Source organism: Qipengyuania proteolytica (assembly GCF_019711565.1).
Classification (GTDB): domain Bacteria; phylum Pseudomonadota; class Alphaproteobacteria; order Sphingomonadales; family Sphingomonadaceae; genus Qipengyuania; species Qipengyuania proteolytica.
In genome coordinates this window covers 55097-111180 of the sequence record NZ_JAIGNN010000002.1, presented here as the reverse complement: position 1 = coordinate 111180, position 56084 = coordinate 55097, and the positions used below count along the sequence as shown (strand labels likewise).

General features: G+C 64.7%; 53 protein-coding genes and 1 tRNA gene (2 of these 54 running past the window's edge). 34 read left to right on the top strand and 20 right to left on the bottom strand.

Annotation, left to right across the window (positions count from 1 at the left end; genetic code table 11):
* Together K3172_RS09410 and parE are read left to right on the top strand one after the other, a co-directional pair.
* Positions 1–1099: the 3' portion of a penicillin-binding protein activator gene (locus K3172_RS09410; RefSeq protein WP_221589418.1), read on the top strand. 56 nt of this gene lie to the left of the window's left edge; only the last 1099 of its 1155 coding nucleotides appear in the window; its start codon lies off the left edge, out of view; the stop codon is at positions 1097–1099.
* A 65-nt stretch (positions 1100–1164) separates the two neighbouring features.
* Positions 1165–3153, top strand: a complete 1989-nt coding sequence (gene parE / locus K3172_RS09405) for a DNA topoisomerase IV subunit B (protein WP_221589416.1) — start codon at positions 1165–1167, stop codon at positions 3151–3153.
* On the opposite strand, the gene K3172_RS09400 is transcribed toward parE, so the two are convergent.
* Together K3172_RS09400 and K3172_RS09395 are read right to left on the bottom strand one after the other, a co-directional pair.
* Positions 3150–3455, bottom strand: a complete 306-nt coding sequence (locus K3172_RS09400) for a putative quinol monooxygenase (RefSeq protein WP_221589414.1) — start codon at positions 3453–3455, stop codon at positions 3150–3152. The two genes, parE and K3172_RS09400, sit on opposite strands and share 4 nt — an antisense overlap.
* Positions 3452–4672 carry a bifunctional alpha/beta hydrolase/OsmC family protein gene (locus K3172_RS09395; RefSeq protein ID WP_221589411.1) on the bottom strand — a complete coding sequence of 407 codons (1221 nt, stop codon included), beginning with the start codon at positions 4670–4672 and terminating at the stop codon, positions 3452–3454. Before K3172_RS09395 ends, K3172_RS09400 begins: the two co-directional genes overlap by 4 nt.
* A 101-nt stretch (positions 4673–4773) precedes the next feature.
* Here K3172_RS09395 and K3172_RS09390 point away from each other — a divergent pair, with 101 nt between their 5' ends.
* The gene (locus K3172_RS09390; RefSeq protein ID WP_221589409.1) at positions 4774–5628 is read left to right on the top strand and encodes an AAA family ATPase; all 855 of its coding nucleotides are present in this window, start codon (positions 4774–4776) and stop codon (positions 5626–5628) included.
* A 71-nt stretch (positions 5629–5699) separates the two neighbouring features.
* Here K3172_RS09390 and K3172_RS09385 read toward each other — a convergent pair whose 3' ends face one another.
* Positions 5700–7100 carry a methyl-accepting chemotaxis protein gene (locus tag K3172_RS09385; RefSeq protein ID WP_221589408.1) on the bottom strand — a complete coding sequence of 467 codons (1401 nt, stop codon included), beginning with the start codon at positions 7098–7100 and terminating at the stop codon, positions 5700–5702.
* A gap of 126 nt (positions 7101–7226) precedes the next feature.
* Here K3172_RS09385 and K3172_RS09380 point away from each other — a divergent pair, with 126 nt between their 5' ends.
* Together K3172_RS09380 and K3172_RS09375 are read left to right on the top strand one after the other, a co-directional pair.
* Positions 7227–8408 (top strand): vWA domain-containing protein, encoded by a 1182-nt coding sequence (locus K3172_RS09380; RefSeq protein WP_221589405.1) that lies wholly within the window; start codon positions 7227–7229, stop codon positions 8406–8408.
* 318 nt (positions 8409–8726) lie between these two features.
* Positions 8727–9563, top strand: coding sequence for a DUF817 domain-containing protein (locus K3172_RS09375; RefSeq protein ID WP_425594701.1), 837 nt, complete (start codon positions 8727–8729; stop codon positions 9561–9563).
* On the opposite strand, the gene K3172_RS09370 is transcribed toward K3172_RS09375, so the two are convergent.
* The 3 genes from K3172_RS09370 to K3172_RS09360 all read right to left on the bottom strand — a co-directional run bounded on the left by K3172_RS09370 (position 9560) and on the right by K3172_RS09360 (position 12704).
* Positions 9560–10852, bottom strand: a complete 1293-nt coding sequence (locus K3172_RS09370) for a spinster family MFS transporter (RefSeq protein WP_221589401.1) — start codon at positions 10850–10852, stop codon at positions 9560–9562. The genes K3172_RS09375 and K3172_RS09370 overlap by 4 nt on opposite strands.
* A 110-nt stretch (positions 10853–10962) precedes the next feature.
* Positions 10963–12165 carry an exo-beta-N-acetylmuramidase NamZ family protein gene (locus K3172_RS09365; protein ID WP_221589398.1) on the bottom strand — a complete coding sequence of 401 codons (1203 nt, stop codon included), beginning with the start codon at positions 12163–12165 and terminating at the stop codon, positions 10963–10965.
* Positions 12162–12704 (bottom strand): DOMON-like domain-containing protein, encoded by a 543-nt coding sequence (locus K3172_RS09360; RefSeq protein ID WP_221589396.1) that lies wholly within the window; start codon positions 12702–12704, stop codon positions 12162–12164. Before K3172_RS09360 ends, K3172_RS09365 begins: the two co-directional genes overlap by 4 nt.
* A gap of 32 nt (positions 12705–12736) precedes the next feature.
* On the opposite strand from K3172_RS09360, the gene tyrS reads away from it, so the two are divergent.
* The 5 genes from tyrS (at position 12737) to K3172_RS09335 (ending at position 17411) form a co-directional block, all read left to right on the top strand.
* Positions 12737–13966, top strand: a complete 1230-nt coding sequence (gene tyrS / locus K3172_RS09355; protein ID WP_221589394.1) for a tyrosine--tRNA ligase — start codon at positions 12737–12739, stop codon at positions 13964–13966.
* 108 nt (positions 13967–14074) lie between these two features.
* On the top strand, positions 14075–14413 hold the full coding sequence (locus tag K3172_RS09350) for a PilZ domain-containing protein (protein WP_221589392.1): 339 nt from the start codon (positions 14075–14077) through the stop codon (positions 14411–14413).
* Between the two features lie 63 nt (positions 14414–14476).
* Complete coding sequence (locus K3172_RS09345; RefSeq protein ID WP_221589390.1) at positions 14477–15802, top strand: MFS transporter; 1326 nt, start codon at positions 14477–14479, stop codon at positions 15800–15802.
* Complete coding sequence (gene cysK / locus K3172_RS09340; RefSeq protein WP_221589389.1) at positions 15799–16716, top strand: cysteine synthase A; 918 nt, start codon at positions 15799–15801, stop codon at positions 16714–16716. The genes K3172_RS09345 and cysK overlap by 4 nt, the downstream gene beginning before the upstream one ends.
* A 50-nt stretch (positions 16717–16766) precedes the next feature.
* Positions 16767–17411, top strand: a complete 645-nt coding sequence (locus K3172_RS09335) for a dienelactone hydrolase family protein (protein ID WP_247718126.1) — start codon at positions 16767–16769, stop codon at positions 17409–17411.
* Positions 17412–17552: 141 nt separating this feature from the next.
* Here the strand turns inward: K3172_RS09335 and K3172_RS09330 are convergent, their stop codons facing one another.
* The 5 genes from K3172_RS09330 to K3172_RS09310 form a co-directional block, all read right to left on the bottom strand.
* Positions 17553–17798 carry a hypothetical protein gene (locus K3172_RS09330; RefSeq protein ID WP_221589384.1) on the bottom strand — a complete coding sequence of 82 codons (246 nt, stop codon included), beginning with the start codon at positions 17796–17798 and terminating at the stop codon, positions 17553–17555.
* A gap of 135 nt (positions 17799–17933) precedes the next feature.
* Positions 17934–19739, bottom strand: coding sequence for an acyl-CoA dehydrogenase C-terminal domain-containing protein (locus K3172_RS09325; protein WP_221589383.1), 1806 nt, complete (start codon positions 19737–19739; stop codon positions 17934–17936).
* Positions 19740–19774: 35 nt separating this feature from the next.
* Positions 19775–20233, bottom strand: coding sequence for a MerR family transcriptional regulator (locus K3172_RS09320; protein WP_221589381.1), 459 nt, complete (start codon positions 20231–20233; stop codon positions 19775–19777).
* Between the two features lie 31 nt (positions 20234–20264).
* Positions 20265–20597 carry a phosphoribosyl-AMP cyclohydrolase gene (gene hisI, locus K3172_RS09315; protein ID WP_221591079.1) on the bottom strand — a complete coding sequence of 111 codons (333 nt, stop codon included), beginning with the start codon at positions 20595–20597 and terminating at the stop codon, positions 20265–20267.
* 394 nt (positions 20598–20991) lie between these two features.
* Positions 20992–21762: a ComF family protein gene (locus K3172_RS09310; protein WP_221589379.1), complete on the bottom strand. Its 771-nt coding sequence runs from the start codon at positions 21760–21762 to the stop codon at positions 20992–20994.
* Positions 21763–21815: 53 nt separating this feature from the next.
* Between K3172_RS09310 and K3172_RS09305 the strand changes: the two genes are divergently transcribed.
* Positions 21816–22574: a methyltransferase domain-containing protein gene (locus K3172_RS09305; protein WP_221589377.1), complete on the top strand. Its 759-nt coding sequence runs from the start codon at positions 21816–21818 to the stop codon at positions 22572–22574.
* On the opposite strand, the gene ppdK is transcribed toward K3172_RS09305, so the two are convergent.
* The 3 genes from ppdK to K3172_RS09290 all read right to left on the bottom strand — a co-directional run bounded on the left by ppdK (position 22571) and on the right by K3172_RS09290 (position 28489).
* Complete coding sequence (ppdK, locus tag K3172_RS09300; protein ID WP_221589375.1) at positions 22571–25234, bottom strand: pyruvate, phosphate dikinase; 2664 nt, start codon at positions 25232–25234, stop codon at positions 22571–22573. The genes K3172_RS09305 and ppdK overlap by 4 nt on opposite strands.
* Positions 25235–25367: 133 nt before the next feature.
* A complete protein-coding gene (gene glyS, locus K3172_RS09295; RefSeq protein WP_221589373.1) occupies positions 25368–27593 on the bottom strand; it encodes a glycine--tRNA ligase subunit beta in 2226 nt (741 codons plus the stop codon).
* On the bottom strand, positions 27590–28489 hold the full coding sequence (locus tag K3172_RS09290; protein ID WP_221589371.1) for a glycine--tRNA ligase subunit alpha: 900 nt from the start codon (positions 28487–28489) through the stop codon (positions 27590–27592). Before K3172_RS09290 ends, glyS begins: the two co-directional genes overlap by 4 nt.
* A gap of 199 nt (positions 28490–28688) precedes the next feature.
* On the opposite strand from K3172_RS09290, the gene K3172_RS09285 reads away from it, so the two are divergent.
* The 6 genes from K3172_RS09285 (at position 28689) to K3172_RS09260 (ending at position 33402) form a co-directional block, all read left to right on the top strand.
* A complete protein-coding gene (locus K3172_RS09285) occupies positions 28689–29612 on the top strand; it encodes a TraB/GumN family protein (protein ID WP_221589369.1) in 924 nt (307 codons plus the stop codon).
* A gap of 26 nt (positions 29613–29638) precedes the next feature.
* On the top strand, positions 29639–30520 hold the full coding sequence (locus tag K3172_RS09280; protein ID WP_221589367.1) for a TraB/GumN family protein: 882 nt from the start codon (positions 29639–29641) through the stop codon (positions 30518–30520).
* A 127-nt stretch (positions 30521–30647) separates the two neighbouring features.
* Entirely contained in the window at positions 30648–31346 is a 699-nt protein-coding gene (locus tag K3172_RS09275; RefSeq protein WP_221589365.1) for a 50S ribosomal protein L25/general stress protein Ctc, read from the top strand.
* Positions 31347–31443: 97 nt separating this feature from the next.
* Positions 31444–31944, top strand: coding sequence for a P-loop NTPase family protein (locus tag K3172_RS09270; RefSeq protein WP_221589363.1), 501 nt, complete (start codon positions 31444–31446; stop codon positions 31942–31944).
* Between the two features lie 15 nt (positions 31945–31959).
* The gene (gene pth / locus K3172_RS09265; RefSeq protein WP_221589361.1) at positions 31960–32529 is read left to right on the top strand and encodes an aminoacyl-tRNA hydrolase; all 570 of its coding nucleotides are present in this window, start codon (positions 31960–31962) and stop codon (positions 32527–32529) included.
* 150 nt (positions 32530–32679) lie between these two features.
* A complete protein-coding gene (locus K3172_RS09260) occupies positions 32680–33402 on the top strand; it encodes a cistern family PEP-CTERM protein (protein WP_221589359.1) in 723 nt (240 codons plus the stop codon).
* 82 nt (positions 33403–33484) lie between these two features.
* On the opposite strand, the gene K3172_RS09255 is transcribed toward K3172_RS09260, so the two are convergent.
* Positions 33485–35008, bottom strand: a complete 1524-nt coding sequence (locus K3172_RS09255; protein ID WP_221589357.1) for a tetratricopeptide repeat protein — start codon at positions 35006–35008, stop codon at positions 33485–33487.
* A 112-nt stretch (positions 35009–35120) separates the two neighbouring features.
* On the opposite strand from K3172_RS09255, the gene K3172_RS09250 reads away from it, so the two are divergent.
* The 6 genes from K3172_RS09250 (at position 35121) to K3172_RS09225 (ending at position 40667) form a co-directional block, all read left to right on the top strand.
* Positions 35121–36116 carry an SDR family oxidoreductase gene (locus tag K3172_RS09250; protein ID WP_221589354.1) on the top strand — a complete coding sequence of 332 codons (996 nt, stop codon included), beginning with the start codon at positions 35121–35123 and terminating at the stop codon, positions 36114–36116.
* A gap of 64 nt (positions 36117–36180) precedes the next feature.
* On the top strand, positions 36181–37293 hold the full coding sequence (gene ychF, locus K3172_RS09245; protein ID WP_221589352.1) for a redox-regulated ATPase YchF: 1113 nt from the start codon (positions 36181–36183) through the stop codon (positions 37291–37293).
* Positions 37290–38549, top strand: a complete 1260-nt coding sequence (locus K3172_RS09240; RefSeq protein WP_221589350.1) for an alkaline phosphatase family protein — start codon at positions 37290–37292, stop codon at positions 38547–38549. Before ychF ends, K3172_RS09240 begins: the two co-directional genes overlap by 4 nt.
* A gap of 59 nt (positions 38550–38608) precedes the next feature.
* A complete protein-coding gene (locus K3172_RS09235) occupies positions 38609–39412 on the top strand; it encodes a DUF1206 domain-containing protein (RefSeq protein WP_221589348.1) in 804 nt (267 codons plus the stop codon).
* A complete protein-coding gene (locus K3172_RS09230) occupies positions 39409–40188 on the top strand; it encodes a MauE/DoxX family redox-associated membrane protein (RefSeq protein ID WP_221589346.1) in 780 nt (259 codons plus the stop codon). The genes K3172_RS09235 and K3172_RS09230 overlap by 4 nt, the downstream gene beginning before the upstream one ends.
* A 14-nt stretch (positions 40189–40202) precedes the next feature.
* On the top strand, positions 40203–40667 hold the full coding sequence (locus tag K3172_RS09225) for a MaoC family dehydratase (RefSeq protein WP_221589344.1): 465 nt from the start codon (positions 40203–40205) through the stop codon (positions 40665–40667).
* 15 nt (positions 40668–40682) lie between these two features.
* Here the strand turns inward: K3172_RS09225 and K3172_RS09220 are convergent, their stop codons facing one another.
* Both K3172_RS09220 and mutL read right to left on the bottom strand, forming a co-directional pair.
* Positions 40683–41168: a hypothetical protein gene (locus tag K3172_RS09220; protein ID WP_221589342.1), complete on the bottom strand. Its 486-nt coding sequence runs from the start codon at positions 41166–41168 to the stop codon at positions 40683–40685.
* Positions 41168–42970 carry a DNA mismatch repair endonuclease MutL gene (gene mutL, locus K3172_RS09215; RefSeq protein ID WP_221589340.1) on the bottom strand — a complete coding sequence of 601 codons (1803 nt, stop codon included), beginning with the start codon at positions 42968–42970 and terminating at the stop codon, positions 41168–41170. The genes K3172_RS09220 and mutL overlap by 1 nt, the downstream gene beginning before the upstream one ends.
* Before the next feature lie 192 nt (positions 42971–43162).
* Between mutL and K3172_RS09210 the strand changes: the two genes are divergently transcribed.
* The 9 genes from K3172_RS09210 (at position 43163) to K3172_RS09170 (ending at position 51692) form a co-directional block, all read left to right on the top strand.
* The gene (locus tag K3172_RS09210; protein WP_221589338.1) at positions 43163–44206 is read left to right on the top strand and encodes a rod shape-determining protein; all 1044 of its coding nucleotides are present in this window, start codon (positions 43163–43165) and stop codon (positions 44204–44206) included.
* A gap of 14 nt (positions 44207–44220) precedes the next feature.
* Positions 44221–45111, top strand: coding sequence for a rod shape-determining protein MreC (locus tag K3172_RS09205; protein ID WP_221589335.1), 891 nt, complete (start codon positions 44221–44223; stop codon positions 45109–45111).
* Positions 45111–45665 (top strand): rod shape-determining protein MreD, encoded by a 555-nt coding sequence (locus K3172_RS09200; RefSeq protein ID WP_221589333.1) that lies wholly within the window; start codon positions 45111–45113, stop codon positions 45663–45665. Before K3172_RS09205 ends, K3172_RS09200 begins: the two co-directional genes overlap by 1 nt.
* Positions 45662–47785: a penicillin-binding protein 2 gene (gene mrdA / locus K3172_RS09195; RefSeq protein ID WP_221589332.1), complete on the top strand. Its 2124-nt coding sequence runs from the start codon at positions 45662–45664 to the stop codon at positions 47783–47785. Before K3172_RS09200 ends, mrdA begins: the two co-directional genes overlap by 4 nt.
* Positions 47782–48900: a rod shape-determining protein RodA gene (gene rodA, locus K3172_RS09190; protein ID WP_221589330.1), complete on the top strand. Its 1119-nt coding sequence runs from the start codon at positions 47782–47784 to the stop codon at positions 48898–48900. The genes mrdA and rodA overlap by 4 nt, the downstream gene beginning before the upstream one ends.
* Positions 48901–48998: 98 nt before the next feature.
* Positions 48999–49074, top strand: a tRNA-Lys gene (locus K3172_RS09185).
* A 116-nt stretch (positions 49075–49190) separates the two neighbouring features.
* Positions 49191–50429 carry a 3,4-dihydroxy-2-butanone-4-phosphate synthase gene (gene ribB, locus K3172_RS09180; protein WP_221589328.1) on the top strand — a complete coding sequence of 413 codons (1239 nt, stop codon included), beginning with the start codon at positions 49191–49193 and terminating at the stop codon, positions 50427–50429.
* A 4-nt stretch (positions 50430–50433) separates the two neighbouring features.
* A complete protein-coding gene (ribH, locus tag K3172_RS09175) occupies positions 50434–50856 on the top strand; it encodes a 6,7-dimethyl-8-ribityllumazine synthase (protein WP_221589326.1) in 423 nt (140 codons plus the stop codon).
* A gap of 5 nt (positions 50857–50861) precedes the next feature.
* Positions 50862–51692, top strand: coding sequence for a DMT family transporter (locus tag K3172_RS09170; RefSeq protein WP_221589324.1), 831 nt, complete (start codon positions 50862–50864; stop codon positions 51690–51692).
* Here K3172_RS09170 and K3172_RS09165 read toward each other — a convergent pair.
* The 3 genes from K3172_RS09165 to eno all read right to left on the bottom strand — a co-directional run bounded on the left by K3172_RS09165 (position 51689) and on the right by eno (position 55197).
* Complete coding sequence (locus K3172_RS09165; protein ID WP_221589322.1) at positions 51689–52780, bottom strand: Rv3169 family protein; 1092 nt, start codon at positions 52778–52780, stop codon at positions 51689–51691. The genes K3172_RS09170 and K3172_RS09165 overlap by 4 nt on opposite strands.
* The gene (locus K3172_RS09160; protein ID WP_345725662.1) at positions 52780–53826 is read right to left on the bottom strand and encodes a phosphotransferase family protein; all 1047 of its coding nucleotides are present in this window, start codon (positions 53824–53826) and stop codon (positions 52780–52782) included. The genes K3172_RS09165 and K3172_RS09160 overlap by 1 nt, the downstream gene beginning before the upstream one ends.
* Before the next feature lie 84 nt (positions 53827–53910).
* The gene (gene eno / locus K3172_RS09155) at positions 53911–55197 is read right to left on the bottom strand and encodes a phosphopyruvate hydratase (protein WP_221589317.1); all 1287 of its coding nucleotides are present in this window, start codon (positions 55195–55197) and stop codon (positions 53911–53913) included.
* Between the two features lie 173 nt (positions 55198–55370).
* On the opposite strand from eno, the gene K3172_RS09150 reads away from it, so the two are divergent.
* Positions 55371–56030: a hypothetical protein gene (locus K3172_RS09150; protein WP_221589315.1), complete on the top strand. Its 660-nt coding sequence runs from the start codon at positions 55371–55373 to the stop codon at positions 56028–56030.
* 21 nt (positions 56031–56051) lie between these two features.
* Positions 56052–56084, top strand: the start of a protein-coding gene (locus tag K3172_RS09145) for a phage holin family protein (protein ID WP_221589314.1). It continues 396 nt past the right edge of the window; the window shows 33 of its 429 coding nt (coding positions 1–33); the start codon lies at positions 56052–56054; its stop codon lies beyond the right edge, outside the window.

Sequence of the window (56084 nt, the reverse complement as noted above, 5' to 3'; positions counted from 1 at the left end):
GCTGGCAGGTTGTTCGGTGATCCCGAAGGGCGCGGAGAGGCCGGCCCCCGTCGACACGCCGACGCCCGAGCCGAGCGCGACGGTTCTTCCCGAAGACCAGGCGCGCCACCGGATCGCGCTGCTGGTGCCGATGTCGGGCGATAATGCCAATGTCGGCCAGGCGATCGCCAATGCGACCACCATGGCGCTGCTCGACACTAACGCCAGCAATTTGCGGATCACGACCTACGATACGGCAGCCGGACCCGAGGTTGCAGCTCGGCAGGCAGTGGCCGAGGGAAACAAGCTCATCCTCGGTCCGCTTCTCGGCAGCAATATCCCCTCGGTCCTGTCGGTCGCGCGCCCGGCGGATGTGCCGGTGATTTCCTTCTCCAACGACACCAATGCGGCGGGCCCCGATGTCTTCATCATGGGCCATATCCCCGAGCAGTCGATCGCCCGCACGGTGCAATACGCCCGCGGCAAGGGTGCGCAGACCTTCGGTATCCTCGCCCCCGACGGCGACTATGGCGTGCGCGCCGAGGAAGCCATGCGGCGTTCGGTCGCGGCCTATGGCGGCACGGTCGTGTGGACCGAGCGTTATTCGCGCGGCAACACCTCGATCGTCAGCGCGGCGGAGCGGCTGAAGGCACAGGGTGGCTACGACAGCGTGCTGATTGCCGAGGGAGCGCGGCTCTCGATCCAGGCTGCGGGCACGCTCAAGAGCGGCGGCGCTTCAGCCCGCCTGCTCGGCACCGAGTTGTGGAGCGGCGAAAGCTCGATCACGCGCGCGGGCTCAATGAACGGGGCGATCTTCTCGGCCGTGTCGGACAACCGTTACAAGCGCTTCGTCGACAGTTACGAGACGCGCTTCGGCGGCCAGCCCTACCGGATCGCGACGCTCGGCTATGACGCGGTGCTGCTGACCCTTCGCGTCGCGCGCGACTGGAAGGTCGGGACCGACTTTCCGATCCGCGAACTGCGCAGCTCGGACGGCTTCCTCGGCCTCGACGGCGCATTCCGCTTCCAGCGTTCGGGCGTGGTCGAGCGGGCGATGGAAGTGCGCGAGGTCGTCGGCGGCAAGGTCGTCGTGGTGGAGAATGCGCCGGGCGCTTTCTGATCGAGGGCGGATAACCGCCCTCGCCTCCTTGTTCGCCGCGCGATCGGCGCGATATAGCGGGGACCATGTCCGACGATCTCTTCGACAACACGCCCACCTCCAGTGGCGACTACGATGCTTCCTCGATCGAGGTTCTCGAAGGCCTTGAGCCCGTCCGCCGCAGGCCGGGCATGTATATCGGCGGGACCGACGACCGCGCGCTGCACCACCTCGTCGCCGAAGTCCTCGACAACTCCATGGACGAGGCGGTGGCAGGGCACGCCAACCGCATCGAGATCCGCCTCGACGAGGGCAACAAGGTGACGATCTCGGACAACGGCCGCGGCATTCCGGTGGCCGAGCATCCGAAATATCCCGGCAAGTCGACACTGGAGGTCATCCTCACCACGCTCCACTCCGGCGGCAAGTTTTCGGGCAAGGCTTATGCGACCAGCGGCGGCCTCCACGGGGTCGGCGTCAGCGTGGTCAACGCGCTGAGCAGCGATACGCGGGTCGAGGTGGCGCGCGACAAGCAGCTCTACGCGCAGGAATTCGCCAAGGGGCATCCGACGGGGGGCCTTCAGGAACTCGGGCCCACGCCCAACAGGCGCGGCACGACGGTCAGCTTCGTCCCCGACACGGAGATTTTCGGCGACCGCAGCTTCAGCCCGAAACGGCTGTTCAAGCTCGCCCGCTCGAAGGCCTATCTCTTCGCAGGCGTTGAAATCCGCTGGAAATGCGCCCCCTCGCTCGCCAGCGAGGATGTGCCCGAGGAGGCCGTCTTCAAGTTCCCCGGCGGCCTTGCCGATCACCTCGCCGAGCAGATCGGCGGGCGCGAATGCGTCACCGCGCAGCCCTTCGCCGGCTCACAGGACTTCGCGCAGCAGGACGGCGTCGAACAAGGCCGCGTCGAGTGGGCGATCGCCTGGCCGCTATTCTCCGACGGTTCGACCAGCTGGTACTGCAACACCGTGCCGACGCCCGACGGAGGCACCCATGAACAGGGTCTGCGTGCCGCGCTCACCAAGGGCCTTCGTGCCTTCGGCGAACTGACCGGGGTGAAGAAATCCAAGGACATCAGCGCCGATGACGTGATGACCGGCGCCGAAATCATGCTCAGCGTCTTCATCCGCGATCCGCAGTTCCAGAGCCAGACCAAGGACCGTCTGACCTCGCCCGAGGCGGCCAAGCTGGTCGAGAACGCGGTGCGCGACCATTTCGACCATTTCCTCACCGACAACATGGACCGCGGCAAGGCGCTGCTCGGCCAGGTCATGGAGCGCATGGACGAGCGCCTGCGGCGGAAGCAGGAGCGCGAGGTCAAACGCAAGACCGCGACCAATGCCAAGAAGCTGCGCCTGCCCGGCAAGCTGACCGACTGCTCGGGCGAAGGCGATGGCGAGACCGAACTGTTCATCGTCGAGGGCGACAGCGCAGGCGGCAGCGCCAAGCAGGCGCGCGACCGCAAGACGCAGGCGATCCTCCCGATCCGCGGCAAGATCCTCAACGTCGCCAGCGCCACGGCGGACAAGATCCGCGCCAACAGCGAAATCGCCGACCTCAGCCTCGCGATGGGCTGCGGGACGCGCAAGGACTGCGACCCCGAAAACCTTCGCTACGACCGCATCATCATCATGACCGACGCCGACGTCGATGGCGCGCATATCGCGACGCTGCTGATGACGTTCTTCTTCCAGGAAATGCCCGAGATCGTCCGCAACGGGCACCTCTACCTTGCCCAGCCCCCGCTCTACCGCCTGACTGCCGGCAAGGAGAGCCGCTACGCCCGCGACGACGCGCACCGCAAGGAGCTGGAGGAGACGGTCTTCAAGGGCAAGAAGGTCGAAGTCGGCCGCTTCAAGGGCCTCGGCGAGATGAACCCTGGGCAGCTGCGCGAAACGACAATGAACCCGGAAACCCGCAGCCTGATCCGCATCACCCTGCCGCAGGAGTTCGAGCAACGCGCGGCGGTGAAGGAACTCGTCGACCAGCTCATGGGCCGCAATCCCGAGCACCGCTTCAACTTCATCCAGAACAATGCCGGCGAATTCGACCGCGAGATGATCGACGCCTAGCCCGTCGGAATTGGCAGCGCCTCGGCCGAGAACATCTCGATCACCGGGCGAGCCGCCGACAGCCGTCCGATTTCGCGAATGAAGCCGCCGGACTCCGGCACGGCAAAGTGCGCGCGGACCGCGTCGAGGCTTTCCCATTTCTCGAAGAAGTGCATTCGTCCGGGTCGCTCGGCATCTTCATAGCAATTGTGCGAAATGCAGCCCGCTTCCGCGCGTGATCGTGCAGAATGCTCGCAGCCCAGCCTCAGCCCTTCTTCCCGGCCTTCAGGCGTCAGCTCGACTGTCCCTGTAATGATAATCATTCCGCTTCCTCCGTATGCACATGCAGCTCGCCCTCGAGCGTCCGGTGGACCGGGCACTTGTCGGCGATTTCGATCAACCTGGCGCGCTGCTCTTCGTCCAGCGCCTTGCCTGATATCGTGATCCGGCGGTGCAGGGCCTGCATTTGCTTGCCCTCCACCATCGCCGCGACGTGGTCGCACTCCTCCGTGTGGTTGCGTTCATGCGTGACCTCGACGGTGACGCCCTCAAGGGGCCACTGCTTACGGTCGGCGTACATCTTCATCGTCATCGCGGTGCAGGTTCCGAGCGCGGCGTTGAGCAGGTCGTAGGGCGTCGGCCCGGAGTCGTCGCCGCCGTAACTCCTCGGCTCGTCCGCGATGAAACGGTGGGCCTTCGTGTGGACCTCCGTCCCGAACTTGCCGTGGCCGGTTTTCACCACCACGCCCTCCTTGGGCATCGGCCAGTCGTCGCGCAGCGGCAGGTAGCGATGCGCCCAGCTCGCGATGATCGATGCGGCGAAGCGGGCATCGTCTTCCTTCACCAGCAGATGATCGGCCCCTTCGAGACTAACGAAGCTCTTTGGGTGCTTGGCCGCCTGGAACAGCGCGCCAGCATGTTCGATGCCGACGATCTGGTCGGTCGGCGAATGGAGGAACAGGAGCGGTTTCCGCAGCCGGGCTACCTCGGCGAGCAGGTCGGTGTTCTCGACCTTTTCGATGAATTCGCTGCTCAGGTGGAATTCGCGCCCGCCGATCTTCACCGGGGCATCTTTCCCCGCACGGATCGAATCGAGATCGCCGTTGATAGTGTGCAGCACGTGCGACACGTCGCTGGGCGTGCCGATGGTGGCGATGGCGGCGACATGCTCGAGCCCGAGATCGTCGGCCGCCGCAAGCACGGCTGCGCCCCCGAGCGAATGGCCGACCAGCAGGATCGGGCCACCGAAGCGTTCGACCAGCACATTGGCAGCATCGACGAGGTCCGCAACATCGGTCGCAAAACCGGCGCGCCCGAACTCGCCCTCGCTGCCCCCAAGGCCGGTGAAATCGAACCGCAGCGTCGCGATTCCCTCCGCCGCGAGCGCGCGCGCCACTGCGACGGCGGCCTTGCTCTGGCGGGTGCAGGTGAAGCAATGCGCGAACAGCGCGGCGCCCCGTACCAGCCCAGTCGGCAGTTCGAGGGACCCTTCGAGCTTATGGCCCGCCTGGGTCGCGATGCTGAGTGTTTCGGTCGGCATATGCTCTCCTGTCCGTGCGCCGGCACACAGGGGTTACAACGCCCCCTTGCCCTTCGCGTGCCCGCCCCCTAACGCTCACGTCAAGTTGCAAGGGAAAACCGATGACCGACCAGACCCGTTTCGAAGGCACCAAGTCCTACATCGCGACCGAAGATCTCAAGGTCGCCGTCAATGCCGCCGTGACGCTGCGCCGCCCGCTCCTGGTCAAGGGTGAACCGGGCACGGGCAAGACGGTCCTCGCGCACGAGATTTCCAAGGCGCTCGACGCCCCGCTGATCGAGTGGAACGTCAAGTCGACCACCAAGGCGCAGCAGGGCCTTTACGAATACGATGCGGTCGCCCGCCTGCGCGACGGCCAGCTCGGCGACGAGCGCGTCCATGACATTTCGAACTACATCAAGAAGGGCAAGCTGTGGGAGGCCTTCACCTCCGAGCGCCTGCCCGTCCTGCTGATCGACGAGATCGACAAGGCCGATATCGAGTTTCCGAACGACCTGCTGCAGGAACTCGATCGCATGAGCTTCGACGTTTACGAAACGCATGAGCGCATCGAGGCGCAGGAACGCCCGATCGTGGTCATCACCTCGAACAACGAGAAGGAATTGCCCGACGCCTTTCTGCGCCGCTGTTTCTTCCACTACATCAAGTTCCCCGACCGCGAGACGATGCGCGACATCATCGAGGTCCACTTCCCCGGCATCCAGAAGACCCTCGTCAGCAAGGCGATGGAGATCTTCTACGAGATCCGCGAAGTCCCGGGCCTAAAGAAGAAGCCCTCGACCAGCGAACTGCTCGACTGGCTCAAGCTGCTGCTGAACGAGGATATGCCGCTCGACGTTCTGCAGGACAGCAACCCGAACGCCGCGATCCCGCCGCTGCACGGCGCGCTGCTCAAGAACGAGCAGGACGTGATGATGTTCGAACGACTTGCGTTCATGGCACGTCGCCAGAGCTGATCGGCACCCGATCGCGAAAAGGGCGCGCTCCGGATTGCGGAACGCGCCCTTTTTCCTGTCTGCTCGCGGAATCAGTCGAAGCTGTAGGCCAGCTCCGAATCACCCCAGCGACGGCCGTTGATGGTGAGCGGCACGTAAACGTTGCGCACCACGATGTAGTTCTTGCCGTCGCCTTCCTGGCGATAGACGGCCATGGTGTACGGGTCCGAGGTGGTCTTCGCCACGAGGTCCACGCCCTCAAGGATAATCCGGCCGTTGCGACAATACTTCGTATCGTGGGCGAGGTCGCCGGTCGGAGCCCGCGAGTGGGCCGTGACGTGCGTGGGAAGGAAGCCCTTCATGTCGGCGGGCGAGCACATCTTGATGACGCCCCCTTCGGCCACCACGGCATCGATGACCGGGCGCCAGTTGCGATCCGCCCAGTCGCTCAGGCTCGTCCGGTAGAGCTGGGGCTTCGTACCTGCCACGGGCCGATAGTTCTGGTCGAACAGTTGCTCCATGGTGAGTTCGCCGCGCGCGATGGCTTCTTCGGCGATCCGCGCAAGATTGGCCGCGTGGACCTGCGCACGCTCGACCATCTGGCTGTCCCGCGGCGAGAGTCCCGCCTTGACCAGCTTGTCGAACATGTCGCTGGCGGTAAGTTCGAGACCCTCCATGCGATCGTGCGCGGTGGCGAGCTTCTGCTCGTTGTCACTGACGGCATGGTCGAAATCGCCGAGGACGTCCTGCACACGGTGGACATGCTCGGAAATCGTGGCGGTGTTGCGGGCAATCTGCTCCTGCTGCTGGTCGACTTCGCCGATCAGTTCGGTGACGCCCTGCAAGGTGTGTTCGATGGCCGTCACCGAGCTCTTCGCTTCGGCACTGGCGGTCGCGCCGACCTGGATTTTCTCGATCACCTGTTCGGCTTCGAGGCCGAGGGTGTCGATCGTGCGCCCGATTTCCTCGGTGGCGCGGCGCGTTTCGCTGGCAAGCGTCTTCACCTCGTTCGCGACGACCGCGAAGGTCCGGCCCTGCTCGCCTGCGCGCATCGCTTCGATCGTCGCATTGAGCGCGAGGATATTGGTGGTTTCCGCGATCTGCTCGATTTCCTGCGAGCTGCGGCGCACCTGGTCCATCGCGGCGGCGAAGCCGGTGACGTGCTGCGTCAGCGTTTCGACGAGACCGAGCAGGTTGCCGATCTGGCCGAGCGAATTGCCGATGAGTTCGGAGCCCTGCGCCAGGCGATCGATCGCGCGTTCGGACAGCAGGCGGGCTTCGTCGCTCGCCTCCAGCACCTTGCGCTGGTCTTCGTCGAGCGCGGTCACGGTGCCCTGCAACTCGACATATTCGGCACGCAGGTGACCGAAGGAGTCGATCACCCCCTGAACGATTCCGGCGACGTCGGTGCAACCAACGGTAACCTTCCCGCAACTTTCTGGAATAGCGGTGAGATCCCGTGCCCCGACCGTGTTGACTTCGCTCAGTTCCATGCTGGGAGACGTCCCTGTTCTCGTTAGACCCTGCTGCCGCCATAAACGGGAATGGTTAGTCGCGGGTTAAGCCGCTTCCCCCATTTTCGCTTCGCCACACGTCCAACTCGCGCTAGAGGTCATGGCATGTTCTTCAATTTCGTCGACGAGCTTCGCGCGGCGGGCATTCCCGCCAGCTTCAAGGAACACCTCACGCTGCTGGAGGCGCTCGACAAGGACGTTATCGAGCAGACGCCCGAGGCGTTCTATTACCTTTCGCGCGCGACCTTCGTGAAGGACGAGGGGCTGATCGACCGGTTCGACCAGGTCTTCTCCAAGGTCTTCAAGGGGATCATGACCGACTACGGCCAGAACCCTGTCGACATTCCGGAAGACTGGCTGAAGGCCGTGGCCGAGAAGTTCCTCTCCGAGGAGGAGATGGCGAAGATCAAGTCGCTGGGCGACTGGGACGAGATCATGGAGACGCTCAAGAAGCGGCTAGAGGAGCAGGAAAAGCGTCACCAGGGCGGCAACAAGTGGATCGGCACCGGGGGCACGTCGCCCTTCGGCAATTCGGGCTACAACCCGGAAGGCGTGCGGATCGGCGGCGAGAGCAAGCACAAGCGCGCGCTAAAAGTGTGGGACAAGCGCGAGTTCAAGAACCTCGACAACACCAAGGAACTGGGCACCCGCAACATCAAGATGGCGCTGCGCCGCCTGCGTCGTTTTGCCCGCGAAGGGGCTGCAGACGAACTCGACATCGACGCAACGATCGAGGGCACGGCCAAGCAGGGCTGGCTCGACATCCACATGCGGCCCGAGCGGCACAATGCGGTGAAACTGCTGCTCTTCCTCGACGTCGGCGGGTCGATGGACCCCTTCATCAAGCTGTGCGAAGAACTGTTCAGCGCGGCCACGACAGAGTTCAAGAACCTCGAATTCTTCTACTTCCACAACTGCCTCTATGAAGGTGTGTGGAAGGACAACCGCCGCCGCTGGCAGGAGCGGACCAAGACCTGGGACGTGCTTCACAAGTATGGCCACGACTACAAGGTGATCTTCGTCGGCGACGCGGCGATGAGCCCCTACGAGATCACGCACCCCGGCGGCAGCGTCGAGCACATGAACGAGGAAGCCGGCGCCACCTGGATGCAGCGGGTCGTGAACACCTATCCGGCGACCGTCTGGCTCAACCCGGTGCCTGAAAAGCAGTGGGGCTATTCGCAGTCGACCAAGGTGATGAAGCACCTCGTCAACGACCGCATGTACCCGCTGACCCTCGACGGCCTCGACGATGCAATGCGCGAATTGAGCCGCAAGCAGGGGTGAGCCTTCGTAACTTCCTCCGCAGTTACCGAAGGACTATCCGACGACGCATCTATTTGAAGCGCGATGCGGCTCACCGAGCGCAGCCCGAGAGCGTACCTGCGATGTTTGCCACAATCATCACCGGGATGCTGTGGAGCGAAGGTTATGTTGCTCTGGCAATAGTCCTGAGCTTTTCGGTGGTCTTGCCAGCGCTCGCATTCGCAGCATTCGTGGAGTGGACTGCGCTTCGCACATATGCCGAAAGACAGGACAAAATCTACGAGCGGCATACGCGCAAAATGCTTTCGAGCGAATATAACAGGGATGACTGACCGGGTATTGGCGAGGCACTCGCGCTTCGAGGCCGTCCGCCTTCGCCTCGAGCAATTCGATCCCGGCTCCGGTTGGCGGTTGTGGCTCTACGAGTTCCTTCTGTTCGGCTTCAAGCAGGCGTGGGCGTGCCTGTTCGGCGGGCTGATGCTCGCGCTGCTGCTGGCAACGCATCTGTTCTATCCCAATGACGCCGTCCTCCATCGCTACGATTTCATCACCCTCGCGGCGATCGCCATTCAGGGCGCGATGCTGCTGTTCCGCCTCGAGACTTTGTCTGAAGCGAAGGTCATCCTGATCTTCCATGTGGTCGGCACCGTGATGGAGCTGTTCAAGACGGCGGCCGGTTCGTGGATCTACCCGGAGGCGGCACTGCTGAGGATCGGCGACGTGCCGCTTTTCTCCGGCTTCATGTATGCGTCGGTGGGCAGCTATATCGCGCGCGTCTCGCGCATCTTCGATTTCCGCTATTCGAACTATCCCGCGCGCTGGACGACCTATCTGCTGGCAGCGGCGATCTATGTGAACTTTTTCGCCCATCACTGGCTGCCGGACGTCCGCTATGTTCTGTTCACGGCGACCCTAGCGCTGTTCTGGCGCACCCGTATCCACTTTCGCAACTGGCGCGAGCATCGCTGGATGCCGCTGGTCGTCGGCTTCTTCCTTGTCGCGCTATTCATCTGGGGCGCGGAGAACATCGGCACCTTCGCCCGGGCCTGGACATATCCCGGCCAACGGGACGGGTGGGAGTTGGTAAGCCTTTCCAAGCTGGGCAGCTGGTTCCTGCTGATGCTGATCAGCTTCGTGCTGGTCAGCCTCGTCAACCCTATCCGGACTCCTGACTAACCCTGCTTATCGAGTTCGTCGTTGAGCCGAAGGCTGCAGCGCCAGAAGAAGAATGCCGGGATGAGGCCGAGGAAGGCAGCGCCGTAGAGCACGTAGCGCACGCTCTCCTCGCCATACTCCGGGCGCAGCCAGTCGGACAGCATACCGAAGAACAGCGGCCCCAGGCCCAGCCCGATGAGGTTCTGGAAGAACAGCAGCACCGCCGCCGCGATCGCCCTCGACCGTACTGACACCAGCCCTTGCACGGAGGAATAGGTGGGGCCGTAGTAGAGCGAATTGAGCAGCGTCGGGAGGAACAGTAGCACGAGGCCCGCCTGCCAGCTCTGCGCCTGGTAGGCCATGAAAGCGATCGGCACGGCGATGACCATGCCGACGGCGGGCGCAGTCAGTACGTGGCGCCGGTTGACCGCGCCAAAGCGGTCGGCGAGGTACCCGCCGAGGACCGTCCCCGCGATGCCGGCCGCGCCATTGACGATGCCGAACCAGAAGCCGACTTCGCCCGGGGTGAGCCCATGGGTCCGCTGGAAGAAAATCGTCGTCCAGGTGGTCTTGCCATAGGATAGGAAAGCTGCAGCCGATCCCGCTGCCAGCAGCAGGACGAAAGCGCGCGAGCCCATGACCTTGGCCATGGATTTGAAGAACGGCTGGACATCCTCCGTGCCGCGCTGGCGCAAGACTTCCAGGCTTTCCCGCCTCCGCGGTTCCTTGAGAATTACCCACACCACCAGCGCAAGCGCGACGCCCGGCAGGCCGACGAAGAGGAAGGCTCTGCGCCATCCGACCCAGTCAGCGAGAACGCCGCCGATCAGCATGCCCAGCAGTGTGCCGATCGGAATGCCGAGGGCATAGAAGGCGAGCGCCGAGCTGCGTTTCTCGGCAGGTACGAGATCGGAAATCAGCGAATGGGCGGGCGGTGTACAGCCCGCCTCCCCCACGCCGACCCCGATGCGGGCGAGGAGCAACTGGACGAAGTTCTGCGCCAGCCCGCACAGCGCCGTCATCGCCGACCAGGTGGCGAGCGCGATGGCGATCAGGCGGGGGCGATGGGTCGTCGGTCGGTCGGAGAAGCGGGCGATCGGCAACCCGAGGACGGTGTAGAACAGCGCGAAGGCCAGCCCCGTCATCAAGCCGATCTGCGTATCGTTCAGGCCAAGGTCGATGGCTATCGGTTCGGCGAGGATGTTGACGATCTGGCGGTCGATGAAATTGAAGATGTAGACGACCAGCAGGATCCACAGCGTGGCACGCACGGTGGTGGTTGTCGTCTCGCCCGAGGCGGCTGTTGCCATGTTCGTCTCTCCCGAAGCGCGGGTATGCCCGTCACTTGCGCCTAAGCAACCCTATCGGAGGAGAGAGGTCAAGCCGATCCTTGAGAATTCGAAGATCGGGTCCGGCAAAATCAGCTGTACAGAAGGTGCGGTGCGATGGACTGGCGCCATTGCCCCTCGTCGGCGCCTGCCATCCGGTCGAGATCGCCGGGCTCCGCTGCGGGATCGTCGACCCATTCGCGCAGCGCCGGGCCGCCGTTGATCACTTCGATGGCCAGCCGCTCGAGCTCGTATTCATAGGGGAAATCGCGCCACAGTTCGTAATCGGGATAGAGTTTGCGGATCGCCTTGAAGGCGAGCGCCTGCAAGCGCCAGGGGCGGAACTCGTAGTGATCGTAGAAGGCGCCCTCTGCATGGATCATGAGCGCATTGCACAGCGCGCCGGCATGTTTGTGGAAGGTTGGCTCGAACCAGCATTCGCGGATCGCACAGCCCCGCAGCCAGGACGGCGCAAGCTCATGCATGGCCTTCAGCACCGCCGCGGCGTCCACGTCGGGCGCGCCGAACAGCACTTCGAGCGGGCGGGTCGTCCCCCTGCCCTCGCTCAGCGTGGTCCCTTCGAGCATGACCGTACCGGCATAGGCGCGGGCCATGTTGAGGCTGGCGGCATTGGGGCTGGGGTTTATCCAGATCCGGCTCTCGGGCCAGCCGAATCCGGGCGCGTGTCCCGGCTTCCACCCGACCATCTCGATCACCTTGAAATCGAGGTCGAGGCCGAAATGGGCTTTGAACCAGTGCCCCATTTCGCCCATCGTCAGGCCGTGACGCATCGGCATCGGGGCTGCGCCGACGAAGCTTTCCTGCCCCGGCACCAGCAGCGTCCCTTCGACCGGGCCACCCGCCGGATTGGGCCGGTCTAGCACCCACACTTCCTTCCCCATGCGTGCCGCCTCTTCCATAAGGTAGAGCAGCGTGGTGACGAACGTGTAGATGCGGCAGCCTAGGTCTTGCAGGTCGAACAGGAAGACATCGGCGCTCGACATCATCTGGCCGCTGGGGCGGCGGACCTCGCCGTAAAGACTGAAAATCGGGATGTTGAAGCGCGGATCGGTCTCGTCCGCGGTTTCGACCATATTGTCCTGCTTGTCGCCTTTGAGGCCGTGCTGCGGACCGAAGGCAGAGGTCACATTCACGCCGCGCGCGATCAGCGCATCGAGCGAATGGTCAAGCTGCGCCGTGACGGACGCGGGGTGAGCCACGAGCGACACGCGCTTGCCTTCGAGCGGGGCGCGCAGTTCATCCTCGGTCAGGAGGCGATCGATACCGAATTTCATGTGCCGCTCGGTGCCGGAAGCATCGCCGTGAAGCAAGCGGGATCGTGGAAATCCGGCTGCGGGGAATTGTGGCTCGGCGCCCAATAGCTTTTGACGCCGTGCGCCTCCTCGATCACGCAGGTCATGGCCATAGACGATGGGCCGTCCGGGATGGCCGCGGCCGGGATGGCTGCATCGAAAATCGTGAAGCTGCTGCCGATGCGAATGGTACAATCAGGTTCGCGCGGAACAGGATGCTCGGCCATGCCCTCGCGCCTGCCGGTAAAGGCGTAGGCACTCCAGCGTTCGGAGGGAGAGAGGTTGAACTCGACATAGCTCTCGCCCCATTCCGGCTTGACGAACAGCTCGAAACAGGTGGTTTTCCAGAGTTCGTCCGCCCTGCCCTTGCCCGCAAATGGCGGCACGACCAGCGAGGAACTGCCCTCGATCCGCCAGCGGAGCCGCAGCCAGTTGGAATCGAAACCGATTATCCGGGCGGCGATCGCCGTCACCCGGCTAGGCGGGCATGCGGCGTGGGAGACGAGATCGTACGTTTGCATGCCGCTCCTTAAGTGCTAGCGGGCGCTCCATCATGAGCACCTACCAGTCCGACCTCCTGCGCCTGCTCGAAGAGCGTGGCTATATCCACCAGATTACCGATCCGGAAGGCCTCGATGCGCTTGCTGGAAAGCAGGTGGTGCCCGGCTATATCGGGTTCGATGCGACCGCGCCGTCGTTGCACATCGGCAGCCTGGTGCAAATCATGATGTTGCGCCGCCTCCAGCAGACGGGACACAAGCCGATCGTGCTGATGGGCGGAGCGACGACGCGCATCGGCGACCCGTCCGGCCGGGATGAAAGCCGGCAGATGCTCGGCGAAGAATCGATCGCCGCGAACATCGCCTCCATCCGCAAGGTGTTCGAACGCGTCCTCACCTTCGGCGATGGCCCGACCGACGCCGTCATGGTCGACAATTACGACTGGCTGGGCGGCATCGGCTACATCGAGATGCTCCGCAAGGTCGGCAACCACTTCACGATCAATCGCATGCTCACCTTCGATTCGGTCAAGCTGCGGCTCGAACGCGAACAGCCGATGACGTTCCTCGAATTCAACTACATGATCCTGCAGGGCTACGATTTCCGGCACCTGGCGAAAGAGATGGGGGCCCGCTTGCAGATGGGCGGCAGCGACCAATGGGGGAATATCGTCAACGGGATGGAACTGGGCCGCCGCATGGACGGGACCGAGTTGTTCGGCCTGACGACGCCGCTGCTGACCACCGCGGACGGATCGAAGATGGGCAAGACCGCGGCAGGTGCCGTGTGGCTCAACGAGGAACAGCTGCCGAGCTATGACTTCTGGCAGTACTGGCGCAATGTCGACGATCGCGACGTGGGTCGTTTCCTGCGCCTGTTCACGGATGTGCCGCTCGACGAGATCGCCCGCCTCGAGGCGCTCGAGGGCGCGGCGATCAACGATGCCAAGACGGTTCTTGCCAATGAGGTAACCAAGCTTGTTCGCGGTGAAGATGCCGCCGCGCTCGCAGCGAAGACGGCTGCCGAAACCTTTGCCGGCGGCGGCGCGGGCGAGGACCTGCCTACTCTCTCACTCGGTGACGAGGGCATGCGCATCGGGGCGGCGCTTACCGCGCTGGGATTTACGGCTTCCAACGGGGAAGCGAAGCGCAAGCTGGCGGAGGGCGCGGTCAGGCTCGATGACGAAACGGTCACCGATCCGGGCTTCCTCATCACTCTCGCAGAAGGCGCCGAAGCCAAGCTCAGCCTGGGCAAGAAGAAGCACGCGGTCCTGCGGCCATAAGTCCCTGTAAACGCGCCGCGCGGTAACAAATCTTCCGCTCGATTTACCAATTTTTACGCATTTTGCTGCAAGGCTTTGTCGATCAACTTTTTGGAGGGATCGCCAACCATGAGTGCGGGAGCACAACTCAGCGTAACCGACCAGCGGCGCATGGCGCGCCACCCGGTCGATCATCCGGTGATTGCGGAGCATTTCGGCAAGGGTGACCTGCGCCTTCACATCGCGAACATCTCGGCGAACGGCTTCATGGTCGACAATGCCGAGGGCCTGAACCGCGGCGATCGCGTGATCGTTCGTCTGCCGATTATCGGGAGGATCGAATCCTACGTGATCTGGCAGCGCGACAACCGCGCCGGTTTCCAGTTCGAACGCATCATTCGCATGGACGACTTCCTGGCGCTGATCGACGAGCTGCAGCCCAACCCGCGCCTGCGCAAACTGCGCTGATCCCCAACTTCTGATTCCAGAGCGCAAAGCAGGCGCGTCTTCACAACCGAAGGCGCGCCTGCCATGCATTTTGGCGTGAGCGAAACGCAAGCCGACCCGTCCCCCGATCATTCGCCGCTGCGAATACCCAATTTCCGCGCCTATTTCCTGAGCCGTTTGACGATGACGCTGGCGCAATATGCGATGATGCTGATCATCGGGTGGCAGACCTACAATATCGCGCGCGATGGTGGGCTGAACGTCGCCGAGGCTTCGGGCCAGCTGGCACTTATCGGCCTGCTGCAATTCCTGCCCCTCTTTGTCCTCACGCCGTTTTCAGGTTGGGCCGCCGACCATTTCGACCGGCGCAGCCTCGCGCGGCTGACCATGATCGCGCAATTGGCCTGTGCCGCGACGCTGGCTTTCCTGACATGGCACGAGGACCTCTCGCTCGCCTGGCTCTATGGTGTCGCCGTCGTCCTCGGGATCGTACGAGCGTTCAATGGACCCGCGCTATCGGCGCTTGCTCCGAACCTCGTGCCCAAGGCCATCCTGCCCAATGCCATCGCCCTGTCGAGCATTGCGTGGCAGGTCGGGATGATCGTTGGCCCGGCAATCGGTGGCTACACCTATGCGATCATGCCCGCCCTGCCCTACCTGATGGCGACCGGCCTGTTTGCGGTCTCGATCACTGCGATCTCGTTCGTCGGCAAGGTCCCGCAGCCGCCGCGCGAACAGAACAAGAGGCCCATCCACCAGATGGTAGAGGGCCTGCGCTACGTCGTGCGCAACAAGATGGTGCTCGGCGCGATTACGCTCGATCTCTTTGCGGTCTTCCTGGCTGGAGCGACGGCATTGTTCCCGGTCTATGCACGCGACATTCTGCAGGTCGGCGAAACGGGGCTCGCCCAGCTGGCCATGGCACCGGCAGTCGGCGCGGCGCTGACTGCGCTGTGGTTCTCGTTCCGCCCTCTCAAAACCAATGTGGGCCCGAAGATGCTTTGGGCCGTGGCGATCTTCGGGCTCGCGACGGTGGTTTTCGGCCTCTCGAAATCCATGCCGCTCAGTCTCGCGATGCTATTCATTGTCGGCGCGGCGGACATGTTCAGCGTCTATATCCGCCAGTCGCTGATCCAGCTGCACACGCCCGACGACAAGCGCGGCCGCGTTTCCTCGGTCAGCCTGCTGACGATCAGCGCCTCGAACGAGTTCGGCGATTTCTTCTCCGGATCGCTCGCATTCGTCTTCGGTCCGGTGATCGCGGTGGTCGGCGGCGGCGCGGGGGCGATCGTCACTGTCGCCATCTGGAGCCGGATCTTCCCGGTCCTGCGCACCACGCGGACCTTTGACCCTCCGCAAGAATTGCTAGACACTCCCCCCGAAGAACAACTCAAGGAGCAGATGCCATGAAAGCCGACTCCGTCCTCGCCACCATCGGCGGCACCCCGCACATCCGCCTTGCGCGCCTTTTCCCCGACCACGAGGTCTGGGTGAAGAGCGAGCGCGCCAATCCCGGCGGTTCGATCAAGGACCGCATCGGCCTTGCTATGATCGAGGATGCGGAGGCGTCGGGCAAACTCAAGCCTGGCGGCACGATCGTCGAGCCGACCAGCGGCAACACCGGGATCGGCCTCGCCATGACAGCGGCCGTCAAGGCCTACAAGCTGATCCTCGTCATGCCCGAAAGCATGAGCATCGAGCGCCGCCGCCTGATGCTTGCCTATGGCGCCAGCTTCGACCTCACGCCCAAGGAAAAGGGCATGAAGGGCGCGATCGAACGCGCACAGGAGCTGGTGTCCGAAATCGACGGTGCTTGGATGCCCAGCCAGTTCGACAACGACAGCAACTGGCAGGTCCACGCGCGCACAACGGCGAAGGAAATCCTCGACGACTTCGCCGACACGCCGGTCGACGTGATGATCACCGGCGTCGGCACGGGCGGCCACCTGACCGGATGCGCTGAGAAGCTCAAGGAGAGCTGGCCGGAGATGAAGGCCTATGCGGTCGAACCCGAACTTTCGCCCGTGATTAGCGGCGGCCAGCCCGGCCCGCACCCGATCCAGGGCATCGGCGCGGGTTTCCTGCCCGGGAACCTGCACACACAGGCGATCGATGGCGCGATCCAGGTCGACGCCGAGGCCGCCAAGGAGATGGCCCGCCAGTGCGCGGCCAAGGAAGGCCTGCTCGTGGGCATTTCCAGCGGCGCGACGCTGGCCGCTATCGCCAAGAAGCTGCCCGACCTGCCCGCCGGCAGCCGCGTGCTCGGCTTCAACTACGACACGGGCGAACGCTACCTGTCGGTACCGGACTTCCTGCCCGAGTGAGCGGACTCGAAAGGATTGCCTATCGGGACGGTGAGGTCCCGTTGACCGGCTTGCACGGTGTGCCGGAAAGCACGCCCCGGGCGGCGGTCGCGATCTTTCCGACCTTCATGAATTCAACGCCCGGCGTCGAGGCCAAGGCCGAGGCGCTGGTGGAGGCGGGATACGCCGTCCTCATCGGCGACTTTTACGGCCCCGATGCCCCGTCGAATTTCGAGGCGGCCTTTGCCGCCATGACGAGGCTGCGGTCCGATCCGCAGGCCGCAAGGGCGCGCTTCCGGGCAACTCTCGAACTGCTGCGAGAATTGCATCCCGATATGCCGCATCTCGCCATCGGTTTCTGTCTCGGCGGTTTTGCCGTCCTCGAGATGGCGCGCGACGGGCAGGTGCTAACGGCTGTGGTGAGTTTCCACGGGCTGCTCGAAACTCTCCTCCCCGCCGACAAGCCGATCAAGCCGCGGATCCTCGTGTGTCACGGCGATGCCGATGCGCTGGTGCCGCGCAGTCAGGTCACGAGTTTCTGGGAAGAGATGGACGGCGTGCAGGCCGACTGGCACTTCCACAGCTACGCGGGCGTCGAGCACGGCTTCACCAATCCGCACATGCTCGATGGCTCACCCAACCCTGCCTACAACGCGAGTGCCGACCGGCAGAGCTGGGCGGCGATGTATGCCTTGTTTGACGTGGTGCTGGGATGAGGGGCGCGAGTTTTGCCTCGCTCGTGCTAGCAATTGTCGCCGCAATCGTTTCCGATGTGGCCAGCGCCGATCCTTCGGATGCCGTCAGCGGCATAACCCTGGGTGACCAGGCAAGTCCTGCAGCGACCCCTTGTTTTCGATTCAGACTATCCCAAGCGCGCGCTTCGCCGAAGAGAAGAGGGCGTCGTCCAGGTCTTTGCTCTGGTCGGCCCCGAGCAAAGGATTGTGCATACCGTCGTGGTCGAGGGCGGGAATGCTTTCCTGACGAGCGTCGTAGAGGCCCAAGCGGGCCGGCGTGCTAGATTCAAAGTCGCCCGCGAGCTGGAGGGCAAATATTTTTGGGTCATGCTGCCCAAGGTGCAGTTCCGTCTCACGGGGTGTCCTCATCGGCCGCAAGACACGCCGGCAATGCTCGAGGCAATCGTCGTCACCGCGAAATGCGTCGTTCCACGGGAGACTGAAACCGCGAACCCTTGAGATGCGACGAGGCGGCCGCGCGATGCGCGACCGCCCTTGCAGTGATCAGGCCGCTGTGGCGAAAGCCTCTTCGCCGAGCGCCATCATGCTGTCCGAACCGCTCTCGAGCTTGCGGCGCAGCGCGCCGGCGTCGGGCAGGAAACGGTCCATGTAGTAGCGCGCGCTGGCGAGCTTCGCTTCGTAGAACGCCTTGTCGTCGCTGCCGCCGGCCAGCGCCGCCTGCGCGGTCTTGGCCATGCGCAGCCACATCCAGCCGAGCGAGACGATGCCCATGATGTGCATGTAGTGATGCGCACCGGCACCGAGGTGGTTGGGGTTCTGCATTGCGTTCTGCATGAACCACATGGTCGCCGCCTGCTGATGGCCGAGCGCCTTTTCCAGTTGCTCTGCCAGCGGGGCCAGCGTCTCGTCGCCCTTGGCCGCGGCGATGTCGTCGCCGACTGCCTTGAAGAAGGCCTGGATCGCCGCGCCGCCCTTGCTGGCGAGCTTGCGGCCGCACAGGTCCATCGCCTGCACGCCATTGGTGCCTTCGTAGATCTGGGCGATGCGGGCGTCGCGCACGAACTGGCTCATGCCCCATTCCTCGATATAGCCGTGGCCGCCGAAGACCTGCTGCATGTTGGTGGCGACTTCGTAGCCTTTGTCGGTGCCGTAACCCTTGATGACCGGGGTCAGCAGGCCAATCATGGCGTCGGCTTCCTCGCGCTCTTCCTCGGTCTGCGCCTTGTGGCTGAGATCGACCAGCAGCGCGCCCCACAGGCACAGCATGCGCATGCCTTCGGTGAAGGTCTTGGCATCCATCAGCATGCGGCGCACGTCGGGGTGGACGAAGATCGGGTCGGCCTGCGCGTTCGGATCGGCCGGACCGGTCAGCGCGCGGCCCTGGCGACGGTCGAGCGCATAGGCAACGGCGTTCTGGTAGGCGACTTCGGCCTGGCTCAGGCCCTGGATGCCGACGCCGAGGCGCGCTGCGTTCATCATGATGAACATGGCTGCAAGGCCCTTGTTTTCTTCGCCCACGAGCCAGCCCTTGGCGCCGTCGTAGTTGAGGACGCAGGTCGAGTTCGCGTGGATGCCCATCTTGTGCTCGATCGAGCCGCACATCACGCCATTGCGCTCGCCCGGCGTACCGTCTTCATTGACCAGGAACTTGGGCACGACGAACAGCGATATACCCTTGGTGCTGTCGGGCGCACCAGGGGTCTTGGCGAGGACGAGGTGGATGATGTTCTCGCTCATGTCGTGTTCGCCGGCCGAGATGAAAATCTTGGTTCCGGTGATCGCATAGCTGCCGTCGGCCTGGGGTTCCGCCTTGGTGCGGATCATGCCGAGATCGGTGCCGCAATGCGGCTCGGTCAGGTTCATGGTGCCGGTCCATTCGCCCGAGACCATCTTCGGCAGGTACATTTCCTTCTGTTCCTGCGAACCCTTGGCGATCAGCGCCGAGATCGCTCCATTGGTCAGGCCCGGATACATGCCGAAGGCCTGGTTGGCGCTGGAGATGAACTCTTCCATCACGAAGCCGAGGACGTGCGGCATGCCCTGCCCGCCGAACTCTTCCGGATGCGCCAGCGTGCCCCAGCCGGCCGCGCGGAACTGGTCGAAGGCTTCCTTGAAACCCTTGGGCGTCGTCACCGAACCGTCTTCGTGGCGGGTGCAGCCTTCCTGGTCGCCCGACTGATTGATCGGCGCGAGCACTTCGGCGCAGAACTTGCCACCTTCGTTGATGACCGCATCGGTCACGTCGGGGCTCGCCATCTCGAAGCCGGGCAGATTGCCGTAGCTGGCGAGATCGAGGACTTCGTTGACGATGAAGCGGGTGTCGCGGGTGGGGGCGCTATAGGTGGGCATCTGCGTGTCCTTGGGATTGGAAGGTTTGGTTCAGGTCAGTCGAGGTCGAGAGTTTCGATCTGCTCGATGAATTCGCTCAGCTCCTTGATCGAGCTGTCGATGTCGGCGCGCTGGGCCTTCAGCTTCGCGACGTGCGTCTTGCACTTTTCGATTGTGACCCGGCGCTGTTCCTGCCGACCGTCGCCAAGATCGTAGAGGTCGATCATCTCGCGAATCTCGGTGAGCGAGAAGCCGACGTTCTTGGCGCGCATGATCCATGCCAGGCGGGCACGATCGCGCTTGGAGTAGATCCGCGTCAGGCCGACGCGGGACGGGGCGATCAGGCCCTCGTCCTCGTAGAAGCGCAGCGCGCGAGCCGTGCAGCCGAATTCGCTGGTGAGGTCGGAGATGGAATATTGTTCGCGGTCGAAAGCGTCCGGGCGATCGATATGCGCGCCGGCATGGCGACGATCCTGTTCGCCACGCGGCGCATCCTTGGGCAGCGGCTGTGTCATGTCGCCGCGTTACCGAACGTTTACGTAAGCGTCAAGTCTTTACGGGCTGGAGAGTCCGCCCGTCCACAACCCTGTAGAAGCAGCTGGTGGCGCCGGTATGGCAGGTCGGCCCGGCAGGAATGCATTCCAGAACAACGGCATCCTGATCGCAGTCGACCAGGATTTCCTGCACCTTGAGCACGTTCCCCGAGCTCTCACCCTTCTTCCACAGCCTGCCGCGGGAGCGTGAATGGAAGTGCGCCTCGCGCGTTTCGAGCGTCAGGTCGAGCGCCTCGCGATCCATGAAGGCCACCATCAGGACGTCTTTCGAATGCGCATCGACCACGACCGCACTGAGCAACCCGCGATCGTCGAACTTGGGCATGAGCGTGGTGCCGGTTTCCCGATCGGATTGTTTTGGCACGCGGGATCGTCCTCTTCCGGGGGTTGTAGCGTTGCGACGGTCTTGTTGCAGGATAACAACAAACCCGTTCCAAAATCGAGCGGCTTAGTAAATGCATATTCCATGAACGGCCGCTTTAGTGAACATTCCCTTTTGCGGGCCGATGAGGTTCGCCCACCGGAGCATCGGTGCCGTTAGAGCGCCAGGTTCATGGGGGTCCCGGATCCGCTGCCGCGATGAGGGTTTCGCGGCGCATCCGGAAAACGATGAGGGATGGACCGAGGTGTTGGCTGGGGGGCTGCACCGTCGTCGAAAGGCCGGTCCGGTATTATTCGTCACGTGGCGCCCGGGTTCGCAAGGACCCGGGCGTTTCACGTCAGGCGGCCGAGCGTTTCGCCGGATCGATCGCCTCATCTAGCACACGCGCGAAACACGCGACGATCACGCTGCGAGCGCCCGCTCGCTTGAGCGCCCTGACGCATGTTTCGCTGGTCGCGCCGCTGGTCAGCACGTCGTCGACGAGGATCACATCCGCCCCTTCGATGGATTTCCGAGCGCCTTCTCGCACGGAGATTGCCCCCGCGAGCACCTTGGCGCGCGCTTTCTTCCCGAGCCCGCCCAGGCTGGGCGTCGGCTTCGAGCGGACCAGCGCGTCGACAGTGAGGCGACCGTGTCCCCGTTTTCCGAGCTCGCGCCCCAGGAGCACCGCCTGGTTATATCCCCTCTGCCACAGGCGGCGGCGATGCAGGGGCACGGGTACGATCACCCTGCCCGGATCGCGCTCTGGCAGCCGTGCCGCGATGAGGCCCGCAAGCAGCGGCGCGAGCGCGATCCGGCCACCGTGTTTGAGCGCAAGCACCAGCTTGCGCGAGGTTTCGGTGTAAAGCGTGCCCGCCGCGATCCCGTCATGCAGGGGCGGATTGGCGAGGCATGGGACGCAAAGGCTGCCTGGCTGGAGCTCGCTCTCCCCGAAAGGACGCTGGCACGCGGCGCAACACGGTTCGGAAGGGATGACGAGATCCTGCCAGCACGGCGGACACAACCCGCCCTGTTCTCCGACGGCGTCCCCGCACGCCGGGCAGCGCGGCGGATAGACGAAGTCGACCAGCGGCGCGAGGCTTTCGGCGAGGAAACGTCTTGTCGACATTTCATCGTGTTGCCGCGCTTGCACCCGTCGTGCAAGCGCGGCAGGGCATCGGCATGGCGAGCAAGCCCCCTCCCCGCATCTTTTCGCGCGACCGCCGGATCGCGGGGCTGCGCCGCGCGCGGGTCCGGCAGTCCCAGCGCGATGCCGCCCGCTACCTGATGGACGACATGGTCGAGGACGTGCTCGACCGGCTCGAGTTCATGCGCATGTCGCCGCGGCGCGTGCTGGTGATCGGCGACTGGACCGGGACGCTGGCGCTCTCGCTGCGCGGCCTTGGTGCGGAGGTCGAGGAGGCGGATGTCGCCAGCCTCGACGAGGAGCGGCCGACCCCCGGTGCGCCCTACGACCTCATCGTCTCGCTCGCCTCGCTCGACCGGGTCAACGACCTGCCGGGCGCCCTGCTCCACCTGCGCGGCGCGCTGGGCGAGGACGGCATCCTGTTCGCCAGCATCATCGGTGCCGGGAGCCTCGCGAACCTGAGGCGGGCCATGATCGCTTCCGAACCCGACCGGCCGGCTGCCCGCATGCATCCGCTGGTCGACAATGCGGCGGCCTCCGCGCTGATGCAGCGGGCGCTGTTCAAGCGCCAGGTGGTCGACAGCCGGACGCTGACGGTGTCCTTCGCCTCGCTCGACCGGCTCGTGTCGGACCTGCGAGACCAAGGCCTCACCAGTTCACTGGCACGGCCCGCTCCTCCCCTTGGCAGGGAGGCACTCGAACGCGCCCGCCAATCCTTCCTCGCTGGCGCCAACAAGCGGGGTCGCGTCCTCGAAAGCTTCGAGATACTGACCCTAACAGGCTGGAAAGACTAGCGAAGGCTAGCCTGCGCCGCGGCGAGTCGCGCAATCGGCACGCGATAGGGCGAGGCGCTGACATAATCCAGCCCGGTCGCCTCGCAGAAGGCGATGCTTGCCGGATCGCCGCCATGCTCGCCGCAGATGCCGAGCTTCAGCCCCTTGCGCGTTGCCCTGCCCCGCTCCGCTGCCAGCTCGACCAGCTGCCCCACGCCATCGACATCGAGGCTGACGAACGGATCGCGCGCGAAGATGCCCTTGTCGACATAGGTTGTGAGGAAACGCCCGGCATCGTCGCGGCTCACGCCCAGCGTCGTCTGCGTGAGGTCGTTGGTGCCGAAGCTGAAGAACTCGCCCACTTCCGCGATCTCGCCCGCCATCAGCGCGGCGCGCGGCAGTTCGATCATGGTGCCGACGAGATACTGGACGCTGCAGCCCGTGTCCGCGAACACCTGCTGCGCCGTCCGGTCGACGACATCCTTGAGCAGCTCCAGTTCGCGCCGCGTCGCCACCAGCGGGATCATGATTTCCGGGACCGGCGCTTCGCCGCTCGCCTTGGCGACCTCGCAGGCGGCCTCGAATATGGCGCGCGCCTGCATTTCGTAGATCTCGGGATAGGTGATGCCGAGGCGGCAGCCGCGATGGCCCAGCATCGGGTTGAACTCGTGCAGCTCGCCCGCGCGGCGACGCAGCTTCTCGACCGTCACCCCGCTGGCTTCGGCCAGGTCCTCGAAATCCTCATCGCCATGCGGCAGGAATTCGTGGAGTGGCGGGTCGAGCAGGCGGATGGTGCACGGCAGGCCCGCCATCACCTCGAAAATCTTAACGAAATCGCCGCGCTGTTCGGGCAGCAGCTTGTCGAGCGCCGCGCGCCGGCCCGCCTCGTTCTCGGCGAGGATCATCTGGCGCACCAGGCTGATCCGGTCGGCATCGAAGAACATGTGCTCCGTGCGGCAGAGCCCGATGCCCTCGGCACCGAACTGGCGTGCCATGCGGCATTCGGTTTCGGTCTCGGCATTGGTGCGCACGCGCATACGGCGGTGCCGGTCGGCCCATTCCATCAGCGTGCCGAAATCGCCTGCCAGTTCGGGCTCGATAGTAGCAACTTCGCCCGCCATGACCTGCCCATTGGCGCCGTCGATGGTGATGACGTCGCCTTCCTTGAGATCGCGATTGCCGATGGTGAGCGTGCGCCCTTCGCGCGCAATCGACACATGCGAGGCGCCCGAGACGCAGGGTCGCCCCATCCCGCGCGCGACCACCGCCGCGTGGCTGGTCATCCCCCCGCGCGCGGTGAGGATGCCGGTGGCGGCATGCATGCCGTGAATGTCCTCAGGGCTCGTCTCGACGCGGACGAGGATGACCTTCTCCCCGCGACTGGCCCACAGTTCGGCCGTGTCGGCGTCGAGCACGATCTTGCCGCTTGCCGCGCCGGGGGAGGCCGGAAGTCCGGTGGTCAACACGTCGCGCGGCGCATCCGGATCGAGCGTCGGGTGGAGGAGCTGGTCGAGTGCCATGGGATCGACCCGCAGGATCGCGGTTTTCTCGTCGATCAGCCCTTCTCCCACCATGTCGACAGCCAGTTTCAGCGCGGCCTTGGCGGTGCGCTTGCCGTTGCGGGTCTGCAGCAGCCACAGCTTGCCCTGCTGCACGGTGAATTCGATGTCTTGCATGTCGCGATAATGCTTTTCGAGCAGCTCGAAGAGATGCGCGAGCTCGGCAAAGGCCTCCGGCATTGCCTCTTCCATGCTCGGCTTTTCGGCGCCTGCGGCTTCGCGCGCGGCCTTGGTCAGATATTGCGGCGTGCGAATGCCCGCCACCACGTCCTCGCCCTGCGCATTCACCAGCCATTCGCCGTAATAGGCGCGCTCGCCGGTCGACGGATCGCGGGTGAAGGCGACGCCGGTGGCGCTGGTGTCGCCCATGTTGCCGAACACCATCGCCTGCACGTTCACCGCCGTGCCCATGTCGTGCGGAATATCGTTGAGGCGGCGATAGACCTTGGCGCGCTCCGTATCCCAGCTGTCAAATACGGCGCTGATCGCGCCCCACAGCTGCTCGACCGGGTCCTGCGGGAACGGGCGCCCGAGTTCCTGTTCGACGATGCTCTTGTATTCGGCGACCAGCGTCTTCCACTCGTCCGCGCTCAGTTCGGTATCGGCGTAATAGCCCGCATCTTCCTTGGCGATTTCGAGCGCTTCCTCGAACAGCCCGTGATCGACGCCGAGCACCACGTCGCCATACATCTGGATGAAGCGGCGATAGCTGTCCCAGGCGAAACGTTCGTCGCCACTGGTCTTCGCCAGCCCCTCGACCGTTTCGTCGTTGAGGCCCAGGTTGAGGACGGTGTCCATCATGCCCGGCATCGAGACCGCCGCGCCCGAACGGACCGAGACGAGCAGCGGGTCCGCCGCATCGCCAAAGCCCTTGCCGACCGTCCGCTCGACATGTGCGAGCGCGTTATGAACGTCTGCGCGCAGTTTTTCGGAGAAATCGCTGCCGCCGGCGAGGTATTTGAGGCACTCTTCGGTCGCGATGGTGAAGCCCGGGGGGACCGGCAGGCCGATGCTGGCCATCTCGGCCAGGTTGGCGCCCTTGCCTCCCGTGACGGTCTTGTCCTTCTGCCGTGCATTCGAATGCGGGGCGTTTCCGCCGAAGGTGAAGACCGTGTCCGACATGGGATTTCCTCTTAAGGCGACAAAGGCGACTCGGTGTCACCTTCGGTTTTAGACCATCAACGCGTTGTTTTCCGGCGCTTTGTAGGCCTTGCGGACCACCAAAGGCGACAGGGACGCCCTGCGCCGGAAAAAATCACCCCTCGATGCGCGAGAAGTCGGCCACTTTGTGCACTGCAGCACGGAAAGCTGCAAGCAGGTCGAGCCGATGTGCCCGCTTGTTTTCTTCATCCGCGTTTACCGTCACTTCGTCGAAGAAGCGGTCGATCGGTGCGCGTAGCGAGGCAAGCGCGGCCATCGCGCCGGAGAAGTCTTCCGCGGCAATGGCCTGCGCCGCGGCAGGTTGCGAGGTCGCGAGCGCATCCATCAACGCCTTCTCGGCCGGTTCGGGCGTGTAGGAAAGCGCTTTCGCATGGCGCTCGGCCATCTTGGCATCGACCACCGCCTTCGTGTCGGGATCGTCGACCAGCGCCAGCGGGTCTTCCTCGCCGGTGCGCGCGATTTCGCCTTCGGCTCCGTGCCAGTCCTCCTTCTTGAGGATATTGGCCGCGCGCTTGTAGCCAGCGAGCAGGTTGGCGCCGTCTTCGGTGTCCATGAAGGACTGGAGCGCCTTCACCCGGGAAAGCAGGCGGACGAGATCGTCCTCCCCGCCGAGCGCGAAGACTGCATCGATCAGGTCGTGACGGACGCCCGCCTCACGCTGCTGGACCTTGAGACGGTCTGCGAGGAAGTCAGGCAATCCTTCGTGGACAAAGCTTGGATCGCATTCGAGATCGAGCTGCTCGAATTCTTTGGAATCGCCACTGGGTTCACTTGGCTTCGCTTGCGACACACGCATCATGCAGGCCGCATAGGACGTATCCCGAACTGAGAGTCGTAGTCCGTTTCGCAATATCAGTTGTATTACGCCCAACGCAGCCCGACGAAGTGCAAACGGGTCCTTTGAGCCCGTTGGTTTCTCGTCGACAGAGAAAAACCCAGCCAGCGTATCGAGCTTGTCCGCTAGGCTCACCGCCACCGTGACCGGAGCAGTCGGCACCTCATCGCCCTGCCCGACCGGCTTGTAGTGGTCGCGGATCGCGTCGGCGACGGCATCGGGGAGGCCTTCGGCGCGGGCGTAGTAGCCGCCCATCAGGCCCTGCAGTTCGGGAAACTCGCCGACCATTTCGGTGACAAGGTCGGCCTTGGCGAGGCGCGCGGCCTGTTCGGCCATGTCCGGGTCGGCAGCCTTGACGATACCTTCCTCGACCAGCCATCGGGCCAGTTTGGCCACCCGGTCGACCTTGTCGGCGACGGTGCCGAGCTTCTCGTGGAAGGTGATCCGCTCCAGCCCCTTGGCGTGCTCGGCGAGGGTCTTCTTGCGGTCGACGTCCCAGAAGAAGCGCGCGTCGGAGAGGCGGGCGGCGAGGACCTTGCGATTGCCGTCGACCACGCGCGCGCCGCCGTCTTCCGCCTCGATATTGGCGGTGCAGATGAAGGCGTTGGCGAGCTTGCCTGCCGCGTCCTCGCAGACGAAATACTTCTGGTTCACGCGCGCGGTGAGCTGGATGACCTCGGGCGGGACCTCGAGGAAGTCCTCCTCGAACCGGCCGAGCAGCGGCACGGGCCATTCGGTCAGGCCCGCGTTCTCGATCACCAGCCCCTCGTCCTCGACCAGCTTGAGACCGGCCTCGGACGCGACCTTGGCCGCGCCTGTGCGGATCAGGTCCTGCCGATCCGCGTGGTCGACGATCACGTGGCCCGCGCGCAGCTTCATCGCGTAGTCGTCGGCATTGCCGATGGTGATGTCGCCCGAATGGTGGAAGCGATGGCCCAGCGTGACTGCACCCGAGGTGACGCCATGCACCTCGCAATCGACCACGTCGTCACCCAGCAAAGCGACGATGCCCGAGAGCGGGCGAACCCAGCGCAAGGATTCGGTGCTGATCGAGGCAGCGCCCCAGCGCATGGACTTGGGCCAGCTGAAATCGCGCACGATCGCGGGGATCGCTTCCGCGAGCAGGTCCTTGGTCGCCTTGCCGGGCTTCTCGATGACCGCGAAGTAGGTGTTGCGGCCCTTGACGTCGCGCAGTTCCAGCTGTTCGCGGTTCACGCCGTTCTTGCGGCAGAAGCCTTCGATCGCCTGGTCGGGCGCGCCTTCGGGCGGGCCCTTGGCTTCTTCGCTCACCGCTTCGGTTGCTTGAGGCAGGCCGCGCGCGATCAGCGCGAGGCGGCGCGGGGTCGACCACACGGTGATCTCGCCAGCTTCGACACCGGCAGCTTCCATCTCGCGGCGGAACAGCTTTTCGAGCTCGGAGCGCGCACCGGCCTGCATGCGGGCGGGGATTTCTTCGCTGCGCAGTTCGAGGAGGAAGTCGCTCATTTCGACCACTCCGGATATTTCTCGGCCCACACGGGCGCTTCCTTTTCCATATGCGCTTCGCAAGCGCCGCGCGCGAGGTCGCGGACGCGGCCCATGTAGCTGGCGCGTTCCTGCACGCTGATCACGCCGCGCGCCTGCAGCAGGTTGAAAATGTGGCTGGCTTCCACCGCCTGCTCATACGCAGCGATCGGCACCTCATTGGCAAGCGCGTTCCTGCACTCCGCCTCGGCCTTGTTGAACAGGTCGAACAGCGCGTCGGTCTCGGCGACTTCGAAGTTCCACTTCGACATCTGCTTTTCGTTCTCGAGGAAGACGTCGCCATAGGTGACGCCCTGCCCGTTGAAGTCGAGATCGTAGACGTTATCGACGCCCTGGATGTACATCGCGAGGCGCTCGAGCCCGTAGGTCAGCTCGCCAGCGACCGGCTTGCAGTCGAAGCCGCCCATCTGCTGGAAATAGGTGAACTGGGTGACTTCCATCCCGTCGCACCAGACTTCCCAGCCAAGGCCCCACGCGCCCAGCGTCGGGCTTTCCCAGTCGTCCTCCACGAAGCGGATATCGTGCTTCAGCGGATCGATCCCGATGACGCGCAGGCTCTCTAGATAGAGGTCCTGGATGTCGGGCGGACTCGGCTTCAGGATCACCTGGTACTGGTAATAGTGCTGCAGGCGGTTGGGGTTTTCGCCATAGCGACCGTCGGTCGGACGGCGGCAGGGCTGTACGAAGGCCGCGTTCCACGGTTCCGGCCCCAGCGCGCGCAGCGTGGTCGCGGTGTGGAAGGTCCCCGCCCCCATGCGCATGTCGTAGGGCTGGAGGATGAGACAGCCGTGCGCGCTCCAGAAATCGTGCAGCGCGAGGATCATGTCCTGGAAGGATTTACGCGGATTACGGTCCATGGCGCGGGGCTTTGGCGGAAGCGCCAAAACGCGTCAATGCCCGCCTGCGCGCTCGCCCGAAAGCGCAAACTTCCGGCCGCCGCCGGATGCACGGCGAAACCTGTTGGTGTTGCGGGACAATAGCGGTTGTCGCTAATCCGCCCGAACACATCCGAAGTCCGAATCGGGGCCCGGGGACCTAAGCGAGGAAAATGAGAGAATGACGCGCAATCTCCTTCTGCTGGCAGCCCCCGTGGCGATGGGCCTCCAGGGCTGCACGGGCTACACCGGCGGCGAAGTGGCGTCCGCCTCCGCAACCGCCGTCGCAACACCACCAGCCGCCGAGGGCCCGGCGCTGTGGAAGGTGGCCGACGAGGACACCACGATCTACCTGTTCGGTACGGTCCACGCGCTGCCGCAGGATGTGGACTGGTTCAAGGGCCCGATCGCGACCGCGCTGGATTCGGCGGATACGCTGGTCACGGAAATTCCGGCCGAAGCGACCAGCGATCCGGCCGCCCAGCAGGCCATCGCCCTCAAGGCCATGCTGCCGCCGGAACAGTCGCTGCGCGGCGTGCTGGGAGAAGCCAAGAGCGCGAAATACGAGGCGGCGCTGACCGAGCTCGGCCTGCCTGTGAATGCCTTCGACCGGTTCGAGCCGTGGTTTGCCGGGATGACGCTGGCCGTTCTCCCCTTGATGAAGAACGGCTGGACTGCGGAAAGCGGGGTCGAGAAGGTGGTCGAAAGAGAGGCGGAGCAATCCGCAAAGCGCGAGGCGCTGGAGACGGTCGAGTTTCAGGTGAACGTCTTCGACACGCTGCCGCAGGAATCGCAGATCGCCTTCCTTATGTCGGCCATCGACACCATGGATACCATGGTCCCGATGATGGAGCAGATGGTGGCCGAGTGGCTTGCGGGTGATGCCGAGGGGCTGGCCGAGCTGATGAACCAGGGGCTGAGCGATCCCCAACTGGCCAAGGTGCTGCTCTACGATCGCAACAAGACCTGGGCCGAATGGATCGACGCGCGCATGGATACGCCGGGCACGGTCTTCATCGCGGTAGGCGCCGGGCATCTCGCTGGCGAAAAGAGCGTGCAGGATTACCTCAAGCGGCGGAAGATTGCCGTAACCCGCGTCCAGTGACGGTCCGCGAGAGGCAGCCTCCGGGCATGAAGCGCCATCTTTTATCGGCGGGGTTTTTCGCCTTTGCCCTGGCAGCTTGCCAGCCCGCGCAGCCTGACGGCCCGGAACCGGACAGCTATCCCGCACTGTGGGAAATCGCGGGCGAGGATGGAACGGTCGAAGGCTGGATGTTCGGGACGGTCCATGCGCTGCCCGATGGGGTGGCATGGCGTTCGGACGAGCTCGATGCCGTGGTCGGGGAAGCGGACCTGCTGGTCGTCGAGGTCGCCAATCTCGATGACGGAGCCGAACTCTCCTCGCTGTTCGAGAGCATGGCTTACGACAAGTCCGCGGGGCCGATCCGCGCGCGTCTCGATCCTGCCTTGCGCGATGAATTCGATGCGCTGCTGGTCAAGGCCCGCGTCCGCCGCAGCTATTTCGACGAGATGGAAAGCTGGGGCGCGGCCCTCGCCCTTGCCCAGGTGGCACAGGAAGGCGATGCGGAAAACGGTGCCGATCGCGCCCTGATCGGGGATTTCTCCGGTCGGGATGTCGTCGAGCTGGAGGGCGCGAGGGCCCAGCTGGCGATCTTCGATACCCTTCCCGAGAAGGAACAGCGCGACCTGCTCAACGCGGTGCTGGTCGAGGCCGGCACCGGCGCGGACGACCGGGGCAAGCTGGCGCGCGCCTGGCGCGGGGGTGATCTCGATGCACTCGGCGAACTGACCGGCAAGGGCATGCTCGCCGATCCCGAATTGCGGCAGGCCTTGCTGGTCGGGCGGAACGACGCTTGGGCGGCGAAGATCGAAAACCTGCTGAGCGCGCCGGGCAAGCCGCTGATTGCGGTCGGCGCGGGCCATCTGCTCGGCCCGGAGGGGCTGCCCGCGAAACTGGAGCAGGCAGGCTATCGCATCCGCCGCGTGGAATAGCAAGCGCTCGCCCGTATTCGCTTGCCTTTCGCAGCCCGCCTGCTATGCGCGCGCCCTCCGGCACCATGGTCATCCCTGGAGGCGTGGTGAGACCGGATATTCAAAATGCATTCGAAAGGTATGTGACATGAGCGACGCTCTGACCCTGCCGGCCGAGGCGCGCGAACGGGCTGGCAAGGGAGCCTCCCGTCAACTTCGCCGCGAAGGCCGTGTTCCCGCCGTTATTTATGGCGGCAAGGAAGAACCCACCCTGATCCACGTGGAAGCCAAGGAACTGGTCCGCCAGCTCGGCACCGGCCACTTCATGAACTCGATCGTTACGATCGAAGTCGGTGGCAAGAAGATCCGCACGCTTCCCAAGGATGTCGCTCTGCATCCCGTGAACGACCGTCCCGAACACGTCGACTTCCTGCGCCTGTCCAAGGGCGCCAAGATCGAAGTGATGGTTCCGGTCGTGTTCATCAACGAAGAAGCCTCGCCGGGCCTCAAGAAGGGCGGTGTGCTGAACGTGGTTCGTCACGAGCTCGACCTGATCTGCGAAAGCGACAAGATCCCGAGCGAGATCGAAATCGACGTCACCGGCAAGGCGGTCGGCGATTCGATCCACATCAGCGAAGTGACCCTGCCGGACGGCAGCGAGAGCGCGATCACCGATCGCGACTTCACCATCGCGACGCTGGTCGCTCCGTCGGCGCTCAAGAAGAGCGAAGGCGACACGACCACCGAAGGCCAGACCGGCGCCGGCATGGAACCGGGCGAGACCGCTGCCACCGAGCAGGGTCCCGACGACGATGCCGCCGACGAACAGGAAGCGAAGAGCGAGTAATCGCCCGCGCCATCCTGCACGGCACTCACGAAGCGCCGGTCCCTCACGGGGCCGGCGTTTTCGATTCATGGGAGCGGTCGGAAGGAGGGCCATCGCCATGCAACGCGTGCTCGTCATCGGTTCGCCCGGAGCCGGCAAGTCGACCTTCTCGCGCGCTCTCGCCGTGCGCACGGGCCTGCCGCTGATCCACCTCGACGCGCACTATCACCTGCCGGGATGGCAGGAGCCCGACCCCGCGGTGTGGTCGGCCAGGGTCGATGAGCTGCTCGCCGGCGAGCGCTGGATCATCGACGGCAATTACGGGGATAGCATGGCCCGCCGCCTCGCAAGAGCCGACACGGCCATCCTGCTCGACTACCCCACATACCTCTGCCTGTGGCGCCTCTTTCGCAGGATCAGCACTCTCCATGGGACCGTCCGACCTGACGCGCCACCCAGTTGCCCAGAGCGTTTCGACCCGGAATTCTTCCTCTATGTCGCCGCGTTCCGCAGGGTAAAGACGCCCGCGCTGGAGCGCCGCCTTTCGGGTTTCCCCGGCGAGGTCGTGCGTTTCCGCCATCCGCGGGAGGCAGAGGCCTTCCTCGCAAGCCTCGCTTGATGTAGCAGCCCGCGCATGCAGATCTGGACAGGCCTAGGAAATCCCGGACCGCAATATGCGCTCCACCGGCACAACGTCGGCTTCATGGCGTGCGACGTGATTGCGGAGATGTACGATTTCGGCCCGGTGCAAAAGAAGTTCTCCGGCTGGGTGCAGGAAGGCCGGATCGGCAGCGAGAAGATCCTGCTCCTGAAGCCCGCGACCTACATGAACGAGAGCGGCCGCGCGGTGGGAGAGGCGCTGCGTTTCTACAAGCTGGACGTGGACGCGCTCACCGTCTTCCATGACGAGCTCGACCTTGCTCCGTTCAAGGTGAAGGTCCGGCGCGGCGGCGGGCTTGCCGGGCACAACGGCCTGCGCAGCATCAACCAGCATCTCGGCCCCGACTTTCGCCGCGTGCGCATCGGCATCGGGCATCCCGGCAGCAAGGAGCGGGTGACCGGTCACGTGCTGGGCAATTACGCCAAGTCGGAGATGGACGATCTTGCCGACATGCTCGCCGCGATCGGGGCGGAGGCCGAGTGGCTGGCACGTGGGGACGATGCCCGCTTCATGAGCGAATTCGCCTTGCGGATGCAGGACTGAAACCGTCTCCGTTCAGCATTCTCGAAAACTCTGTTCCCTATTGAGACACGCGACGCAATTCGCTCGCCACGGAGAGGGTTTCGTGAGACTTGGCAGGTAATCAGAACTTCAGCTTGGACCGAAACGGGGGTTTCCGTGAATTTTCAGCGATTGATCATTAAGGCACTGGCGATCGTGGGGCTGGCCACCGCCGCTCCTGCCGTGGCGGAGCCCATCATCCTCGACGCCGGTTCGATCGGTGAGAGCTACACCATCACCTTCGACGGCTTCGTCGACGGCGGCCCGTCGATCGACGGCCTGAGCTCGGAACTGACGCTCACGCTCACCGGTATCGAGAACGGCGTCTACACCTTCTCCTACAGCATGACGAACACCGGGGCCGACGGGGACGGCATCGGATCGCGTGTGTCGGGCTTTGCCTTCAACACCGACCCGGACATCGATTCGGCCACGAGCACCGGCACCTATGGGTTCACCAACACCTCGTCGAACTATCCCAACGGCATCGGCACGGTCGACGTGTGCTTCTCCGGCCAGCGTACCGGCAGCTGCGCCGGCGGCGGTTCGGGCGGCGTCTTCGACGGTTCGACCGGCACCGGCACGCTCAGCCTGTCGTTCGGCACTGCACCCGCGACGCTGACGCTGAACGATTTCTTCGTCCGCTACCAGTCGATCACCGGCGTCGACGGCGTCGGCTCGGCCAGCGGCCGCCAGACATCGAGCTCGAGCACTTCGGGCGGCACCAGCAGCGGCACCGACGTTCCCGAGCCGGGCATGATGCTTCTCTTCGCCCTCGCTGTCCTCGGCCTGGCGCTCGGCACCCGCCGCCGCCGCTTCGCCGACGTGATGCCGGCACGATTGGCCTACGCCTGATCGGAACCCTCCGGTCCAAGAAAAAGCGGCGCGAGACTTCGGTCCCGCGCCGCTTTTCGTTGGTGTGCCCGAGAGGCCGGCGTCAGCTTGTCTTCGCCTCGTCCAAGTGACGCTGGATAGTGGCGTTGTCGGGCGCTAGCCGTGCGGCACGCTGGAGCATCTCGAGCCCCCGCGCCTTCGATCCGGTCTGCACCAGCAGCCAACCCGCCGTATCGAGGATCGAGGCGTTGTCGGGTTCGAGCTTCGCCGCAGCCAGCGCGTGATCGAGCGCCGCATCGGTCTTGCCCAGCTGCCCCTTCACGAAAGCGAGGTTGTTGAGCACCATCGCGTTCGTGCCGCCTGTCCGCGACAGGATTGTTTCGTAGCGGGTTTCGGCATCCTGCCACTGCCGGTTGCGTAGCGCACGGTCGGCCTTGGCGAGTTCGCCGCCGATCCATTCGGGGGATGGCTGGTCCAGTCGCTGTTCGAACGTCGCGGCGGATCCGCTGCCGGTGGCCTTGGCTGCGGCTGCAGCAAGTTTGAGCTCGTCAGGCGTTGCGTCAGGTCGAGTCGCCAGCGGCCGGATCGTCGCCAGCGCGCCCGCAGCATCGCGCGCGGCCAGTTGTGCCCGCGCCACGAGGCGCCGGATCGGTCGCGCGTTCGGCTGGCGCCGCAGTTCGGGTTCGAGGACTCCGAGGCCGACGGCTGGCTGTCCGAGCTCGATCAGCGCTTCCCCGTAGAGCGCCGCCATCCCGGCTTCGGCCCGCAGCTCGTCTTCGAGCGGTTGGAGGGTCGCGCGGACGGTTTCCCACTCCCGCCTGCCTCTCGCGACTCGCGCATTGACGAAGGCCAGGGCGCGATCGTCCGGCGCTTCTTCGGCCAAACCTTCCGCAAGGACGGCGGCATCGTCGTAACGGCCGAGGCGCGCGAGGATGCCAGCCTTACCCAAGCGACCGTCGAAATTACCTGGATGGAGGTCGAGCGCCTTGTCGTAGGCCATCAGCGACGATGCAAGATCGTTGTTGGCGGCGAGGAGTTCCGCGCGCACGAGATAGGCCTCGACCAGTTTGGAATCGGTTTCGATCGCCCGGTCGAGCAAGGCACCAGCTTTGTCGCGATTGCCGTGCGCCAGCTCGAATCGCGCATAGGAGGCGAGCAGCTTCGCATCGACCGGCTCCCGAGCGGCACCAGCGGCGAAGGCCTCTGCCGCCGCAGCGAAATCTTCCTTGCCGATGGCCGCAAGCGCACGGATCCGATCCGCCGCGCCGGTTTCCAGCGGTTCGACTGCAGCGACAGCTTCGTCGAACCGGCCACGCAGCACCTCCGCCTCGCCGCGCGCAAGCAGGACGCGCGGATCGTCCGTCCATTCGGCCGGGAGCGCCGCGAGCGACGTCGCCGCCCCTTCCCCGTCGCCCAACGCGATCTGCGCCTGCGCCAGCAGCAGCCGCATCTCGTGATTGCCGGGCTGGTCCTTCAGCCCGGCAATCAGCGACACGCGCGCGCCGCGGAAATCGTTGGCCGCAAACGCAGCCTGCGCGTCGGCGAAGCGGGTTTCGGGATCGGGCGCGCAGGCGGCGAGCGCCATGGCCAGGACGATGGGCGACGCGAAAAGGCGAATTCGGCTCATGCCCGGTTCCTACCAGCAGAACCTGAAATCTTGGTGAAAATGCATCGCGCTTGCCCCCGCGTTATCACCGGTGTTCAATCGTGCTATCGCCGCGCTCACAAAGGAGAGACCGATGCCCCAGATCGACCGCCGCACTCTGCTCGCCGGAGCCGCCGCCACCGGTGTCGCCATCGCAGGCGCCCGCAGCGCGCTCGCAGAGACCATGCCCTCCCCGCCCGACCTGTCGGGCAAGAGCATCCTCATCACCGGCAGTTCCTCCGGTTTCGGGCGCCTCGGCGCGGAACATTACGCGCGGCTCGGCGCGCGGGTCTTCGCCACCATGCGGAACCTCCCGCGGCCCGAGGCAGAGGAGCTGCGCCAGCTGGCCGCCGACGAGAAGCTCGACCTCCACGTGCTCGAACTCGACGTGCTGGAGGAAGAGCAGTGCTACGGTGCAGTTGCCGAATCCGAGCGGATCAACGGCGGCCCGCTGGACGTGCTCGTCAACAATGCCGGCATCGGCATCACCTCACCGGTCGAAGTGCAGGACATGGAGGCGACGCAGCTCATCTTCGACACCAACGTCTTCGGCTGCCACCGCATGGCTCGCGCCGTCCTGCCCGGCATGCGCGAGCAGCGGTCGGGACAGATTTTCCAGATATCGAGCCAGCTCGGCCGCGTCATCGTGCCCTATTCGGGGCATTACTCCGCCACCAAGTTCGCGCTCGAGGCAATGAGCGAGCAGCTGGCCTACGAACTCGTCCCGCACGGCATCGACGTGAGCATTATCGAGCCCGGCGGTTATCCAACGGAGGTCTGGGTCAATCGCAACGCCTATTCGGCCGATCTCAAGGAACGCGCCAACGCGATCCACGCGGCAGGCTATCCGCAGGTGATGGCGCGTATCGGGCAGGAGGACGGCTCGGGCCGAAGCGCCGATCCCATGGACGTACCGAGCGAAATTGCGCGCCAGATCGCCATGCCGCCGGGCACGCGCCCGCTGCGCACCGCCGTCCACCCGGCACCCAAGCCCCAGCTGCCGATCAACGAGGTGACGGCCCAGGTCCAGGTCGGCTGGCTGGGGGAAAGCGGTTACGGGCCGCTGATCAAGGCGGTCCACAACCTCTGACGCTCTGGCATTCTGCGGCAGGCGCGGCTAAGGGCGCGCCCACACACTATTTCCGGAGTTATCGATGGGTTTCCGCTGCGGGATCGTCGGCCTGCCGAATGTCGGCAAGTCCACCCTTTTCAACGCCCTTACCGAAACGCAGGCCGCGCAGGCCGCGAACTATCCCTTCTGCACGATCGAGCCGAACGTCGGCCAGGTCGCGGTGCCGGACGAACGGCTTGACAAGATCGCCGCGATTGCCGGGTCGGCCAAGATCATCCCGACCCAGCTGGCCTTCGTCGATATCGCAGGCCTGGTGAAGGGCGCGAGCAAGGGCGAAGGCTTGGGCAACCAGTTCCTCGGCAACATTCGCGAGGTGGACGCGATCGTCCACGTACTGCGCTGCTTCGAGGATGACGACATCCAGCACGTCGCCAATAAGGTCGACCCCATCGCCGATGCCGAAGTGGTCGAGACGGAACTGATGCTCTCCGACCTCGAAAGCCTGGAAAAGCGCGTACCTGCGGCGGCCAAGCGCGCCACCGGTGGCGACAAGGAAGCCAGGCTCATGGCCAGCGTGCTCGGCCAAGCGCTGGACCTGCTGCGCGACGGCAAGCCCGCCCGCCTGACCGAGCCGAAGGACGACGAGGAAGCGCGCGTCTTTCGGCAGGCGCAGCTGCTGACGGCCAAGCCCGTGCTCTATGTTTGCAACGTGGCCGAGGAAGATGCGGCCAAGGGCAACGCGTTGTCTGATCTCGTGTTCGAGAAGGCCAAGGCCGAAGGTGCCGAGGCGGTGGTGGTTTCGGCAGCGATCGAGAGCGAGCTTGTCGGCATGCCGCAGGAAGACCGCGCCGAATACCTCGCCGAACTCGGCCTCGACGAAAGCGGTCTCAGCCGCGTGATCCGCGCCGGCTACAAGCTGCTGGGCCTCAAAACCTTCTTCACCGCCGGCCCCAAGGAATCGCGCGCGTGGACCTTCCCCGCCGGAGCCAAGGCCCCGCAGGCGGCGGGCGAGATCCACACCGATTTCGAACGCGGCTTCATCCGTGCGGAGACCATCGCCTATGACGATTACGTCACGCTGGGCGGCGAAGGCGCCGCCAAGGAAGCCGGCAAGCTGCGCCAGGAAGGCAAGGAATACGTGGTCCAGGACGGCGACGTGATGCTGTTCAAGTTCAACGTCTCAGGTCCGCGATGAAGACACTGGCCGCCGCACTCGCGCTCTCGCTTGCTACCCTCGCCGGTGGTTGCGCGACGATCCCCGAGGCGGCGCCGGTCGCTGTCATCGAACAGCGCGAACCGGTCACGATCCTCGTCTCGATCGACGGGTTTCGGGCGGACTACCTCGATCGCGGCCTGACCCCGACCTTGTCGGGTCTTGCGGCAGGTGGGGCGACGGGTGCGATGCGGCCGTCCTTCCCCAGCAAGACGTTCCCCAATCATTGGACCCTCGTCACCGGTCTCGTCCCCGACCACAACGGCATCACGGCCAACAAGATGGAGGACCCAGAACGCCCGGACGAGGTGTTCACCATGGCGAACGTAGATCCCTTCTGGTGGGCCGACGCGAAGCCCGTCTGGGTCGAAGCCGAAGAGGCGGGCATCCGCTCCGCTGCGATGTTCTGGCCGGGCTCGGCCGTGCCGTGGGGCGGGACCCCGCAGCGTTACGGCCCGGTCGACGATGGCTTGCTGCCGAGCGACTGGCAGGCTTTCAGCATGCAGGTGTCGAACACCCAGCGGGTCAACAGCGTCATCGACTGGCTGCGACGGCCTGCTGAGATACGTCCCGAATTCCTGACACTCTATTTCGATACCGTCGATTCCGCGGGACACAGCGGCGGTCCGGATAGCGAGGAACTCAATGCTGCCCTGCGCGATATCGACGGCCACATCGCCAGTCTGCTGGCGGGCCTTGCGACGCTGGGCCAGCCTGCGAATCTCGTCATCGTCGCCGATCACGGCATGGCCGCCACCTCGTCGGAACGGGTCATCGTGCTGGACGAGATGGCCGATGCATCGCTTTACCGCATGGTCGAGAACGGACCCTATGCGACCTTCGAGGCGACCGACGGAAACACCGGCGCATTCGAGGCGGCCATTCTCGGCGAGCACGAGCACATGGACTGCTGGCGCAAGCAGGAAATTCCTGCTCGCCTGCGGTACGGCACCCATCGCCGCATCCCCTCCTATCTCTGCCTTGCCGACGTCGGCTGGACAATCACCAGCTCGCGCCCGGACGCCGCGTGGTCGGGCGGGACGCATGGTTATGATCCGGCCGCTCCCGAGATGGCGGCGCTCTTCATCGCTCACGGGCCTGCTTTCCGCGCCGGTGCCACTCTTGCAGGCTTCGACAACACCGCCGTCGCGCCGCTGATCCGCAAGCTGATCGGCCTGCCATCGGCGACACGCGCAGACGGCGATCTCGAAAAGCTCGAGGGCGCCTTCGCCGAGTAGTGGACGGAAACAAAACGCGCCCCGCCCCGTTGCCCACCTGAACAACAGGGAGCCGATGGGTGGTAGACAAGTCCGAAAAATTCAACTGGTTGGTCCGGGTCGGCTATTTCAGCCGTGCCGTCCTCTACTCCGTCCTCGGCCTCGTCGCGCTGACCAGCGCGCAGAAGATCGCCGAGGGTACCAACGGTATCTTCCGGGCTATTCAGGACTTTCCGCTGGGGACCGTGATCCTGTGGATCATGGTGGTCGGCCTTACTGCCTACGCGCTCTTCCGGTTCTGTTCCCCCCTGTTCGACATCGAGAACAACGGCTCGGACGCCAAGGGCTGGGGCAAGCGGATCGGCCACGCGGGTAGCGGGATCGGTCACCTCGCTCTCGCCTATTCGGCATACAAGTTCGCTACGAGCGACACCGGCGGTTCGAGCGGTGACGGCGCGCAGGAAGCCGCGTCCGGTGTATTGTCCTTGCCGCTGGGCGGGGTCGTCCTCGGCCTGCTGGGCATCGCGCTGTTCATCGCTGCCTTCGAGCAGGCGAAGAAAGGCATCACTGGAAGCTTCATGCATCGCATCAGCGGGCAAGCGCCCAATGGCACACGCATGCTCGGCGGCGCCGGTTTCATAGCGCGCGGGGTGGTATACCTCGTGATCGGATGGTCGCTCTTCAAGGCAGGGTTCATGTCGGGCGGTACCGAGCAGATCAAGACACTCGGCGACGCGGTGGCGAGCCTTGCGGGCGAAGGCTTCATCTTCACCCTCACGGCCATCGGTCTGCTGATGTTCGGGCTCTTCAGCCTGGTGCTGGCACGCTACCGGATCATCCCGGAGTTGGATTCCAACGCCGGAATTCCCAAATTCAGGGTATGAACGCCCAGACCGAAATTCGCGAAACAGGTAAAGCCGGGCGGAAAACAGCCCGGCTTTATCGCATGGTGATGGACAAGCACGTCTGTCCCTACGGCATCAAGTCGAAATGGCTGCTCGAGCGCGAGGGCTATGCGGTGGAGGATCATCACCTCACGACCCGCGAAGAGACCGACGCGTTCAAGGATGAACACGGCGTCGCAACCACGCCGCAAACATTCCTCGATGGCAAGCGTATCGGCGGCTACACGGACCTGCGCAAGCACTTCGGCTACGACAAGGCCGATGACACGGGCACCAGCTACACACCGGTCATCGCCGTCTTTGCCGTTGGCGCCGCGCTGGCGGTGGCTCTCAGCCTGTTCGTCTACCAGTCCGTCCTGACCATCCGCACGGCGGAGTGGTTCGTCGCCTTTTCGATGGCCATGCTCGCCATGCTCAAGCTGCAGGACGTCGAGAAGTTCTCCAGCATGTTCGTCGGCTATGACCTGCTCGGCAGGCGCTGGGTGCCCTACGCCTATGCCTACCCGTTTCTGGAGGCGACCGCGGCAATCCTGATGGCCGGCCGCCTGCTGCCATGGCTCTCCATCCCGATAGCGCTGTTCATCGGGACGGTCGGTGCCGTGAGCGTGTTCTATGCCGTCTACATCCAGAAGCGGGACATCAAATGCGCCTGCGTGGGCGGATCGGCCAACGTCCCGCTCGGCTTCGTGTCCCTGACCGAAAACCTTGCGATGATGGGCATGGGTATTTGGATGTTGCTTCGCATGGCCGCCTGATCCATCCCCCGGCGATGATGTATTTCGAAGATATCGTCGTCGGCTCGAAGCAGTCTTTTGGGCATTACGAGGTTACGCGGGACGAGGTAATCGCCTTCGCCTCGCGCTACGATCCCCAGCCCTTCCATCTCGATGACGATGCCGCCGCGCAAACCCATTTCGGGCGCATATCGGCGAGCGGGTGGCATACCTGCGCCATGACCATGGCGATGCTGGTGGAGAACCTGGAAGCGAACAAGCAGGCCGGGCTCGGATCGCCCGGGGTGGACCAGCTGCGCTGGGTCAAGCCCGTCTATCCGGGCGACACGCTTCGCTGCGAGAGCACCGTGCTGGAAAAGCGGCGCAGCAAGTCGCGCCGGGAGATGGGCATCTTCAAGAGCCACCTCACCGTGTTCAACCAGAACGACGAGCCCGTGCTCGACATGGTCAGCAATGGCCTGATCCGCGTGCGCGACGAGGATGCACCGATCGTCGACTAGGCCGGGGCCCGCGGGTCAGGCCCCGCACTGGACGATGCCGGTCGAGGCATAGACTTCGCGTCCCCCGCCATCGACGACCGTGAGCGATCCCGAGTAGTCGGTCGTTTCGTCGCCGCTCGGCATACCGCTCTTCTCGTCGAGTTCGAGCCTGAAGGCATAGGCGAGGCCGTCGTATTTGCTGCGCGCGAGATAGGGCAGTTCCGGGCTGCCGGCATCGGCGGCAAAGCGCAGGATCTCGCCATCCTTCTTCATGTAACCTTGCTCCGCCATCGCGATGGCGATCGTCCCCGCGGTGTCGCCATCGGGTGCGAAATTGCATCCGGCGCCAAACAGATCGTGCTTCTCGATATCGGCATAGACAATGGCCTGCGGCTCCAGCTGCTCCGGCGGAGGTTCCTGGTTCGCTTCCACCTCCGCCACGTCGGCCGCGATCTCCTCTTCCGTCGGCTCGGACGAGCAAGCCGCCAAGGCCAGGATCAGCAGGGGTATCGCAAGTCGCATCAGTGTCTCCCGAACAGCTTTTCGACGTCGTCCATGGACAGCTTCACCCAAGTCGGCCGACCGTGGTTGCACTGGCCTGAACGCGGCGTCCGCTCCATCTCGCGGAGCAATGCATTCATTTCGTCGACGCGCAGCGAGCGCCCTGCCCTGACCGATCCGTGGCAGGCCATCGTCGCGAGCACGAGATCGAGCTTTTCGCCGAGCAGCAGCGCCTCGCCATTGACGGCTAGATCGTCGTCGATATCGCGCAACAGCTTCTCGGGATCCGTGCGGGCGATGGCGTGCGGCATACTGCGCACGAGCATGGCCGACGGCCCGAAGCGCTCGATCGCAAGGCCGAGTTCCGCCAGCCTGGGCGCGGCCTCTTCGAGACGGTCGCAGGCGGTCTCCTCGAGCTCGACCACCTCGGGTATGAGCAGCGCCTGTTCGCGCTTCACGGCATCTTCCGCCCCGGCAGCCCGGAGGCGTTCCAGCACCAGGCGCTCGTGCGCGGCATGCTGGTCGACCAGCACCAGCCCGTCCTTCGCTTCGGCGACGATATAGGTGTTGGCGACCTGGCCGCGGGCGACGCCCAGCGGGTAATCCTCAGCCTCGGCAGCGATCGGCGCGGCTTCCTCGGCGCGGCCCTGCGGCGCGGCGACCACCTCGCCGGCAGTTGCCTGCCATGCAGCGGCAGGCTCGGCCACGCTCGCGTGCGGCGCGGTCCAGTCCCGACCGGCGAAGATCGATCGCAGTGCCGGTGCCGGTTCTTCGCGCAAGGGCTCGGCCTGCCAGCGCGCCATCGCGCCGGCATCCGGCGTCTGCGCGCTGCGCTTGTCGCCCGTGGAGAGCGCTTGCCGCAGGCCCGAAACGATGAAACCGCGCACTCCCTGCGCATCGCGAAACCGCACCTCGGTCTTGGCCGGGTGGACGTTCACGTCGACATCCTCGGGCGGGATGTCGAGGAAGAGGGCCAGAACCGCGTGCCGATCCCGCGCGAGCATGTCGGCATAGGCGCCGCGCACCGCGCCGGTCAGCAGGCGGTCCTTTACCGGACGGCCGTTGACGAACAGATACTGGTGATCGGCGACACCGCGGTTGTAGGTCGGCAGGCCCGCGACGCCGGTGAGGCGCATCGCGCCACGCTCGAGATCGAGCATCACGCCATTGTCCTTGAGTTCGCGAGCGACGATCTGCGCGACGCGGTTCTCGATCCCTTCGCCAGCCTGCAGCGCGAGAATGCGGCGGTCGCCGTGATCGAGCGAGATCGCCACATCCGGGCGCGCCATTGCGAGCCGCTGGACCACATCCTTGCACGCCGCATATTCACTACGCGCCGTGCGCAGGAACTTGCGCCGCGCCGGCACCTTGCCGAACAGGTTCTCGACCCGCACCCGGGTACCGGGCGGCAACGCCGCCGGCCCTTCGGCGACAAGCTCGCCATGATCGACGATCCGCTTCCACCCCTGCTCAGCGCCGCGCGGCCGGCTTTCGAGCGTGAAGCGCGCCACGCTGGCAATGCTCGGCAGGGCCTCGCCGCGAAAGCCCAGCGTGACGACCTGCTCGATCGCTTCGTCGGGCAGTTTCGACGTGGCGTGACGTTCGAGCGCGAGCGCCATCTCCTCGGGTGTCATACCGCATCCGTCGTCGGTTACTTCCAGGCTGGCGAGTCCGCCTTCGACCAGCTTGACCGCAATCCGCGTCGCACCCGCATCGATCGCATTTTCGACCAATTCCTTCAGCGCGGATGACGGTCGCTCGACCACTTCGCCCGCCGCAATGCGGTTGACGAGCGTGTCGGGAAGGCGGCGAATTGGGGGCATCCGGCAAGGCTAGCGATGAACGGGCACGAATCCGAGGCCGGACGTGCGTATTTCCACCATCCGGGATGCGGAAATTTTTGGCCTTTTGGTGAATGTCTGGCTAAAGAGCGGCCACCACTCCCCCTCGGGGCCTTGCAGCGGTCGCATCCCTCACCTGCAAAACCCCAAGATCAGACGGAAAATCGAGCGAAAATGGGCTTCTGGAACAACCTCTTCAAATTCGGCGTGCAGAACATGGCGATCGACCTGGGGACCGCGAACACCCTCGTCTACGTCCAGGACCAGGGGATCGTGCTGAACGAGCCCAGCGTGGTCGCGCTCGAGACGATCAATGGCCAGAAGCGCGTGAAGGCTGTGGGCGACGATGCGAAGATGATGATGGGCAAGACGCCCGACAGCATCGAGGCGATCCGCCCGCTGCGCGACGGCGTGATCGCCGATCTCGACGTTGCCGAAGAGATGATCAAGCACTTCATCCGCAAGGTGAACGGCCGGAAAAGCATGATGCGCTATCCCGAGATCACGATTTGCGTGCCCTCGGGCTCGACCTCGGTCGAGCGCCGCGCGATCCGTGACGCGGCCTCGAACGCGGGCGCTTCGCAGGTCTATCTGATCCTCGAGCCCATGGCGGCCGCGATCGGCGCCGACATGCCGGTGACCGAACCGGTCGGCAGCATGGTCGTCGATATCGGCGGCGGCACCACCGAGGTCGCCGTGCTTTCGCTGCGTGGTCTTGCCTACACCACCTCGGTCCGGACCGGCGGCGACAAGATGGACGAATCGATCGTCTCGTATGTGCGCCGACACCATAACCTGCTGATCGGCGATGCGACGGCGGAGCGGATCAAGAAGGACTACGGCGTGGCGCGCCCGCCTGAAGACGGCATCGGCGAAAGCATCACGATCAAGGGTCGCGACCTCGTCAACGGCGTGCCCAAGGAAATCACCATCAACCAGGGCCATATCGCCGAAGCCCTGAGCGAACCCATCGGCGCGATCGTCGAAGGCGTACGCATCGCACTCGAGAACACCGCGCCCGAACTGGCCGCCGACATCGTCGACCAGGGCATCGTGCTCACCGGCGGTGGTGCGCTGATCGGCGGGCTCGACGAATATCTGCGCGAAGAGACCGGCCTGCCGGTGACGATTGCCGAGGATCCGCTGTCGTGTGTGGCGGTCGGTACCGGCCGCGCGATGGAAGATCCGATCTACCGCGGCGTCCTGATGACGGCGTAAGAAGGAACTGATTGATGGCGCCGACAGGCCAACGGCGCTCGGGCTATTCGCGTAGGGCGCAGTACAATCTTTTCACCGGCTACATCATTGCCGGCATCGGCGCCCTCGTGGGCGTCGTGCTGCTTGTGCTATCGCTGTTCCAGCCCCATCTGTTCGGCGGGCTGAGAGGCGCTGCGTCGGATACCGTTTCGCCCGCCACTGAAACCTCTGCAACGGTCCGGACGGGCAGCAAGAGCATCTGGGAATCGGTCAGCGGCTACTACCGCGCCGGATCGAAGAATGCCGCGCTGCGCCGCGAGATGGAAATCGCCCGCATCCGCCTCGCCGAAGCTGACGCGGTCCGGCAGGAGAACCTGCGCCTGAAGGGCCTGCTCGGACTGCGTGATTCCGAGGTCAAACCCGTTGCCGTCGCGCGGCTTGTCGGCTCGACCGCGTCGAGCACGCGGCGCTTTGCCTATGTTGGCGCAGGGCGCGACCAGGGCGTTCGGGTCGGCATGCCGGTGCGTTCGCCGCGCGGCGTCGTCGGGCGGATCCTCGAGACCGGGGGCGACAGCGCCCGCGTGCTCTTGCTGACCGACACCGAAAGCGTGCTGCCCGTGCGCCGCGCCAAGGACGAGACGGTCGCCTTTGCCGAGGGGCGCGGCGACGGCCTGCTCCGGATCAGGCTGATCAATCTCGGCATCAACCCGCTCGAGGTCGGCGATCTCTTCGTCACCAGCGGCGCCGGCGGATACTACCGCCCGGGCGCGGCAGTAGCGATCCTAGTCGAGAAGGCCGATGACGGGGGCCTTGCCCGCATGGTCAGCGATCCCGCCGCGACCGACTTCGTCTCCATCGAGCCGATCTTCGAACCCGAAGCTGTCACGGCGGTCGCAACTCCGACCGAGACGGAGCTTGCCGACTGATGGAGCGGATGGACCCGCGAGCGCGCAGCGACGCCTACGGCAGCCGGATCAATCGCTCGCATTCCCCCTTTCTGGCTTCGATCGTTCCCTGGGCATCGATCCTGCTCGCGTCGGTCCTGCCGGTATTCGTGATCGCCACGGCGCTGCCGATCGTCCCGCCGATTGCCTTTCTGGTTCTGCTTGCGTGGCGCCTGGTGCGCCCGGGTCTTTTGCCGGTCTGGGCGGGCCTGCCGCTCGGCCTGTTCGACGACCTGTTCAACGGCCAGCCCTTCGGCTTCGCGGTCTTCACCTGGTCGATGGCGCTGATCGCCATTGAGATCATCGAGACCCGCTTGCCATGGCGCGCCTTCTGGCAGGACTGGTTCACTGCCGGTACAATCGCGCTGGCCTATATCCTGTCGGGCTGGCTCCTTTCAGGTGGCACGCCCACGATCCACTCGCTCGTCGCCCTCGGTCCCCAAGTCGTGTTCTCGATCCTCCTCTTCCCGCTGTTCGCCCGGCTCGTAGCCCGGCTCGACCGGTTCCGGCTGCATCGCTGGAAGGCGTTGGGATGAGCCGTTTCCGCAAACCCAGTCGCCGCCCGATCGTCAGCCAGACGACGATCGACAACGCCTTCGACAGGCGCACCTTCACGATCGGCACGGCGATGGGCGGCATCGGCGTGCTGCTGGCCGCCCGCATGGGCTACATCGCGATCGCGGAGAACGAGAAATACGAGCTCGAGAGCGAAAGCAATCGGGTCAATCTCTCGCTAATTCCGCCACGGCGCGGATGGCTGCTCGATCGCGACGGCGCACCGCTGGCGTCGAACAAGGCCGACTTCCGCGTCGATATCATTCCCGATCGCACACCCGATCCGGATCGGACGGTCGCAGCCCTCACGAAGATCCTCGACCTCGACGAGAACCAGGCGGCCGACGTGCGCAAGCGGATCGAGGATTCGCCCGGGTTTCAGCCTGTGGAAGTCGCCTCGGGCCTCAAATACGAACAGTTCGCCGCAGTCAGCGTTCGCTTGCCCGACCTGCCGGGGGTCGTGCCCCAGCGCGGCTTTTCGCGCTTCTACCCCACCGGCCCGTCGGTCGGCCATCTCGTCGGCTACGTCGGCCCAGCCAATGCCGAGGAGTACGAGGAGCAGGATCGCAACCCGCTGCTCGTCACGCCCGGCTACAAGATCGGCAAGGACGCGCTCGAAAAGCAGTTCGAGCAGGAATTGCGCGGCATCCCGGGCGCGCGGCGGGTCGAAGTCACCGCCTCCGGCCGGATCGTCCGCGACCTCGAAACGCGTGAGGACGTGCAGGGAGACCCCGTGCGCCTCACCATCGACGGGCCGCTGCAGGATTATGCCGCGCGGCGGATCGGCCTCGAAAGTGGATCGGTTGTGGTCATGGATTGCGACACCGGCGACCTGCTCTGCATGGCGTCGATGCCGAGCTTCGATCCCAACAGTTTCTCGCAAGGCATCGGCCGTGTGGAATACGCCATGCTTAGCGAGGACGAGCGCGTGCCGCTGCGCAACAAGGTCCTGAAGGGTCTCTACCCGCCCGGTTCGACCGTGAAACCGATGCACTGCATGGCCTTCATGGATGCCGGGGTGAAGCCCGAGGAGACCATCATCTGCGGCGGCGGCCGCCGGATCGGCAACCGCTTCTTCAACTGCTGGAGCAACCACGGCGTGGTCGACATGGCCAAGGCCATCTACCAGAGCTGCGACAGCTATTTCTATCATTTCGCCCAGCAGGTCGGCTTCGCCAAGGTCGCGGAATGGGCGCACAAGATGGGCCTGGGCGAGGAATTCCCGCTCCCGGTGATGAGCCAGTTCTACGGCACGGTCCCCTCGCCCGAGTGGAAGAAGCGCAGGCACGACAGCGAATGGCAGCCCTTCGACACGGTGAACTCGTCGATCGGCCAGGGCTATTACCTTGCCAGCCCGCTGCAACTTGCGGTCATGAGCGCGCGCATGGCGACCGGTTACAAGGTCATGCCGCGGCTGTTGCTAAGCGACGACCGGCCGAAGTTCGAACACTTCGACTTCAGCCCCGACGAGATCGGCTACGTGCGCCAGGCGATGAGCGACGTGGTCAACGGCCCGGGTACCGCCGGACGCGCACGGCTGCCGTTCGACGACATCAAGATGGCCGGCAAGACCGGCACGGCGCAGGTCGTGTCGCTCAGCGTGTCGAACGGCAAGACCGGGCCGTGGAAATATCGCGATCACGGCCTGTTCGTGTTCTTCGCTCCGTTCGACAAGCCGAAGTATGCTGGAGTTGTGGTAATCGAACACGGCGGCGGTTCCGGCGCAGCCTATCCCATCGCGCGCGACGTCATGACTTTCCTGTTCGATCCGGCAAAGGGGATGGACGCGCTCCGTCCCCTGGAGGAGCAGTGGGGCGGTACGGCGCAGCAGCGTCTCGATGCCAAGTACCGGGCATATGCCGCGGCGAAGGGCGAAGCAGTACCGCCCGCACCATCGCGGGACGAGGATATCTTCGACCAGGTCGAAGCCGAGGCGCGCGTGGCGGCGCGACAACCCGAAAGTATTGCCGAGGAATCCAATCCCTCCCGCGTCGACACGCGCTCACCGGAAGAAGTCAGCCGGTCTTCCGGAGCGGCTGACCCGATCGCTCCAGCCACATCCGGCGAGACCCCATCCGCACCGGCGGACAACCCGCAATGAGCAGCATCGTACCCGCGCCTGTAGCGCGGCAGCCATGGCAGATGCTCTTTCCGCTATTCGTGCTGATCGGTTTCGGGGCGCTTGTCCTGTTTTCGGCAGCAGGGGGTTCCTGGACACCCTATGCAGCGTCGCACCTGGTTCGCTTTGCGGTTTTTCTGATGATGGCCGTGGTGATGAGCCGGTTCGGCAAGGACCTCGCCCAGTTCTTCGCGTTTCCGATCTACGGCGTCATTATAGTCATGCTCGTTTTTGTTGAAGCCATCGGCTTCGTCGGGGGCGGCAGCCAGCGATGGCTCGACCTGGGTTTCATGCAGTTGCAGCCCTCGGAACTGATGAAGCCCGCCATCGTCCTGGTGCTGGCCCGGTTCTATGCCAACCTGCCGATCGGGATGATCCCCACCTGGCGATCGCTGGTCCCGGCGGGCGCGCTAATCGGGTTTCCCGTAGCGCTCGTGCTGCTCCAGCCCGACCTCGGCACATCGCTGGCAATTGCCTTTGGCGGTTTCGTCGTGATGTTCGTCGCCGGCCTGCCGCTCCGCTGGTTCGTCGGAGCCGGACTGGCAGGTGCGATCCTTGCCCCCGTCGCATTTTTCTTCGGGCTCCAGCCCTATCAGCAAAAGCGCGTCTTCACCTTCCTCGACCCGGAAAGCGACCCGCTGGGCGATGGCTATCACATCACCCAGTCGAAGATTGCGATCGGTTCGGGCGGGTTTTCCGGCAAGGGCTTCAACGAAGGCTCGCAAAGCCACCTCAATTACCTGCCCGAACCGCACACCGATTTCATCTTCGCGACGATGGCGGAAGAATGGGGGTTCCTCGGCGGTATAGTCGTGATCGGCGCTTTCGCTTTCATCCTGAGCTGGGGACTCTCGGTCGCACGGAACAGCCAGGACCGTTTCGCGAAGTTGCTGGCGACCGGCATGACGGCGACGATCTTCTTCTATGTCGCGATCAACCTCATGATGGTGATGGGACTGGCGCCCGTCGTGGGTATTCCCCTGCCCTTCATGAGCCATGGGGGCAGCTCGATGATGACCAATATGATCTGCATCGGGTCGCTGATGATGGTCAATCGCTGGAACCGCAAGGCGCCGCGCACCGGGCTCATTTCCTGAGGCCAAAAAAGGGCCTTTCAATCCGCGAGAGGCCCGCTATATGAGCGCCTCCCCCGAGTCGGGGCGCCCCCACACGGGCGAGCGGCAAGCCGCAGTGTGGACGCATAGCTCAGTTGGTAGAGCAGCTGACTCTTAATCAGCGGGTCCTAGGTTCGAGCCCTAGTGCGTCCACCACCTTCTCTAACAATTCGCGTGACTTGCAGGCGGGACTATTGTCTTTGTCGTCCTTTTCTCACATCGAATGTGAATAATGCATTCCGTATCACATTGTGATGTGATAGCAGCGCGGCATGAACACCATCGACAAAGTCCGCTCGCTCGTCTCGCAGGGTCTCATGACCCGCGCCGGGCTCGCCCGCGCTGCCGGGCTCCATGCCAATACGCTGCGCGACTGCACCGAGGACGGGTGGAACCCCACCGCCGAAACTCTCGCCAAGCTGGAGGGATTTCTCGAAGCCAATGACGACACACCCGTGATCGTGGGCGCAGAGGAAATCATCAACGAAGCACGCAACGGCCGGATGTACATCCTCGTCGATGACGAGGACCGCGAGAACGAGGGCGACCTCATCATCCCGGCGCAGATGGCCACACCCGATGCGATCAACTTCATGGCGACGCACGGCCGCGGACTGATCTGCCTCTCGCTCGACCGCAAGCGCGTGAAAGCGCTGGGCCTCGAACCCATGAGCCGCGACAACCGGGAGAGCATGCAGACCGCGTTCACGACCTCGATCGAGGCGAAGGAAGGCGTGACCACCGGCATTAGCGCCGCCGACCGCGCGCGCACCGTTTCGGTGGCCATCGATTCGAGCAAGGGGCCGGACGACATCGTCACGCCGGGGCACGTCTTCCCGCTGGCCGCGCGCGATGGCGGCGTGCTGGTGCGCGCCGGCCATACCGAGGCAGCGGTCGACATCTCGCGCCTTGCCGGTCTCAACCCATCCGGCGTGATCTGCGAGATCATGAACGAGGACGGGACGATGGCGCGCCTCGACGATCTCGTCACCTTCGCGCGCAAGCACGACATGAAGATCGGGACGATCCGCGACCTGATCGAATACCGCATGCGTCACGATCACCTCGTCGAACGCACGGCCGAGGACGCCTTCGGATCTGATTACGGCGGCGACTGGCGGATGCTGACCTATCGCAACAAGGTCGACGGCAGCGAAAGCTACGTCCTTCAGAAGGGCCACGTCGTCGAAGGCCAGCCCACCCTCGCCCGCGTCCACCCGATCTCGATCTTCGACGACGTGCTCGGCAAGCCCGGCCCGCGCAAGCGCACGCTCCAGCGGGCGATGCAAGCGGTGGGCGAGCATGGTTCGGGGGTGATCGTCATCATTACCGGCCGCCCCGCGACCGGTTATGGCGAGAGCGACGAGGTCCGCAATGTCGGCATCGGTTCGCAGATCCTCGCCGACCTCGGCGTCCATGAGATGATCCTGCTGAGCAATTCCCAGCCCAACGTCGTCGCGATCGAGGGCTACGGCCTCAACATCGTCGACCACATGCCCATTCCGGAGTGACCCCATGGCCAAGTTCCTGATCGTCGAAGCGCGTTTCTACGACCACCTCAACGACATGCTGATCGCAGGCGCCAGGGCGGCGCTCGAAGCGGCGGGCCACGAGGCCGAGGTGCTGACCGTGCCCGGTGCGCTCGAGATCCCCGGCGCGATCGCGCTCGCTTCTGAGAGTGAACTCTACGACGGCTATGTCGCCATCGGCGTGGTCATCCGCGGCGAGACCTATCATTTCGAGATCGTCGCCGGCGAGAGCGCGCGCGGGATCATGGCGTTGACGATGGACGGTCTGGCGATCGGAAACGGCATCCTGACGGTCGAGAACGAGGAACAGGCGCTCGTCCGCGCAGACGCCGCGCAGAAGGACAAGGGCGGCGAGGCTGCCAAGGCGGCCATCGCCCTGCTCGAACTGCAGCAACGGTTCGCGCGTTGACCTGAATGGTCGAGATCGCCGCTTTCATGATGATCGCTTCCGGGGCGATCCATGCAGTGGTGAACGCCGTTCTCAAATCGGGCGACGACAAGCTCGCGAGCAGGGCGCTGATCGACCTGAGCGGCGGGTTGCTGGTTCTGCCGGCGATCTTTTTCTTCCCGGCCCCGCACGGAGCTTGGGGGTGGCTGGCGGGGTCGCTCGCGGTCCATGCGGTCTATTTCCTCGCGCTCGTCCGCGCGTTCGAGGTGGCGGACATGAGCGCGAGCTATCCGGTCATGCGCGGCACGGCGCCCGTATTCGCGGCGCTGGGCGGGGTTGTCCTGCTTGGCGATGCGATCACCCTCCCTGTGGCCATCGGCATGGGCCTCGTCACCACGGGCATCCTTCTCAGCGCCATCGGGCGCAACCTGAGCCGCGCCGCGCTCGGGTACTCGCTTCTCACCGGACTGGCGGTGGCCTGCTACACCGTCCTGGACGCCGGTGGCGTCAGGGCAGCACCCTCGCCCCTATCCTACATCGCTTGGGCCTTTTTTGTCCTCGGCGCGGTGATCGGTGCGGCCTTCGGGGCATGGCGCGGCCGGGATTTCATTGCCTATACCAGAGCCAACTGGCGGCCCTGCGTCCTCGCCGGAGCCATGGGCGTCGTAAGCTATGGCCTTGCCATGCTGGCCTATTCAGTCGGCGAACTTCCCCGCCTCGCTCCGCTGCGCGAAAGCTCGATCCTGTTTGCGCTGGTCATCGCGGTGCTGTTCCTCGGCGAGAAGGCAGACCGCCTCAAACTGGCCGGCGGCGCGATCATTTTCGCGGGCGTCGTCACCCTGTTGCTGGCGCGCTAGTCCGCGCCGTCCAGGAATTCCGACAGGCCGAGCGGAGAGAACGGGCCGATGATCAGCTGTTCGAACACGCCGATCCCTTCCTCACCGCCGCTTCCCCGCACCCGGACCGGGATCTGCACATGCAGGTTCTCCGGCGCGAGCGGGTCGAGCCCTTCGAGAGCGATGTCCTCGCGAACGACCTTTAGCAGGCCGTGATAAAGCCCGTGGTTCCAGTCCGGATGGGTATAGCCCAACCCCCGCATCTGGAACCGGCCGAGCGGTTCGAAGGTCACTTGTTCTGGCGCACCGCGCAGCGCGAGGGACAGGGTGCCGCCACTGGGCCAGCGCGTGCCGGCGGCAAGCCGCGTGCGCATGCTGCCATGGCCTTCGGTCAGGTCGCTTGCCGTCGCGCCCTCCTGCGCCCAGGCTGCACGGGTATTCCACGCTTCTCCATGCTCGTCGTTGTTGACGTGGAAGAAAAGGCTGCCGTTGGTGAAATTGATCGGGGTCCACTGCCAGAAGAACCCCGGCAGCGTGTGGCCCGGCATGGGCTGGAGATCGCGCGTGCCGACCGGCCGTACCCCCCAGCTGCGGTCGCGCGTGCCCATGGTGCCTTCGGCCAGTTCCCGCCGGTCGCCATCGACTTCGATCCAGCCTTGATAGCGCCCGTTCTGGGTCATGCGGGTATAATCCATGAATGCCCGCGGCCCGATGCGATGGGTGAAGCGCGGTTCCTCGATCGGGAAGCTGCGGCCGATAAAGGCCAGATCTGCAGATATGCCCTCGAAATCGTCCACCACCACCCGCAGCTTGTCGAGTGGCTCGACCACCTCGACCGCAATCGGGCCGGCGCGCATCACCATCCGCTCCATCCCCAGCTCGGCGCTCGCATGGATACAGTGCTGCACCCCGTCGCGGATCACGCTGAAATGGGCGTCGACGACGTCGAGATGCGGATAGATGCCCAGCGCGACCGCGAAGAACCCGCTGCCGTCGAGCGCATAGCCGTTGAAGAAGTAGCGATCGTAGAAATTGCGGTCGGTGCCCGCGTAGGCGACCGGTTCAGGGGTCTGGTGGATGGGAAAATCGTCTCCGCGCGACAAAACCATCAGAGCGTCTCCTTGAAGGCCGAAAGACTGTCACGCGCCAGGGCAAGCGAACATCCCCCGCGCGCCATCGAAAGGAAATTCGCGTCGCCGCGCTCCGTACGCTCGACGAAGGCAGCGCTGAACACGGCCGTGGTAACGCCCGAGAGGATACCGACACGGTAGTCGTGCCAGATGTCCTCGCGGGACAGCGGCCTGCCGCGGGTTTCCATTTCCGCGAGCCACAGGTCGAGCAGGTCATCCTCGTGCTCGCGCCACAACGCCTCGCCGATGCCGGTACCCATGAAGTATCCGACGTCGGTCATGGCCTTGCCCGCGGTCACGGTCTGCCAGTCGAGCACCGCGAGCGGTTCCGCACCCCCGCGAATGTCGAACAACATGTTGTCGAGCCGGAAATCGCCATGGACGATGCATTGCGGTCGATCTTCGCGGGTGAAGAAGGCCTCGCTCAGTTCGGCGATTTCCTCGCACAGCCGCATCATCGCCGGATCGAGCGTATCGGCATACCGCTCGCGCCAGACAGCCTGGGCTTGGGGATAGAGCGCGCCGAGCTTCTGCCCCAACCCTTCCGGCGGGGTATGCCACGGAGCTTCGACGAGCTCCCCCACGCCCCAACTGGGCGCATGGATCGCGGCGGCCTGGCGCATGGCCGCGCGCGCGTCCTCAACCCCGCATCCGCGGATCTGGTCGCCCTGTCGTGCGGGTCCCATGTCTTCGAAAAGGAGGATGAACTCGCCGCCATCGGCGCCGAGTCCCGCGAAATGCACTCGGGGCACGCGGACGTCGAGGCGCGGTGCCGCCTGGCGATAGAATTCGACCTCCTTGCGATAGAGCCCGAACATGACCGCCGTGCCGCGACTGGTCTGGTCTTCGGCGGCGAATTTGCCGGCCAAAGTGGCGGGCACCCCGGCCCCCTCGAGATGGAAACGTACGCTGTCCCCCACCTGTCCGGTTCCGATCGGTTCCCAGCGCACGCTATCCACGCGCGCGGACAGTACCTCGCCAAGCCATTCTGCCGTCACCGCATCGGGATGCGCCGGAAAATCCACCAAGTTCCTCTCCCCAGAGAACTTGGCCGAAGGCTATCGCGCGGCGACGAGCCTGACAATCATTTCCGGTTGCAGGGGGCGGACTTACGCCCCGATGCGACCGAAGCACGCCGCGCCGGCATAGACCGCGCTGGTGCCCAGTTCTTCCTCGATCCGGATCAGCTGGTTGTACTTGGCAAGCCGGTCCGAACGCGCGAGCGAGCCGGTCTTGATCTGCCCGCAATTGGTCGCCACCGCGAGGTCGGCGATCGTGGCATCTTCGGTCTCTCCCGACCGGTGCGACATGACGGCCGTGTAGCTCGCGCGATTGGCGATGCTGACGGCATCGAGCGTTTCGGACAGCGTGCCGATCTGGTTGACCTTGACCAGAAGGGAGTTGGCGAGGCCCTGCTCGATACCGGTGGACAGTCGCTTCGGATTGGTGACGAACAGGTCGTCGCCCACCAGCTGGATCGTGTCGCCGATGCGGTCGGTCAGGGCCTTCCAGCCTTCGAAATCGTCTTCCGCCATGCCGTCTTCGATCGAGCGGATGGGATATTCGCAGCAGAGCTTGTCGAGATATTCCGCCATCTCGTGGCCGCTAAGCGAAAGGTTCTCGCCGGAGATTTCATATTTGCCGTTGCGGTAGAATTCGGTCGAGGCGCAATCGAGCGCGAGCGCGATCTCCTCGCCCGGCCTGAACCCGGCCTGCTCGATCGAGCTCATTATGAAGTCGAGCGCATCGCGCGTGCTGGCAAGGTTGGGAGCAAAGCCTCCCTCGTCCCCGACCGAAGTCGCAAGGCCCTTCTCGTGCAGCTTCTTCTTCAGGGTGTGGAAGACCTCGGCACCCCACCGCACGGCTTCGGCGAGGCTGTTCGCCCCGATCGGCATCACCATGAATTCCTGGATGTCGATCGGATTGTCGGCATGCTCGCCGCCGTTGATGATGTTCATCATCGGGACCGGCAGGACATGCGCGGAGACCCCGCCGATGTAGCTGTAAAGCGGCAGGCCCCGGGCATTCGCCGCAGCCTTGGCGACCGCGAGGCTGGTGCCGAGGATCGCGTTGGCCCCGAGCCGCGCCTTGTTGTCGGTACCGTCGAGCGCGATCATCGCCGCGTCGATGTCGCGCTGGTCCTCGGCATCGAGACCAAGGATGGCGTCAGCAATCTCGGTATTCGCGGCATCGACGGCCTTGGTCACGCCCTTGCCCAGGTAACGGCCCTTGTCGCCATCGCGCAGTTCCACCGCCTCGTGCGCACCGGTCGACGCGCCGCTGGGCACCGCCGCCCGACCGAAGCTGCCGTCTTCGAGCAGGATGTCGACTTCGACCGTGGGATTGCCACGGGAATCGAGGATTTCACGGGCGTGCAGGTCGATGATGGCAGTCATTGGGTGTAGCGCTCCGGACCAAGGTGTTGTAAATCGATAAAACACCCCCAGATGGGGTTGCACTGGCGCTCTATGCATCGGAACATCGCGGCGCAAGTTGCGTTGGACAATATGAGAGCGGATCACGCTCGATCCGGCACAGTGAATACGAATTGAGGGTAAGGACGACAGCAATGGCCGAAACTACCGGCACCGGCGCACCCAAGAAGCGCAAGGCACCTGCCGCGAAGACAGCATCCGCAAAGACATCCACCGCCGCCAAGGCGCCGCGCAAGACCGTGGCGCAGAAAGGCGTAGCAGAGGAGACCGTAGAAGTGACCAACACCATCGATCCCACCACTACCACCACCGCCAGCAGCAACCGCGCCGAAGCAAAGTCCCGCTTCAACGCAGCCCTCGAGGAAGCCAAGGCCGGAGCTGCGGCGCTCAAGGCCGAAGGACGCGATCGCGCAGTCGCCTATCGCGAACAGGCCAAGGGCCGCGGCGAGGACTGGGTCACGGAAGCGAAAAGCTATGGCGAAGATGCCAAGGTGAAGGGTCGCGAACTCGCGACCGAAGGCAAAGCCAAGGCCAGCGAAGGCATGCGCTCGCTCAGCCGCCTGGTGAACGAGAACGCGCACCAGGTCGATGACAAGCTCGGCGCGAAGTACGGCGATTATGCCCGTACCGCTTCGAAGTCGCTGGACGAATACGCCGCCAAGCTCGACGAGAAAAGTGTCGACGACTTGGTCGAGGATGGGCGTGAATTCGTCCGCAAGAGCCCCGGAAAGGCACTCGGCATCGCCGCGGTCGTCGGCTTCATGCTGTCGCGCCTCTTCGGTCGTTCGCGCTGAGCGCTGCGGCAGGGGGCTGCGATGAGGGATGACGAGACCGGGCGGACCGGTGAC

Excerpts from the sequence above, each read along its gene's own strand:
- parE (WP_221589416.1), top strand. The coding sequence starts at position 1,165 with ATGTCCGACGATCTCTTCGACAACACGCCCACCTCCAGTGGCGACTAC.
- K3172_RS09400 (WP_221589414.1), bottom strand. The coding sequence starts at position 3,455 with ATGATTATCATTACAGGGACAGTCGAGCTGACGCCTGAAGGCCGGGAA.
- K3172_RS09395 (WP_221589411.1), bottom strand. The coding sequence starts at position 4,672 with ATGCCGACCGAAACACTCAGCATCGCGACCCAGGCGGGCCATAAGCTC.
- K3172_RS09390 (WP_221589409.1), top strand. The coding sequence starts at position 4,774 with ATGACCGACCAGACCCGTTTCGAAGGCACCAAGTCCTACATCGCGACC.
- K3172_RS09385 (WP_221589408.1), bottom strand. The coding sequence starts at position 7,100 with ATGGAACTGAGCGAAGTCAACACGGTCGGGGCACGGGATCTCACCGCT.
- K3172_RS09380 (WP_221589405.1), top strand. The coding sequence starts at position 7,227 with ATGTTCTTCAATTTCGTCGACGAGCTTCGCGCGGCGGGCATTCCCGCC.
- K3172_RS09370 (WP_221589401.1), bottom strand. The coding sequence starts at position 10,852 with ATGGCAACAGCCGCCTCGGGCGAGACGACAACCACCACCGTGCGTGCC.
- K3172_RS09365 (WP_221589398.1), bottom strand. The coding sequence starts at position 12,165 with ATGAAATTCGGTATCGATCGCCTCCTGACCGAGGATGAACTGCGCGCC.
- K3172_RS09360 (WP_221589396.1), bottom strand. The coding sequence starts at position 12,704 with ATGCAAACGTACGATCTCGTCTCCCACGCCGCATGCCCGCCTAGCCGG.
- tyrS (WP_221589394.1), top strand. The coding sequence starts at position 12,737 with ATGAGCACCTACCAGTCCGACCTCCTGCGCCTGCTCGAAGAGCGTGGC.
- K3172_RS09350 (WP_221589392.1), top strand. The coding sequence starts at position 14,075 with ATGAGTGCGGGAGCACAACTCAGCGTAACCGACCAGCGGCGCATGGCG.
- K3172_RS09345 (WP_221589390.1), top strand. The coding sequence starts at position 14,477 with ATGCATTTTGGCGTGAGCGAAACGCAAGCCGACCCGTCCCCCGATCAT.
- cysK (WP_221589389.1), top strand. The coding sequence starts at position 15,799 with ATGAAAGCCGACTCCGTCCTCGCCACCATCGGCGGCACCCCGCACATC.
- K3172_RS09330 (WP_221589384.1), bottom strand. The coding sequence starts at position 17,798 with ATGAGGACACCCCGTGAGACGGAACTGCACCTTGGGCAGCATGACCCA.
- K3172_RS09325 (WP_221589383.1), bottom strand. The coding sequence starts at position 19,739 with ATGCCCACCTATAGCGCCCCCACCCGCGACACCCGCTTCATCGTCAAC.
- K3172_RS09320 (WP_221589381.1), bottom strand. The coding sequence starts at position 20,233 with ATGACACAGCCGCTGCCCAAGGATGCGCCGCGTGGCGAACAGGATCGT.
- hisI (WP_221591079.1), bottom strand. The coding sequence starts at position 20,597 with ATGCCCAAGTTCGACGATCGCGGGTTGCTCAGTGCGGTCGTGGTCGAT.
- K3172_RS09310 (WP_221589379.1), bottom strand. The coding sequence starts at position 21,762 with ATGTCGACAAGACGTTTCCTCGCCGAAAGCCTCGCGCCGCTGGTCGAC.
- K3172_RS09305 (WP_221589377.1), top strand. The coding sequence starts at position 21,816 with ATGGCGAGCAAGCCCCCTCCCCGCATCTTTTCGCGCGACCGCCGGATC.
- ppdK (WP_221589375.1), bottom strand. The coding sequence starts at position 25,234 with ATGTCGGACACGGTCTTCACCTTCGGCGGAAACGCCCCGCATTCGAAT.
- glyS (WP_221589373.1), bottom strand. The coding sequence starts at position 27,593 with ATGAGCGACTTCCTCCTCGAACTGCGCAGCGAAGAAATCCCCGCCCGC.
- K3172_RS09290 (WP_221589371.1), bottom strand. The coding sequence starts at position 28,489 with ATGGACCGTAATCCGCGTAAATCCTTCCAGGACATGATCCTCGCGCTG.
- K3172_RS09285 (WP_221589369.1), top strand. The coding sequence starts at position 28,689 with ATGACGCGCAATCTCCTTCTGCTGGCAGCCCCCGTGGCGATGGGCCTC.
- K3172_RS09280 (WP_221589367.1), top strand. The coding sequence starts at position 29,639 with ATGAAGCGCCATCTTTTATCGGCGGGGTTTTTCGCCTTTGCCCTGGCA.
- K3172_RS09275 (WP_221589365.1), top strand. The coding sequence starts at position 30,648 with ATGAGCGACGCTCTGACCCTGCCGGCCGAGGCGCGCGAACGGGCTGGC.
- K3172_RS09270 (WP_221589363.1), top strand. The coding sequence starts at position 31,444 with ATGCAACGCGTGCTCGTCATCGGTTCGCCCGGAGCCGGCAAGTCGACC.
- pth (WP_221589361.1), top strand. The coding sequence starts at position 31,960 with ATGCAGATCTGGACAGGCCTAGGAAATCCCGGACCGCAATATGCGCTC.
- K3172_RS09255 (WP_221589357.1), bottom strand. The coding sequence starts at position 35,008 with ATGAGCCGAATTCGCCTTTTCGCGTCGCCCATCGTCCTGGCCATGGCG.
- K3172_RS09250 (WP_221589354.1), top strand. The coding sequence starts at position 35,121 with ATGCCCCAGATCGACCGCCGCACTCTGCTCGCCGGAGCCGCCGCCACC.
- ychF (WP_221589352.1), top strand. The coding sequence starts at position 36,181 with ATGGGTTTCCGCTGCGGGATCGTCGGCCTGCCGAATGTCGGCAAGTCC.
- K3172_RS09240 (WP_221589350.1), top strand. The coding sequence starts at position 37,290 with ATGAAGACACTGGCCGCCGCACTCGCGCTCTCGCTTGCTACCCTCGCC.
- K3172_RS09230 (WP_221589346.1), top strand. The coding sequence starts at position 39,409 with ATGAACGCCCAGACCGAAATTCGCGAAACAGGTAAAGCCGGGCGGAAA.
- K3172_RS09225 (WP_221589344.1), top strand. The coding sequence starts at position 40,203 with ATGATGTATTTCGAAGATATCGTCGTCGGCTCGAAGCAGTCTTTTGGG.
- K3172_RS09220 (WP_221589342.1), bottom strand. The coding sequence starts at position 41,168 with ATGCGACTTGCGATACCCCTGCTGATCCTGGCCTTGGCGGCTTGCTCG.
- mutL (WP_221589340.1), bottom strand. The coding sequence starts at position 42,970 with ATGCCCCCAATTCGCCGCCTTCCCGACACGCTCGTCAACCGCATTGCG.
- K3172_RS09210 (WP_221589338.1), top strand. The coding sequence starts at position 43,163 with ATGGGCTTCTGGAACAACCTCTTCAAATTCGGCGTGCAGAACATGGCG.
- K3172_RS09205 (WP_221589335.1), top strand. The coding sequence starts at position 44,221 with ATGGCGCCGACAGGCCAACGGCGCTCGGGCTATTCGCGTAGGGCGCAG.
- K3172_RS09200 (WP_221589333.1), top strand. The coding sequence starts at position 45,111 with ATGGAGCGGATGGACCCGCGAGCGCGCAGCGACGCCTACGGCAGCCGG.
- mrdA (WP_221589332.1), top strand. The coding sequence starts at position 45,662 with ATGAGCCGTTTCCGCAAACCCAGTCGCCGCCCGATCGTCAGCCAGACG.
- rodA (WP_221589330.1), top strand. The coding sequence starts at position 47,782 with ATGAGCAGCATCGTACCCGCGCCTGTAGCGCGGCAGCCATGGCAGATG.
- ribB (WP_221589328.1), top strand. The coding sequence starts at position 49,191 with ATGAACACCATCGACAAAGTCCGCTCGCTCGTCTCGCAGGGTCTCATG.
- ribH (WP_221589326.1), top strand. The coding sequence starts at position 50,434 with ATGGCCAAGTTCCTGATCGTCGAAGCGCGTTTCTACGACCACCTCAAC.
- K3172_RS09170 (WP_221589324.1), top strand. The coding sequence starts at position 50,862 with ATGGTCGAGATCGCCGCTTTCATGATGATCGCTTCCGGGGCGATCCAT.
- K3172_RS09165 (WP_221589322.1), bottom strand. The coding sequence starts at position 52,780 with ATGGTTTTGTCGCGCGGAGACGATTTTCCCATCCACCAGACCCCTGAA.
- eno (WP_221589317.1), bottom strand. The coding sequence starts at position 55,197 with ATGACTGCCATCATCGACCTGCACGCCCGTGAAATCCTCGATTCCCGT.
- K3172_RS09150 (WP_221589315.1), top strand. The coding sequence starts at position 55,371 with ATGGCCGAAACTACCGGCACCGGCGCACCCAAGAAGCGCAAGGCACCT.